Annotated in this window: 65 protein-coding genes and 1 tRNA gene (1 of these 66 running past the window's edge); 5 read left to right on the top strand and 61 right to left on the bottom strand. The window is 40.1% G+C overall.

What is annotated here, in order from left to right:
* Positions 1–176: 176 nt before the first annotated feature.
* The 3 genes from TZ94_RS00660 to pbp2a all read right to left on the bottom strand — a co-directional run bounded on the left by TZ94_RS00660 (position 177) and on the right by pbp2a (position 3203).
* Positions 177–248: transfer RNA gene (locus TZ94_RS00660), tRNA-Glu, on the bottom strand.
* Between the two features lie 69 nt (positions 249–317).
* Positions 318–794 carry a sigma factor gene (locus tag TZ94_RS00655; protein ID WP_045613208.1) on the bottom strand — a complete coding sequence of 159 codons (477 nt, stop codon included), beginning with the start codon at positions 792–794 and terminating at the stop codon, positions 318–320.
* Between the two features lie 183 nt (positions 795–977).
* The gene (pbp2a, locus tag TZ94_RS00650; protein ID WP_045613206.1) at positions 978–3203 is read right to left on the bottom strand and encodes a penicillin-binding protein PBP2A; all 2226 of its coding nucleotides are present in this window, start codon (positions 3201–3203) and stop codon (positions 978–980) included.
* 87 nt (positions 3204–3290) lie between these two features.
* On the opposite strand from pbp2a, the gene TZ94_RS00645 reads away from it, so the two are divergent.
* Positions 3291–4166 (top strand): RluA family pseudouridine synthase, encoded by an 876-nt coding sequence (locus TZ94_RS00645; protein WP_142321326.1) that lies wholly within the window; start codon positions 3291–3293, stop codon positions 4164–4166.
* A 69-nt stretch (positions 4167–4235) separates the two neighbouring features.
* On the opposite strand, the gene gap is transcribed toward TZ94_RS00645, so the two are convergent.
* From gap to mnmA, 53 genes are all read right to left on the bottom strand, one after another.
* Entirely contained in the window at positions 4236–5246 is a 1011-nt protein-coding gene (gene gap / locus TZ94_RS00640) for a type I glyceraldehyde-3-phosphate dehydrogenase (RefSeq protein WP_045613204.1), read from the bottom strand.
* Positions 5247–5556: 310 nt separating this feature from the next.
* Positions 5557–8208 carry a bifunctional acetaldehyde-CoA/alcohol dehydrogenase gene (gene adhE, locus TZ94_RS00635; RefSeq protein WP_045613202.1) on the bottom strand — a complete coding sequence of 884 codons (2652 nt, stop codon included), beginning with the start codon at positions 8206–8208 and terminating at the stop codon, positions 5557–5559.
* 299 nt (positions 8209–8507) lie between these two features.
* On the bottom strand, positions 8508–8921 hold the full coding sequence (locus TZ94_RS00630) for an MORN repeat-containing protein (RefSeq protein ID WP_045613200.1): 414 nt from the start codon (positions 8919–8921) through the stop codon (positions 8508–8510).
* A complete protein-coding gene (locus TZ94_RS00625; RefSeq protein WP_045613219.1) occupies positions 8914–9351 on the bottom strand; it encodes a low molecular weight protein-tyrosine-phosphatase in 438 nt (145 codons plus the stop codon). Before TZ94_RS00625 ends, TZ94_RS00630 begins: the two co-directional genes overlap by 8 nt.
* A 48-nt stretch (positions 9352–9399) precedes the next feature.
* A complete protein-coding gene (gene yajC / locus TZ94_RS00620) occupies positions 9400–9720 on the bottom strand; it encodes a preprotein translocase subunit YajC (protein ID WP_006151030.1) in 321 nt (106 codons plus the stop codon).
* A gap of 116 nt (positions 9721–9836) precedes the next feature.
* Positions 9837–11813 carry a transketolase gene (gene tkt / locus TZ94_RS00615; RefSeq protein ID WP_045613197.1) on the bottom strand — a complete coding sequence of 659 codons (1977 nt, stop codon included), beginning with the start codon at positions 11811–11813 and terminating at the stop codon, positions 9837–9839.
* A 118-nt stretch (positions 11814–11931) separates the two neighbouring features.
* Entirely contained in the window at positions 11932–12552 is a 621-nt protein-coding gene (locus TZ94_RS00610; RefSeq protein WP_045613195.1) for a hypothetical protein, read from the bottom strand.
* A 55-nt stretch (positions 12553–12607) separates the two neighbouring features.
* A complete protein-coding gene (gene jag / locus TZ94_RS00605) occupies positions 12608–13564 on the bottom strand; it encodes an RNA-binding cell elongation regulator Jag/EloR (RefSeq protein WP_045613194.1) in 957 nt (318 codons plus the stop codon).
* A 14-nt stretch (positions 13565–13578) separates the two neighbouring features.
* Positions 13579–14394 (bottom strand): YidC/Oxa1 family membrane protein insertase, encoded by an 816-nt coding sequence (locus tag TZ94_RS00600; RefSeq protein ID WP_071788244.1) that lies wholly within the window; start codon positions 14392–14394, stop codon positions 13579–13581.
* Positions 14369–14740 (bottom strand): ribonuclease P protein component, encoded by a 372-nt coding sequence (gene rnpA, locus TZ94_RS00595; protein WP_045613192.1) that lies wholly within the window; start codon positions 14738–14740, stop codon positions 14369–14371. The genes TZ94_RS00600 and rnpA overlap by 26 nt, the downstream gene beginning before the upstream one ends.
* Positions 14741–15049: 309 nt before the next feature.
* Positions 15050–16387 (bottom strand): PFL family protein, encoded by a 1338-nt coding sequence (locus tag TZ94_RS00590; RefSeq protein WP_045613190.1) that lies wholly within the window; start codon positions 16385–16387, stop codon positions 15050–15052.
* A gap of 9 nt (positions 16388–16396) precedes the next feature.
* Complete coding sequence (locus TZ94_RS00585; RefSeq protein ID WP_045613188.1) at positions 16397–16663, bottom strand: ACT domain-containing protein; 267 nt, start codon at positions 16661–16663, stop codon at positions 16397–16399.
* 261 nt (positions 16664–16924) lie between these two features.
* Complete coding sequence (gene rplQ / locus TZ94_RS00580) at positions 16925–17311, bottom strand: 50S ribosomal protein L17 (protein ID WP_004251124.1); 387 nt, start codon at positions 17309–17311, stop codon at positions 16925–16927.
* A gap of 11 nt (positions 17312–17322) precedes the next feature.
* On the bottom strand, positions 17323–18258 hold the full coding sequence (locus TZ94_RS00575) for a DNA-directed RNA polymerase subunit alpha (RefSeq protein WP_006151057.1): 936 nt from the start codon (positions 18256–18258) through the stop codon (positions 17323–17325).
* Between the two features lie 43 nt (positions 18259–18301).
* Positions 18302–18685 (bottom strand): 30S ribosomal protein S11, encoded by a 384-nt coding sequence (gene rpsK / locus TZ94_RS00570; RefSeq protein WP_001118385.1) that lies wholly within the window; start codon positions 18683–18685, stop codon positions 18302–18304.
* Positions 18686–18702: 17 nt separating this feature from the next.
* A complete protein-coding gene (gene rpsM, locus TZ94_RS00565; RefSeq protein ID WP_006151054.1) occupies positions 18703–19068 on the bottom strand; it encodes a 30S ribosomal protein S13 in 366 nt (121 codons plus the stop codon).
* Between the two features lie 17 nt (positions 19069–19085).
* Complete coding sequence (rpmJ, locus tag TZ94_RS09380) at positions 19086–19202, bottom strand: 50S ribosomal protein L36 (protein WP_001808836.1); 117 nt, start codon at positions 19200–19202, stop codon at positions 19086–19088.
* Between the two features lie 24 nt (positions 19203–19226).
* The gene (gene infA, locus TZ94_RS00555) at positions 19227–19445 is read right to left on the bottom strand and encodes a translation initiation factor IF-1 (RefSeq protein ID WP_001029883.1); all 219 of its coding nucleotides are present in this window, start codon (positions 19443–19445) and stop codon (positions 19227–19229) included.
* 117 nt (positions 19446–19562) lie between these two features.
* Entirely contained in the window at positions 19563–20201 is a 639-nt protein-coding gene (locus TZ94_RS00550) for an adenylate kinase (RefSeq protein ID WP_045613186.1), read from the bottom strand.
* A gap of 155 nt (positions 20202–20356) precedes the next feature.
* Positions 20357–21667, bottom strand: coding sequence for a preprotein translocase subunit SecY (gene secY, locus TZ94_RS00545; protein ID WP_045613184.1), 1311 nt, complete (start codon positions 21665–21667; stop codon positions 20357–20359).
* A gap of 12 nt (positions 21668–21679) precedes the next feature.
* The gene (rplO, locus tag TZ94_RS00540) at positions 21680–22120 is read right to left on the bottom strand and encodes a 50S ribosomal protein L15 (RefSeq protein WP_045613181.1); all 441 of its coding nucleotides are present in this window, start codon (positions 22118–22120) and stop codon (positions 21680–21682) included.
* Positions 22121–22263: 143 nt separating this feature from the next.
* Positions 22264–22446: a 50S ribosomal protein L30 gene (gene rpmD / locus TZ94_RS00535; RefSeq protein ID WP_045613179.1), complete on the bottom strand. Its 183-nt coding sequence runs from the start codon at positions 22444–22446 to the stop codon at positions 22264–22266.
* Between the two features lie 13 nt (positions 22447–22459).
* Positions 22460–22954, bottom strand: a complete 495-nt coding sequence (rpsE, locus tag TZ94_RS00530) for a 30S ribosomal protein S5 (RefSeq protein WP_004251100.1) — start codon at positions 22952–22954, stop codon at positions 22460–22462.
* 17 nt (positions 22955–22971) lie between these two features.
* Positions 22972–23328 carry a 50S ribosomal protein L18 gene (rplR, locus tag TZ94_RS00525; protein ID WP_004251098.1) on the bottom strand — a complete coding sequence of 119 codons (357 nt, stop codon included), beginning with the start codon at positions 23326–23328 and terminating at the stop codon, positions 22972–22974.
* Positions 23329–23410: 82 nt separating this feature from the next.
* Complete coding sequence (gene rplF, locus TZ94_RS00520) at positions 23411–23947, bottom strand: 50S ribosomal protein L6 (protein ID WP_045613177.1); 537 nt, start codon at positions 23945–23947, stop codon at positions 23411–23413.
* Positions 23948–24134: 187 nt separating this feature from the next.
* Positions 24135–24533, bottom strand: coding sequence for a 30S ribosomal protein S8 (gene rpsH / locus TZ94_RS00515; RefSeq protein ID WP_006144711.1), 399 nt, complete (start codon positions 24531–24533; stop codon positions 24135–24137).
* 213 nt (positions 24534–24746) lie between these two features.
* Entirely contained in the window at positions 24747–24932 is a 186-nt protein-coding gene (locus TZ94_RS00510; RefSeq protein WP_001085699.1) for a type Z 30S ribosomal protein S14, read from the bottom strand.
* A gap of 17 nt (positions 24933–24949) precedes the next feature.
* Positions 24950–25492 (bottom strand): 50S ribosomal protein L5, encoded by a 543-nt coding sequence (rplE, locus tag TZ94_RS00505; RefSeq protein WP_000013542.1) that lies wholly within the window; start codon positions 25490–25492, stop codon positions 24950–24952.
* Positions 25493–25515: 23 nt separating this feature from the next.
* On the bottom strand, positions 25516–25821 hold the full coding sequence (gene rplX, locus TZ94_RS00500; protein WP_000497691.1) for a 50S ribosomal protein L24: 306 nt from the start codon (positions 25819–25821) through the stop codon (positions 25516–25518).
* 74 nt (positions 25822–25895) lie between these two features.
* Complete coding sequence (gene rplN / locus TZ94_RS00495) at positions 25896–26264, bottom strand: 50S ribosomal protein L14 (protein WP_000616547.1); 369 nt, start codon at positions 26262–26264, stop codon at positions 25896–25898.
* A 25-nt stretch (positions 26265–26289) separates the two neighbouring features.
* Positions 26290–26550, bottom strand: a complete 261-nt coding sequence (rpsQ, locus tag TZ94_RS00490; RefSeq protein ID WP_045613174.1) for a 30S ribosomal protein S17 — start codon at positions 26548–26550, stop codon at positions 26290–26292.
* 24 nt (positions 26551–26574) lie between these two features.
* Entirely contained in the window at positions 26575–26781 is a 207-nt protein-coding gene (gene rpmC, locus TZ94_RS00485) for a 50S ribosomal protein L29 (protein WP_000772918.1), read from the bottom strand.
* Positions 26782–26790: 9 nt separating this feature from the next.
* Positions 26791–27204: a 50S ribosomal protein L16 gene (rplP, locus tag TZ94_RS00480; RefSeq protein ID WP_000960948.1), complete on the bottom strand. Its 414-nt coding sequence runs from the start codon at positions 27202–27204 to the stop codon at positions 26791–26793.
* A 3-nt stretch (positions 27205–27207) separates the two neighbouring features.
* Complete coding sequence (rpsC, locus tag TZ94_RS00475; RefSeq protein WP_000529936.1) at positions 27208–27861, bottom strand: 30S ribosomal protein S3; 654 nt, start codon at positions 27859–27861, stop codon at positions 27208–27210.
* 12 nt (positions 27862–27873) lie between these two features.
* Positions 27874–28218: a 50S ribosomal protein L22 gene (gene rplV, locus TZ94_RS00470; protein WP_000818137.1), complete on the bottom strand. Its 345-nt coding sequence runs from the start codon at positions 28216–28218 to the stop codon at positions 27874–27876.
* Between the two features lie 11 nt (positions 28219–28229).
* Positions 28230–28511, bottom strand: a complete 282-nt coding sequence (gene rpsS / locus TZ94_RS00465; protein ID WP_000533766.1) for a 30S ribosomal protein S19 — start codon at positions 28509–28511, stop codon at positions 28230–28232.
* A gap of 102 nt (positions 28512–28613) precedes the next feature.
* Positions 28614–29447 (bottom strand): 50S ribosomal protein L2, encoded by an 834-nt coding sequence (gene rplB / locus TZ94_RS00460; protein WP_006144707.1) that lies wholly within the window; start codon positions 29445–29447, stop codon positions 28614–28616.
* Positions 29448–29464: 17 nt separating this feature from the next.
* On the bottom strand, positions 29465–29761 hold the full coding sequence (locus tag TZ94_RS00455; protein WP_001055347.1) for a 50S ribosomal protein L23: 297 nt from the start codon (positions 29759–29761) through the stop codon (positions 29465–29467).
* Positions 29761–30384: a 50S ribosomal protein L4 gene (gene rplD / locus TZ94_RS00450; protein WP_000024549.1), complete on the bottom strand. Its 624-nt coding sequence runs from the start codon at positions 30382–30384 to the stop codon at positions 29761–29763. Before rplD ends, TZ94_RS00455 begins: the two co-directional genes overlap by 1 nt.
* Positions 30385–30408: 24 nt before the next feature.
* A complete protein-coding gene (rplC, locus tag TZ94_RS00445; protein WP_004251088.1) occupies positions 30409–31035 on the bottom strand; it encodes a 50S ribosomal protein L3 in 627 nt (208 codons plus the stop codon).
* 83 nt (positions 31036–31118) lie between these two features.
* Positions 31119–31427 (bottom strand): 30S ribosomal protein S10, encoded by a 309-nt coding sequence (rpsJ, locus tag TZ94_RS00440; RefSeq protein WP_003009585.1) that lies wholly within the window; start codon positions 31425–31427, stop codon positions 31119–31121.
* 279 nt (positions 31428–31706) lie between these two features.
* The gene (locus TZ94_RS00435) at positions 31707–32327 is read right to left on the bottom strand and encodes a uridine kinase family protein (protein ID WP_045613167.1); all 621 of its coding nucleotides are present in this window, start codon (positions 32325–32327) and stop codon (positions 31707–31709) included.
* Complete coding sequence (nrdG, locus tag TZ94_RS00430; protein WP_045613165.1) at positions 32324–32920, bottom strand: anaerobic ribonucleoside-triphosphate reductase activating protein; 597 nt, start codon at positions 32918–32920, stop codon at positions 32324–32326. Before nrdG ends, TZ94_RS00435 begins: the two co-directional genes overlap by 4 nt.
* Before the next feature lie 4 nt (positions 32921–32924).
* A complete protein-coding gene (locus TZ94_RS00425; RefSeq protein ID WP_045613163.1) occupies positions 32925–33425 on the bottom strand; it encodes a GNAT family N-acetyltransferase in 501 nt (166 codons plus the stop codon).
* Positions 33426–33462: 37 nt separating this feature from the next.
* A complete protein-coding gene (locus TZ94_RS09720; protein WP_000521611.1) occupies positions 33463–33603 on the bottom strand; it encodes a hypothetical protein in 141 nt (46 codons plus the stop codon).
* An 11-nt stretch (positions 33604–33614) separates the two neighbouring features.
* A complete protein-coding gene (nrdD, locus tag TZ94_RS00415) occupies positions 33615–35822 on the bottom strand; it encodes an anaerobic ribonucleoside-triphosphate reductase (RefSeq protein WP_045613216.1) in 2208 nt (735 codons plus the stop codon).
* Between the two features lie 125 nt (positions 35823–35947).
* Positions 35948–37501, bottom strand: coding sequence for a damage-inducible protein CinA (locus tag TZ94_RS00410; protein WP_045613161.1), 1554 nt, complete (start codon positions 37499–37501; stop codon positions 35948–35950).
* 44 nt (positions 37502–37545) lie between these two features.
* The gene (locus TZ94_RS10105; RefSeq protein WP_277813641.1) at positions 37546–37680 is read right to left on the bottom strand and encodes a hypothetical protein; all 135 of its coding nucleotides are present in this window, start codon (positions 37678–37680) and stop codon (positions 37546–37548) included.
* A gap of 86 nt (positions 37681–37766) precedes the next feature.
* The gene (gene mnmG / locus TZ94_RS00405) at positions 37767–39683 is read right to left on the bottom strand and encodes a tRNA uridine-5-carboxymethylaminomethyl(34) synthesis enzyme MnmG (RefSeq protein ID WP_045613159.1); all 1917 of its coding nucleotides are present in this window, start codon (positions 39681–39683) and stop codon (positions 37767–37769) included.
* A complete protein-coding gene (locus TZ94_RS00400) occupies positions 39673–40104 on the bottom strand; it encodes an NUDIX hydrolase (protein ID WP_045613157.1) in 432 nt (143 codons plus the stop codon). Before TZ94_RS00400 ends, mnmG begins: the two co-directional genes overlap by 11 nt.
* Positions 40105–40112: 8 nt before the next feature.
* On the bottom strand, positions 40113–40568 hold the full coding sequence (locus TZ94_RS00395) for an NUDIX hydrolase (RefSeq protein ID WP_045613155.1): 456 nt from the start codon (positions 40566–40568) through the stop codon (positions 40113–40115).
* Between the two features lie 148 nt (positions 40569–40716).
* Positions 40717–41148, bottom strand: a complete 432-nt coding sequence (locus TZ94_RS00390; protein ID WP_045613153.1) for an SseB family protein — start codon at positions 41146–41148, stop codon at positions 40717–40719.
* Between the two features lie 22 nt (positions 41149–41170).
* Positions 41171–42292: a tRNA 2-thiouridine(34) synthase MnmA gene (gene mnmA / locus TZ94_RS00385; RefSeq protein WP_045613151.1), complete on the bottom strand. Its 1122-nt coding sequence runs from the start codon at positions 42290–42292 to the stop codon at positions 41171–41173.
* Positions 42293–42596: 304 nt separating this feature from the next.
* On the opposite strand from mnmA, the gene TZ94_RS00380 reads away from it, so the two are divergent.
* A complete protein-coding gene (locus TZ94_RS00380) occupies positions 42597–43388 on the top strand; it encodes a hypothetical protein (protein WP_045613149.1) in 792 nt (263 codons plus the stop codon).
* A 158-nt stretch (positions 43389–43546) separates the two neighbouring features.
* On the opposite strand, the gene TZ94_RS00375 is transcribed toward TZ94_RS00380, so the two are convergent.
* Positions 43547–44191, bottom strand: coding sequence for a LysM peptidoglycan-binding domain-containing protein (locus TZ94_RS00375; RefSeq protein ID WP_045613147.1), 645 nt, complete (start codon positions 44189–44191; stop codon positions 43547–43549).
* A 242-nt stretch (positions 44192–44433) separates the two neighbouring features.
* Here TZ94_RS00375 and sdaAB point away from each other — a divergent pair, with 242 nt between their 5' ends.
* From sdaAB to TZ94_RS00360, 3 genes are read left to right on the top strand one after another with little or no spacing between them, the layout of a single operon-like run.
* Positions 44434–45105 (top strand): L-serine ammonia-lyase, iron-sulfur-dependent subunit beta, encoded by a 672-nt coding sequence (gene sdaAB, locus TZ94_RS00370; RefSeq protein WP_006151069.1) that lies wholly within the window; start codon positions 44434–44436, stop codon positions 45103–45105.
* An 8-nt stretch (positions 45106–45113) separates the two neighbouring features.
* On the top strand, positions 45114–45986 hold the full coding sequence (gene sdaAA / locus TZ94_RS00365; RefSeq protein ID WP_016466472.1) for an L-serine ammonia-lyase, iron-sulfur-dependent, subunit alpha: 873 nt from the start codon (positions 45114–45116) through the stop codon (positions 45984–45986).
* A gap of 23 nt (positions 45987–46009) precedes the next feature.
* Positions 46010–46651 carry an HAD hydrolase-like protein gene (locus TZ94_RS00360; RefSeq protein ID WP_045613143.1) on the top strand — a complete coding sequence of 214 codons (642 nt, stop codon included), beginning with the start codon at positions 46010–46012 and terminating at the stop codon, positions 46649–46651.
* 86 nt (positions 46652–46737) lie between these two features.
* Here the strand turns inward: TZ94_RS00360 and TZ94_RS00355 are convergent, their stop codons facing one another.
* The 4 genes from TZ94_RS00355 to TZ94_RS00340 form a co-directional block, all read right to left on the bottom strand.
* The gene (locus tag TZ94_RS00355; RefSeq protein WP_045613141.1) at positions 46738–47181 is read right to left on the bottom strand and encodes a DUF805 domain-containing protein; all 444 of its coding nucleotides are present in this window, start codon (positions 47179–47181) and stop codon (positions 46738–46740) included.
* Between the two features lie 151 nt (positions 47182–47332).
* Positions 47333–47758 (bottom strand): DUF805 domain-containing protein, encoded by a 426-nt coding sequence (locus tag TZ94_RS00350; protein WP_045613140.1) that lies wholly within the window; start codon positions 47756–47758, stop codon positions 47333–47335.
* 157 nt (positions 47759–47915) lie between these two features.
* The gene (locus tag TZ94_RS00345; protein ID WP_045613138.1) at positions 47916–49766 is read right to left on the bottom strand and encodes a polysaccharide biosynthesis protein; all 1851 of its coding nucleotides are present in this window, start codon (positions 49764–49766) and stop codon (positions 47916–47918) included.
* A 78-nt stretch (positions 49767–49844) separates the two neighbouring features.
* A protein-coding gene (locus TZ94_RS00340; protein WP_036756316.1) for a glycosyltransferase crosses the window boundary here: on the bottom strand, positions 49845–50011 show its 3' portion. The gene runs 664 nt beyond the window's last position; only the last 167 of its 831 coding nucleotides appear in the window; the start codon falls outside the window, past its right edge; its stop codon occupies positions 49845–49847.

The following is a 50011-nucleotide window of genomic DNA, read 5'->3' as shown; positions in this document are numbered from 1 at the left end:
GTTCAGTACTATAACCTTCAGTTATAGTGCCCTGCACATTGGTTCGTCTTGTTCAGTTTTCAAAGGTCTTTGTCGCGCTTGCGACAACTATATTAGTATATCACAGTCAGTTTTCTCTGTCAACAGGTTTTTTTAACTTTTTTTATATCCTATTCCCATCAACCGCGATACACCCATAGTCCGTACGGGATTCGAACCCGTGTTACCGCCGTGAAAAGGCGGTGTCTTAACCCCTTGACCAACGGACCTTGAGCTTTTCAACTCTTTCTATTATACCTACTTTTTAGCGCTTGTCAACTGGTTTTTGCTATTTTTTATTATTTTGGTCCAAAATCTTTTAAGACAAGTTGCAACTCTTTAAGCATAGCTTTTCTGCCTTTAAATCGTTCATCTGCCATCAATCGTTCGAAATATTCCAACTTCTCCTTTCCTAAACCAGCTCGATATTTCTTAAGCATTTCTTGTAGAGCGTACGACTCATCCAAGACAAGTCCTCCCTCCCTTAATCTGTGGCTAATTTCACCCACTTCTTCATATGCTTGACGATCTAATTTTCTTTTATAACTCTCTTGTTTTCGCACAGCATCTAAAATCCGATTGCGAAATTTTGTTTTAAAGTAAATATAGAATTGTTTATTTTTTTTCTCCTTGAATTCTGGGTGGTTCTCCATTAATTCATGAAGACAAATCATTCCTTCTTGGTCCCAATCTTCTTTTTCCCATAAATGAAGATAGTACTCCTTTCGGCACTTGTGTACGATAGCTCTTACTTCTTGGTAATTTTTTTCTAACATGATTACCCTCCTTTTCTGCATTCAGTATAGCAGAGTCAACCTTCATAAAAGTCTTTATTCTTTATTTTGCTTCTATTCTTGTCTAAATTTATACATTAGATACTAATACATCTCTTTTAGATTTCTTTTGAATCATTTCAGGACGCAAAAAAATGACAAGAATTCATTCTTGCCATTTAAGAATTATTGGAACAAATCTACTATTGTATCCCATATTGTTTTTGCTTTTTCTTTAATCTTAGCATCTGAAATTGCTCGTTCTGCTTCATCGATAAGATTCTGAGCTCGTCCTCTAATATCGGTTATAGTATCACTTGATTGCGTTCCACCACTGTCAGTAAAATGATTTTGAGCATTTTTAGGTGCTATACCGTTTAGTTCATAAGCATTCTTAACTGTAAAAGTACTTCCCGGCGTATAAGGAAGGATTGTTTCAGCCATGCTTCTAAAAATATGAGCTGCGCCATTTGAAGTCGAGCCTGATAGATAATGATTTTCGTCCGTAGTCGGGAAACCAAGCCAGTGACTGATTACCACATCAGGCGTATAGCCAATAACCCACTGGTCACTTGTATATACTGGGTTAAAAGCCGCTTCAGTTGTACCAGTTTTTCCAGCTAAAACATAGTCATTAGGTGAAGAACTTATTCCTGTACCATTTGTAAAGGTTCCAAGCATCATACTTGTCATTTTATCAGCTACCGATTTGTCAACCACTCGTTTTTGAGTGTTTTTGTGAGTAGCAATGACTTCTCCACTTGCATTTTCAATTCGTGTAATAAAATGTGCTTCAGGCATTAAACCTTCATTTGCGAATGCTGCATAAGCTTGCGCCATTTGTAGTGGGTTAGTTTCCACGCCACCACCTAGAGCTACACCTAACACGCGATCCACATTCGTTAAATCAAGTCCAAATTTTTCACCTGATTCAAAAGCCTTATCGATGCCAAGTTGTTTAACTGTTGCTACTGCAGGGAGGTTTAAAGATTCGGCTAAAGCTTGATACATTGGAATTTCTGGTGACGTTTTGATTCCAGCGTAGTTATCGACCTTGTAGTCTCCATATTCCATGGTATGATTATCCAACTCTTTATTTAAAGCCCAACCCGCTTCGACTGCTGGTGTATAAACTACTAATGGTTTAATCGTTGACCCTGGACTTCTTTTTGATTGAGTTGCATAGTTGAAATTTCGAAAACCAACTTTATCATCTCCGGCAACGCGACCAACAATCCCTCGAACTCCACCCGTTTTTGGTTCCAAAGCGACACTACCTGACTCTGCATGTGTCCCATCTTCAGCCGTTGGAAAGAGAGATGTATTTTGATAGATTACCTGCATATTTGCTTGGTAATTTTGATCTAGCTCCGTATAAATTCGATAACCGTTATTAACGATTTCTTCCTCTGTTAGGTTATACTTTTCAATAGCTTCATTAACAACTGCATCAAAATAAGAAGGATAACGGTAGTCTGATATTTTTCCTTCATAAACATCCTGAAGCCGAGATGCCATGTCAACACCTGCAGCTTCCGCTTCTTTATTTTTATCAATATAGCCAGCAGCTACCATATTTTGTAGAACAGTATCTCTGCGATTAGTAGAGTCTTCAATGGAATTCAAAGGGTTGTATAACTCTGGCCCTTTAAGCATTCCTGCTAAGGTTGCAGCTTCATCAAGTGTCAATTGAGAGGCTGAAACTCCGAAGTACTTTTTACTTGCATCCTCAACACCCCAAACTCCATTACCGAAGTAGGCATTGTTCAAGTACATGGTTAGAATTTCTTTTTTACTGTATTTTTTGGTTAATTCTAAAGCAAGGAAGAATTCTTTAGCCTTTCTCTGCACAGTTTGGTCTTGTGAAAGATAAGCATTTTTCGCCAACTGTTGGGTAATTGTAGAACCACCGCCCGAACGACCAGCTGTTAGGATAGCCAGGAAAAAGCGCCCATAGTTAATTCCACTATTTTTATAGAAACTTCTATCTTCTGTCGCAATAACAGCATTCTGCAAATCTTCACTAATATCAGAAAGTTCGACATAGGTCCCTTTTTGTCCTGACAGGGCTCCCGCTTCTTTCTCTTCTCGGTCAAAAATCAGAGTTCGAGTTTTTAAAGCATTTTGCAAATCTGTAACATTTGTCGATTTTGCTAGGGCAAACAGATAAACTCCAACAAACAAGCTAGTACTGAGTCCCAAAATCAGAAAGATTTTTGTCAGATGATAGCGACGCCAGAATTTTCGGATAGAACCAACTGACCCAGATTTCTTCCGTCCTGATCTTGAACGTCGTAAATTACTAGACCCGTTACCTTCATGTTCAACTTCATTAGTCTCTGTTTCTTCAATTTCAGATTCTTCTTTCTTAAATAAGGAAAGAAATTTTTCAAATAATGTATCTAATTTCATGCGTTTATTTTATCATCTTCCCTATAGGAAGACAAGAATTTAGCTAGTCCCCTGTCCAAATAGACTAATTTTTGTTACAATATCTGTATGAAATTTACCTTTACTATACCTGATTCTTTGCCTGAAATGACAGTCAAACTTTTTCTGGAAGAGCAACTGTTAATCCCTCGAAAAATACGACATTTTTTGAGAGTTAAGAAACATATCCTTATCAACAAAAAAGAAGTTCATTGGCACCAAACTATCAAAGCAGGAGATGAATGTCAATTGATTTTCGACGAGGAAGATTATCCTGCAAAAGAAATTACTTCGGGAGACGCCAAACTTGTAAATGAAGTCTATCAAGATCAACATTTAATTATCGTCAATAAACCTGAGGGTATGAAGACACATGGAAATCAGCCAGATGAGATAGCTCTTCTCAATCATGTCAGCGCCTATGTCGGTCAAACCTGCTATGTTGTTCATAGACTAGATATGGAAACAAGTGGTCTCGTACTGTTTGCGAAAAATCCATTTATATTGCCTATCCTCAATCGATTATTAGAGAAAAAAGAGATTTCGCGAGAATACTGTGCCTTAGTGGAAGGAAAAACAGAAGCCAAAGAACTTATCTTTCGAGATAAAATCGGCCGCAATCGCCATGATCGTAGAAAAAGAGTTGTGGATCAAAAAAATGGTCAATATGCCGAAACTCAAGTAACTCGGTTAAAACAGTTTCAAAACAAAACCAGTCTCGTTCGGTGCAGATTGAAAACAGGACGTACTCATCAAATTCGAGTGCATCTATCTCACCACGGGCATCCAATCCTTGGAGACCCTCTCTACAATCCACATTCAAAAACTAAGAGACTGATGCTACACGCATTCAAACTATCCTTTGTCCACCCTCTAACTTTAAACAAGTTAAGTTTTACTGCGCTATCAGATACATTTGAAAGAGAATTAAAACAAAATGGATGATAAAACCATCCATTTTTATTATAAGCAAAAAAGCAAGGCCAGTTGACCTTGCTTTAATTGACTCAGGAATTATTTAGCGATTTTAGCGAAGTATTCAAGAGTACGTACAAGTTGTGCAGTGTAAGACATTTCGTTGTCGTACCATGATACAACTTTAACCAATTGTTTACCGTCAACGTCAAGAACTTTAGTTTGAGTTGCGTCAAACAATGAACCGTATGACATACCTACGATATCTGAAGATACGATTGGATCTTCTGTGTAACCGTATGATTCGTTTGAAGCTGCTTTCATAGCTGCGTTCACTTCATCAACAGTAACGTTCTTTTCAAGAACAGCTACCAATTCAGTAACTGATCCAGTTGGAGTTGGAACGCGTTGTGCAGATCCGTCAAGTTTACCGTTCAATTCTGGGATTACAAGACCGATAGCTTTAGCAGCACCAGTTGAGTTAGGAACGATGTTTGCAGCACCAGCGCGAGCACGACGAAGGTCACCACCACGGTGTGGTCCGTCAAGGATCATTTGGTCACCAGTGTAAGCGTGGATAGTAGTCATCAATCCTTCTACAACACCGAAGTTATCTTGAAGAGCTTTAGCCATTGGAGCCAAGCAGTTTGTAGTACATGAAGCACCTGAAATAACTGTTTCAGTTCCATCAAGAACATCGTGGTTAGTGTTAAATACAACTGTTTTAACGTCGTTTCCACCAGGAGCAGTGATAACAACTTTCTTAGCTCCGCCTGGGTGCAAGTGTTTTTCAGCTGCATCTTTCTTAGCGAAGAATCCAGTTGCTTCAAGAACGATTTCTACACCATCGTTAGCCCAGTCGATTTGTTCTGGGTCACGTTCTGCAGAAACGCGGATGAATTTACCGTTAACTTCGAATCCACCTTCTTTAACTTCCACAGTTCCGTCGAAACGACCTTGAGTTGTGTCATATTTCAACAAGTGTGCAAGCATAACTGGATCTGTAAGGTCGTTGATGCGAGTAACTTCAACACCTTCTACGTTTTGGATACGACGGAAAGCAAGACGACCGATACGACCGAAACCGTTAATACCAACTTTAACTACCATTAGTGATTTCCTCCTTATGAAAATCATGAAAATTTTATTGTGAAAAGAGTAACTTGAATCACTACAAATCACCTTTCAACAAACCTATTATATAACTATTTTAGTTTTATTGCAAGCGCTGACGTTGATTTTCACTTCAGTTTTCTACTTTGCAAAGACTCAAATTTATATAAGTTAATTGAGCCAAAAGCCTTTCAACATAGATATTGACAGTTAGTTACAAGCCTTTCTTTCTAAACTTTTAACCTCATCTATTTTGAAAAACTATAAAAAAGAGACAGGATTACTCCTGCCTCTGACTGATAATCAATTATTTAAGACGTCCTGGTCTTTCTTTGTAACCATAGTAAGCATCTTCGATGATTTCTTGCATATGATCAACCATTGGAAGACGTGGGTTTGCAGGTGAACATTGATCTTCATAAGCAAGGAAGGCCAATTCACGTGAATGTTCTTTCCATTCTTTCTCGTCAATACCTTGTGCTTTGAAGTTCATTTGGATACCTACGCGCTCACCGAGTTCGTAAACAGCTTTAGCATAAGATGCAACCCCTTCTTCTGGTGTAGAAGCTGGAAGGCCAAGCATACGAGCGATATCTTGATACTTCTCATCTGCACGGTAGTAGTTGTACTTAGGCCATGTAGCTGTCTTAGCTGGGCGCGTACCGTTGTAACGGATAACGTATGGAAGCAAGATTGCATTTGTACGTCCGTGAACTGTGTGGAATTGTGCACCAATCTTGTGAGCCATTGAGTGAGAAATACCTAGAAAGGCATTCGCAAAGGCCATACCAGCAATAGTTGAAGCGTTATGCATTTTCTCACGCGAGTGGAAGTCTGCATTCTTCACTGAGCTTTCCAAGTTTTCGAATACAAGTTTGATAGCTTGAAGAGCAAGACCATCAGTGTAGTCGCTAGCCATTTGTGATACGTAAGCTTCAGTTGCGTGAGTCAATACGTCCATACCAGTGTCAGCAGCAACAAATCCAGGAACTGTCAATACCAAAGCAGGGTCTACGATTGCCACAGTTGGTGTCAATGAGTAGTCAGCGATTGGGTATTTACGGTTGTTTGCTTTATCAGAGATAACGGCAAATGGAGTTACTTCAGATCCTGTACCAGATGTAGTTGGGATAGCGATGAATTTAGTTTTCTTACCAAGCAATGGGAATTTGAAGGCACGTTTACGGATATCCATGAATTTTTGTACAAGGTCACGGAAGTCCACTTCTGGTTGTTCGTAGAAGAGCCACATTACTTTAGCAGCATCCATTGGTGATCCACCACCAAGAGCGATGATTGTATCTGGTTTGAAGGAACGCATGATTTCTGTACCACGTTCAACAGTTGTGATATCTGGATCTGGCTCTACATCTGCAAAGATTTGGTAAACAACCTTATTGCGACGAAGGTCAAGTTGTTCGATGATACGATCAAGGAAACCAAGTTCTACCATAGCGTGGTCTGTAACGATCATGACACGCTCAACGTCACGACATTTTTGAAGGTATTGAATTGAATCACGTTCAAAGTATGTTTTTGAAGGAAGTTTCATCCATTGCATGTTATTTCTCCGTCTTCCGACTTTTTTGATATTCAAGAGGTTAATGGCGCTAACGTTATCCCCAACTGAGTTACGTCCGTAAGAACCACATCCGAGTGTCAATGATGGCAAGAAGGCATTATAAACGTCTCCGATACCACCGAAAGTAGAAGGTGAGTTACAGATAACACGAATAGCTTTAACAGCTTTACCAAATTCTTTAGTCAATTCTTCGTCAGCTGTGTGGATGGCTGCTGAGTGACCAAGACCGTTAAATTCAACCATTTGACGAGCTTTGGTAATACCATCTTCACGGCTTTCAGATTTCAAAACTGCGATAACTGGTGACAATTTTTCACGAGTCAATGGCTCATTTTCACCAACTTCTTTACATTCTGCAGCAAGAATGTTTGTTCCTTCTGGAACTGTAAATCCTGCTTGTTCTGCAATCCAAGTTGCTGGTTTACCAACGATGTCAGCGTTCAATTTCGCACCAGCACAGTTTTTGCTGTTTGCTTTCACGCCGAAGCAGAACTCTTCAAGAAGTGCTTTTTCTTTCTTGTTTACAAAGTAAGTGTGATAAGATTTGAACTCTGCTACAAATTCATCGTAAATTTCTTTATCAATGATAACCGCTTGTTCAGATGCACAGACCATACCATTGTCAAATGATTTAGACATTACGATATCGTGAGCAGCTTGGCGGATGTTAGCTGATTTTTCAACATAAGCTGGAACGTTACCCGCACCAACCCCAAGAGCTGGTTTACCACATGAATATGCAGCTTTAACCATGGCATTACCACCTGTTGCAAGGATTGTTGCAACACCTTCGTGGTTCATCAATGCGCTAGTTGCTTCCATAGATGGTTCAGTAATCCACTGTACACAGTTTTCAGGAGCTCCTGCTTTAATCGCTGCGTCACGCACGATTTGAGCTGCATGAGCTGATGATTCTTGAGCTGATGGGTGGAATGCAAAGACAATCGGATTACGAGTCTTCAATGAAATCAAAGCTTTAAAGATTGCTGTTGAAGTTGGGTTAGTTGTCGGAGTAATCCCACAAACAACACCAACTGGTTCAGCAATAAGAGTCAATCCTGTTACGTCATCTTCTTCGATAACACCAACTGTTTTAGTGTGGCGCATGTTATTTACTACGTGCTCACAAGCAAATAGGTTTTTAGTTGCTTTATCTTCAAATACTCCACGTCCAGTTTCTTCAAATGCATGAAGAGCAAGTTCTCCATGTGCGTCAAGCGCTGCAACTGAAGCTTTTGCTACGATATAATCAACTTGATCTTGATCGAGTTTACGCATTTCTTCAAGAGCAACCAAAGCTTTTTGCACCAAACCATCGACATGCTTTTCAGCAGCGAGTTTCTTTTCCTCTGGTGTTACAGTTTTTTTATCAGCCATATTTTCCTCCATAGCTTTCAAGGATTGTAAGTCCTTTGTTAATTTTTTCACAAGATTATTATAACTCTTTTTTTTAAATTTGTAAACAGTTTCATAGACATTTCACAAACTTTTTTTAGTTGTTTGTGAAAACAATTTCAAATATATTCACACATGCGCTTTTTCACTCAAAGTTTGTGAATTATTCCGTAAAAGTTTTATTTTTCACAAACTTAGTTGTAAAACAGTCTTGTAAGCCATTTTTATTTCCATGTAAGCGCTTTCTAGTTGTGCAGTGTAATACCTCCTCATAGAGGAGGTTATTGTGCTTGTTGGAAGAGCCCTTGTTTAAAGTCGCCTTCATAGACAACTTCTTGCTCTGTAGTCAGTTTTCCTTTTCCTTCAGCTTGGCCGTTAACAAAGTCACCTTCATAAACCCAACCATCCTTAGCTTGGTAGGTTCCTTTTCCATTAAATGCGCCATTTTTAAACTCACCGGTGTAGGTATCGCCATTTGAGAAGGTCATTATTCCTTGGCCATTCATCTTTCCACGGACGATGCTCCCATCATATACAATTGAATCACCATCCAGTTTTAAGACTCCTTGTTTTGGCATATTCCCTACAAATACAAAAATAGCACAAAGGACTATAACTACTACCGTCGCAATTTCTAAACGAGGACGTGTTATATAGACACTGTATTTATCATAGAGTTTTTTTAAATTATCCATTTTTTTCCTCATTTTCTAAACGTGCTAGCCAAGCTTGGCAACCAGCTAAAACTCGATCATAAGTTTCATTGAAATCACCTGTATACCATGGATCTGGAACACTTTCAGAAGCGAACGCTTCTATCTTGTGCTGTTGTTTTTGAGGACACATTCGAGTCAAGTCAAGGAGATTCGATTCGTCCATACCAATGATATAATCAAAATATTCAAAATCATCCTTAGAGATTTGTTGTGATGTTTTTGATGAATCATAAGGAATACCGTGAGTTTTAAAGATTTTCTGAGTTCCTTTGTGAATTGGGTTGCCGTGTTCCCAAGAAGAAGTTGCTCTACTTTCAATCTCATATTCATCGGTTAAAGATTTCATCACAAATTCTGCCATAGGACTCCGGCAAATATTACCAAGGCAAACAAAAACAACTTTTTTCATCATTGTCCCTCATCTTCATAGAAAAAGGGGTATAAGATCAACCCCGTTTTATTCTTCAATCGCACTTTCACCGTCGATGACTGTACCTTCTGATGTAACAGCTTCTTTCAATGGCAAGACTGATTTGATTGCTCCGAGTTCAAAAGTCAAGTAAACTCCGTCTACATCAAGTACGATCGTTCTGTTTTCGGTATCAACTTCATCTACTGTACCGTATAAACCACCGATAGTAATGACTTCATAACCTTTTTGAAGTTTATTGAGACTCTCCATGCGTTTTTCAGCTTGTTTCTTTTGAGAACGTTGCATGAAGAACATCAAGCCGAACATCAAAACAAGCATAATCAAGAATGTTAAATTCCCACCCATTATTTTTTACTCCTTTGTAATTCAGATAAAACTACTATATCAAATTTCACTTGTTTTTACAAGATTATACCCTGGTTTTGGGACAATAAAAAACCAGAGCAAAGCTCTGATTTTTCTTACTTCAAGTTGTTTACAATTTCAACTAAGTTTTCTACTGTAAAGCCATATTCTTCTAAAACTTTTGAAGCTGGAGCAGACGCACCAAAGGTATCAATACCGAGAACCGCTCCATCAAGACCGACGTATTTATACCAGTTTTGGGTTGCTCCCATTTCGACTGCTACACGGCGACGAACTGCATTTGGTAAGATTTCTTCTTTGTATGCTGCATCTTGTGCATCAAATACATCTGTAGATGGCATGCTGACTACGCGAACTTTTCCACCTTGGCTTGCCAATTCTTTAGCAGCTGCAACAGCTAGATTCACTTCTGAACCTGTTGCAATCAAGATAGTGTCAAAGTCTGCTGCATTTTCATAGACAACGTAAGCACCTTTTGCAACCTTCTCGAAGTCTGTTCCTTCCTCAACAGTCAAGTTTTGGCGAGTCAAGACAAGGGCAGTTGGTGTTTTCTCACTCTTCACTGCGAGATACCAAGCTGCTTGAGTTTCACGCGCATCTGCTGGACGGAAAACGTTGAGGTTTGGAATCGCACGAAGGCCTGACAAGTGCTCAATCGGTTCATGAGTTGGCCCATCTTCACCAACTGCGATTGAATCGTGAGTAAAGACATAGGTTACAGGAAGACCTTGTAGGGCTGACAAACGAACTGCCGCTTTAAGGTAATCTGAGAATACGAAGAATGTTCCGCCATAAACACGAAGTCCACCATGAAGAGCCATTCCGTTCAAAACAGTTCCCATTGCAAATTCACGAACACCAAATTGGATATTACGGTTCAAGCGATTTGCATCGTCCTGAAGTCCGTCAGTTTTGATGTAAGTCATATTTGAATGAGCAAGGTCAGCTGATCCACCAAGGAAGGTTGGCAATTTAGCAGCTACTACATTCAAGGCATCCTGGCTTGAGTTACGAGTCGCTTGAGAGAAACCATTTTCTAAAGCTGGGAAGTCTTCTGGAGTCAATTCAACTGGATCGCGTCCTTCGATGATGGCTTCCACTTCTGCAGCCAATTCTGGGTGAGCTTCTTTATAGTCTGCAACTAGTTTTGTCCATGCTTCATATGCTGATGCACCACGGTCCGCAACATTTTGTTTGAAATCAGCATAAACTTCTGCTGGAATTTCAAATGGTTCGTAGTTCCAACCAAGTGCTTGGCGAGTTGCTGCAGTTTCATCCGCTCCAAGAGGAGCGCCGTGTACAGCATTAGTCCCTTGTTTGTTTGGAGAACCATAACCAATAACTGTTTTCACTTCGATTAAAGATGGTTTTCCTGAAGCCTTAGCTTCTTCAATAGCAGCATGAATAGCTTCTAAGTCTGTCCCATCTTCTACCAATGCTGTATGCCAACCGTAGGCATTGTAACGGTCACGAACACTTTCTGTAAATGAATCTTTTGTCTCACCATCCAAGTTGATATCATTTGAATCATAGAGCACAACCAACTTGTCTAGTTTTTGCAAACCTGCATAAGAAGCAGCTTCACTTGAGACACCTTCCATCAAGTCACCATCTCCACAAATAACGTAAGTGTAGTGGTCAAAGATGTTATAGCCTTCGCGGTTGTACTTAGCCGCAAGGAAACGTTCTGCTTGTGCAAAACCTGTCGCAGTCGCAATCCCTTGTCCTAGAGGACCTGTTGTTGCATCAACCCCTGCTGTATGACCAAATTCTGGGTGACCTGGTGTTTTAGAACCCCATTGACGGAAGCTCTTCACTTCATCCATGCTCACATCTTCAAATCCAGAGAGATGAAGAAGGGCGTAGAGGAGCATTGAACCATGACCTGCTGAAAGAATGAAACGGTCGCGGTTAATCCAATTTGGTTGAGCTGGATTGATACGAAGTTCTTTAGTGAATAGGCTGTATGCCATCGGTGCAGCTCCCATAACCACCCCTGGGTGACCTGAGTTTGCTTTATTGATAGCGTCAATACCTAGAAAACGAATCGCATTAACAGATAGATTTGACATAGAATTTCCTTTCTCTTTGAGGTGATAAGTATACCACTCATCCTATTTTACTATTATATGAAAAAATACCTAGAATAGCAATAAAACAATTTACTATAAAATGACTCAGCCGATTAGATTAATTTCTGGTCGCTTGATAGTAAGGTAATAATTTTTCAAAACCTCTATCAAGTCCATCTAGAACCTTATCTAGGGTATCTTCATCGGCTATTGGAATATCAACTTTTACTAAAACCTTACGAATCTCCTGATTGGATAATTCTTGTCTTAAAAGTTTCCTGTTCTCTTCAGTAGCTTGTACTCTATAGCTTTCATCGTTTTTCTGAACCCAATAATAGATTCCATCAACCACTGGGATATCCAAGATTTTAGCCTGTTTTGATAAGGTCTTTTCATCTTTCTTTCTCTCTACAAAGCTGATTTCTATAGAGATTCCCCAATTATTCTGATTTCCATACAAACGAAGAGCCATCATGGGCTCTGTTACATGTCCCTCTCTCTGTAAATAAACCCAGAAATGTGGTCGTAATCTCTGCGCTTGATTCATCCATTGACTGGTTGGGTGTAAATTCCAATCGGAATGCCTAGCTTGAAAACATTCCGCTAGGTGAGTAAATGCCTTTCGCGCTTCCTGCCCTTTTTGACGCAGGTCTAGCATTTTATCCTTTTCAGCTCCTGCTTTGTCAGGATTCCGGTACTGTTCTCCTTGATAAGCAAGATAGTCCTTGAATTCTTTCATTTGATTCCTTCTTTAGTGAGAAAAAAATCAGGAAAAACCTGATCTTTTATTTATCTTATTCTGTATCAACTACAACGTAACGGTTTGGTTCATCACCTTCCGAGTAACTCGTTACACCTTCCATTCGTGAGATGATGCGATGAATAATTTTACGCTCGCTACTTGACATTGGATCTGTCATCTGACTACGTCCTTCTTCCAAGACACGTGTAGCCAATTTTTGCGCATAGCTCTGCAACACTTCTGCACGATGTTCCACATAGTCATTCACGTTAATAGTGATGTAGAAAGTTTTTGAATAACGGTTATAAAGGTAATTTTGTGCCAAAAGTTGAAGAGATTTCAAAACTTTACCATGATAACCAATAATACGACCTGGCTCATTTGTATCAATTTGCATATTGATAGAGCGACGGTTAGAGGTACTAGAAATAGTTCCCTCAACATCCATATCATCGATGATTGCTTGAACATAGTCCGTCACTTCTTCAACAACCTTTTCAGTGTCATAAGTTGGTTCGACTTTCAAACCAAGGTTTTCTAAATCACTACTTTGCTCTTCGTCATCATTATCTTGAGTTTCTTCAGGTTCCAATTCTTTTAAAACAGCAATATGCCCTGTTTCCTCTAAAATCGTACTTGCTTCTTTATCGTTTTTAAGAATTTCAGCCTTGACTTCTTCAGAAATTTCTTGACCTTCTTCTTCAATTTTCTTGATAGCTGCAACTACATGCCCTAAATCAACTGTCGCTTCACTGACTGTTTTAACTGGGTCATTTTGATCATTAATTTCTTTTGGAACGCCTTTGATAGCCTGCTGATTTGCTTTTACAACAGTAGTCTCACTAATTGCTTCGATATCAACTTGAGCTGGTTTCTTTCCGAAAAGCCCAAAAAATCCTTTTTTCTCTTTCGAAACAACCTTGATATGAGCTTTCATTCTCGGAATATTTAATTCATTCAATCCTTTTTGGATTGCTTCTTCAACAGTTAAACCTGTAAATAATACCATTATCAGATTTCTCCTTACTTTTTCTTTTTCTGTGCTTTCTTCAGAGCTTTTCTTTTCTTAGCTTCTAGATCTCTTTTAGCCTTCACATCCGCTTCACGCTCTTCAATGATTTTGAAGGGATTGTTCAGTAGGTAAGTTTGCAATACTTGATAAGCGTTTGAAACCGTCCAATAAAGAGCAACACCGCTTGGTGCAGACATTGCAAAAAAGAAGATGATGACAGGCATTCCATACATCATCGCTGTCATTGCACCATTTTTTTCAGGCAAGGCTTTGTTTGAAAGCCAGCTACTGAAGAAAGTGAATAAGGCAGCTAGAATTGGTAATACCAAAGTAGTGTCAGCTCCACCTAGATTGAACCACAAAAAATGGCCAGTCTTCAAAAAATCTACGTACGATAAGGCTTGGAAAAGGGCCAATAGAATTGGCATTTGAATCAAAAGCGGCCAAAACGATGCAGATTGCTTAATTCCTAATTCTTTAAATAGTTTGCGTGTTTCCTGATCTAGTTTAGTGCGACTTTCCATATCGCGACCTGGATAACGTTCGCGCAATTCTTTTATACGAGGCTGCGCTTCTTGCATTTTTCTGGATGCCACCATTTGCGTTTGAAAGACCGGTAATAAGATTGTTCGAATCAAGACTGTGAAAATAATGATCCCTAAACCAATACTTACATTAAAGGACAAAAAACGAATGGTTTCAGCAAAAAAATAAACAAGTTTACTCCAAAAATCTGACGAATCAGCAGAAACTTCACTAGTTGCACAAGCAGTCATTACCAACAAGGACAAACCTAGCATACTAGTCAATTGTAATTTCTTCTTCACTCCTATTTCCTTCCTGGTATATCTTTGCTAATCTCAAAACATGAAGTAGGTTTTTTTCGATTTCTGCATATTCTAGAGTTTCAACGCCTTTTCGAGCAATGACAACAAAGTCTACATTATCAACTATCTGGTGACTGTTTTTAATCAAAACATGTCGAATTCTTCTCTTGATTTGATTTCTTGTTACAGCATTTCCTAACCTCTTGCTAACTGATAAGCCTACTCGAAAATGTTGTTGCTGGTTTTCTAATCGATAAATAACAAATTTTCGATTAGCTACACTTTTCCCCTCTTTAAATATGGCGTCGAAATCTTTCTCTTTTTTTACACGAAAGCTTTTTCTCAAAAATCATACTCCATCTAATAAAACTACTACTATTATACCATAAAATTTCAAAAAGCCAATCATGGCAAGGTTTTAGGCTAGTTTGACTTAGAAAAAAGTAGCCATTTTTAAAAAAATTGGTTAGAATCAATGATATTTTAGTAGTTTTTTGAGAATACAAAACAAAAGTCACTCTTACGAGCGACTTTTTGTAGGAGATTATTATGAAAAAGTTTAGGATTTCTATTAAATAAAGTTAGGAGGTCTTTATTTAATGATTAGAGTATACATACTTATCCTTAAATTGAACTTAAATCATTTTATTTTTTATTAATTTTTAAAACTATGAATTGGAGCTGGAATCTGTCCTCCACGAGCAATGAAATCAGCCGAAGAAGCTCCATTGACTTTCATAACTGGGGCAGTTCCCAATAAGCCACCAAATTCAATCATGTCGCCTTCTTTACCCTTTGGAATGATACGGACAGCTGTGGTTTTCATATTAATGACACCAATTGCTGCCTCATCCGCAATCATAGCCGCAATCGTTTCAACGGGGGTATCCGCAGGAATGGCAATCATATCTAACCCGACTGAACAGATAGCGGTCATTGCTTCTAATTTTTCTAGATTGAGAGAACCATTTTGTACAGCTGCAATCATACCTTCGTCCTCAGAAACTGGAATGAAGGCACCTGATAAGCCACCAACTTGGTTACAAGCCATAACCCCACCTTTTTTAACCTGATCATTCAAAAGTGCTAGGGCTGCAGTCGTCCCATGAGTTCCAACTGTTTCCAATCCCATCTCCTCAAGAACACGAGCTACAGAATCTCCAACTGCTGGAGTTGGAGCTAAGCTCAAATCAACGATTCCAAAATCAACTCCAAGTCGCTCACTAGCCATTTGACCAACTAATTGACCAATACGGGTAATCTTGAAAGCTGTCTTTTTAACAGTTTCAGCAACTACATCAAAGCTTTCCCCACGAACTTTTTCCAAGGCACGTTTAACAACACCTGGACCAGAAACGCCAACATTAATAATAACATCTGCTTCACCAACACCATGGAAGGCTCCTGCCATAAAAGGATTATCCTCAATTGCATTGGCAAAAACGACTAGTTTAGCAGCCCCCATATCCGAAAGTTCAGCTGTTTCCTTGATAATTCGTCCCATATCAGCTACAGCAGTCATGTTGATTCCTGACTTAGTTGAACCAATATTGACAGAAGAACAAACCTTATCTGTCTCTGCTAGAGCACGTGGAATAGAATTTATCAGAATTTCATCCCCTTTTTGGTAACCTTTTTGTACCAAGGCAGAAAAACCTCCAATAAAGTCTACCCCAATTTTTTTTGCAGCCTTATCCAATGCTTTAGCCAACACTACATAATCTGTCGCATCTGTTGCTGCTCCAATCAAGGAAAGAGGAGTTACCGATACGCGTTTGTTAACAATTGGAATCCCAAGTTCCGCAGCAATTTCATCACCGACAGCAACTAAATTTGCTGCCTTACTAGTTATCTTATCATAAATTTTATCTGCAGCCTTATTGATATCAGGATCAATACAATCAAGAAGTGAAATTCCCATGGTAATGGTTCTAATATCAAAATTCTGCTCTTCAATCATTGCGATAGTTTCAGTAACTTGTCTAATATCCATACACGCCTCCTAGATATTATACATAGCATCAAAAATCGCAGCACTCTGAATATTGATTTTGACATTCAAAGTCTGACCAAAAGCCTCAAACTCATTTCTCAAACGAGTAAAATCTTGTTTTTCTTCACTAGATACCACAGCCATCATTGTGAAGAACTCGTCCAAGACAGTTTGTGAAATGTCATCAATATTTAATCCTAATTCAGCAATTTTAGTCGCAACACCAGCAACAATTCCGCCCTTATCTTTTCCAACTACAGTTATAATAGCTTTCATATCGGCCCTCCATTTTTAAACTATAGAAAATTTAGTTTTGTGTTTTTCTTTTTTTCTCAGTATAGCACATTTACAACAAAAAAACTAAAAAACGCCTGCTTACGAAATTGTTCTTAAAAGAAAAACAATTTCGTAAACAAGCGTCTACCCGATCATCTTATGATGAGTGTTCCCGCTAGGACAAAAGTCCTAGCGGTAGACCAGAGCTAGACTAAGAGCACAGGGGCTCCATCATCATAACACTCAACAAAATTGATGATTTTATACTAATTCGATGATCGCCATTGGCGCTGCATCACCACGACGTGGTTCAGTTTTAAGGATACGAGTGTATCCACCGTTACGGTCTGCGTAACGAGGTGCGATTTCTGAGAACAATTTTTGAAGAGCTGTAGTAGAAGTGTACTTGTCAGTTGCTTCATCATAGTTTTCAGATGCGATTTCATTACGTACGAAAGCAGCAGCTTGACGACGTGCATGCAAATCACCACGTTTACCTAGAGTAATCATTTTTTCAACAGTTTTACGGATTTCTTTAGCACGAGCTTCAGTTGTCACGATTGATTCGTTGATCAAAAGGTCAGTTGTCAAATCGCGAAGCATTGCTTTACGTTGTGAGCTAGTGCGTCCTAGTTTACGGTAAGCCATGTATTCCTCCTTTATTTATCTTTTAATCCAAGACCCAAATCAATGAGTTTGAGTTTCACTTCTTCCAAACTCTTGCGTCCAAGATTTCTTACTTTCATCATCTCTGCTTCAGATTTTTCTGTCAAATCATGCACAGTATTGATACCAGCACGTTTCAAACAGTTATATGAGCGTACAGATAAGTCAAGTTCCTCAATCGTACGTTCCAAAATACGGTCGTCCGATTCAGTATCAGCTTCTTTCATCACTTCTGCAGATTTAGCAATCTCTGTAAGATTTGTAAACAAATCAAGATGTTCTGTCAAAATGCGTGCTGAAAGCCCTAAAGCATCTTCTGGAATAATAGTTCCATTTGTCAAGATTTCAAGGGTTAATTTGTCGAAACCATCATTGCTTCCTACACGAGCAGGTTCTACTTGATAGTTAACTTTTGTAACTGGTGTATAAATAGAATCTACAGCAAGCGTTCCAACTGGTGCATTATCTTTCTTATTTTCGTCTGCAGGTACATATCCACGACCACTATTTACAGTCATAGTCGCTTTAAATGAAGCACCTTCTCCGATTGTGAAAAGATAATGATCTGGATTTACGATTTCGATATCACTATCAGTCAAAATGTCTCCAGCTGTAACTTCAGCAGGCCCTTCGACATCAAGTTCAATAGTCTTTTCGTCTTTTACATATGATTTAACTGCAATCCCTTTAATGTTCAAAATGATTTGCATCACGTCTTCGCGAACACCAGGAATTGTATCAAACTCATGTAATACTCCATCGATATCGATAGATGTAACAGCTGCTCCTGGAAGAGAAGCAAGAAGTACACGACGAAGAGAGTTACCAAGTGTTGTACCGTATCCACGTTCTAGTGGTTCGATTACAAACTTGCCATAATCTTTATTTTCATCAATTTTTGTTATATTTGGTTTTTCAAACTCGATCATTTAGTTACTCCCTCTTAAACGAAAAGCAGTGTAAAGGTAATGATTATACACGGCGACGTTTTGGAGGACGAGCACCATTGTGTGGCACTGGAGTCACATCACGAATTGCTGTTACTTCAAGACCAGCGGCAGCAAGAGCACGAATAGCTGACTCACGACCAGAACCTGGACCTTTTACAGTAACTTCAACTGATTTAAGACCGTGTTCTTGTGCAGATTTAGCAGCAGCTTCTGAAGCCATTTGAGCAGCAAATGGTGTAGATTTACGAGAACCTTTGAAACCAAGAGCACCAGCTGATGACCAAGCGATTGCATTACCATGCACATCAGTAATCATAACAATAGTGTTATTAAATGTAGCGTGAATATGAGCAATACCAGATTCGATATTCTTTTTCACACGACGTTTACGTGTTGGTTTAGCCAAGACTTTTACCTCCTATATTATTTTTTCTTACCAGCAATCGCAACAGCTTTACCTTTACGAGTGCGAGCATTGTTTTTAGTGTTTTGTCCACGGACAGGAAGTCCACGACGGTGACGGATACCACGGTATGAACCGATTTCCATCAAACGTTTGATGTTCAAGTTTACTTCACGACGAAGGTCACCTTCAACTTTAATTGCATCAACTTCACGACGGATAGCATCTTCTTGATCTGATGTAAGGTCGCGAACACGAATATCTTCTGAAATTCCAGCAGCTGCTAAGATTTTCTTAGATGTTGCAAGTCCGATACCATAGACATAAGTCAATGAGATAACTACACGTTTGTCATTTGGAATGTCAACTCCAGCAATACGAGCCATGTTTTCTCCTTTCTATCTTATCCTTGACGTTGTTTGTGTTTTGGATTTGCTGGGCAAATTACCATAACACGGCCATTACGACGAATTACTTTACAGTATTCGCAAATTGGTTTGACCGATGGTCTTACTTTCATTTCTTATCCCTCCAAGTTTTTCGATTATTTAAAGCGGTAAGTGATACGTCCACGTGTCAAGTCATATGGACTCATTTCAACAGTAACACGATCTCCCGCTAAAATACGAATATAGTTTTTACGAATTTTACCAGAAACTGTTGCTAAAATCTGATGTCCATTTTCAAGTTCAACCGTAAACATTGCATTCGGCATTGTATCGACTACTTTGCCTTCAACTTCAATCACATCGTCTTTTGCCACGCAAAAGTACCTCCCTAAATTTCGATTTGATGCCTCTAGACACAGAGACAACAATTATAAGTCAGACTAACTCAGTATAACATTTGTCAAGACATTTTGCAAGTCTGAAAAACGCTTTTATTTCAAATTTGTCAATACCTTTTCGATATCTTTAAAGACATCATCGATATCTTGGTTACCTTCGATATCATGTACTAAACCTTTAGCGCGATAGTGAGCAATGATTGGTTCCCCTTGAGCAATATTAACATCCAAACGACGTTTTACTGTCTCAGGTTTATCATCTTCACGTTGGTAGTAATCTTCCTCTTTGTAATCAACTGGTGGATTGAATACTTTATGGAAAGTTTCTCCAGTTTGACGATGAATGATACGTCCGCTCAAACGCTCTAAAAGACTGTCTGGATTTACTTCGATGTTGATAACACCTTCAAGCTCAATACCAAGTTCAGCCAATGTTTTATCTAAAGCATGCGCTTGTTCAATAGTACGTGGATATCCGTCTAATAAGAAACCAGTTTCTTTAATATCATCTTGAGAAAGACGTTCTTTAACAATTCCATTTGTTACTTCATCTGGAACCAACTCGCCTTTGTCAATATACGACTTAGCTAGCACACCCATTTCAGTTTGGTTAGCCATTGCCGCACGGAACATATCACCTGTTGAGATGTGGGCAACGTGAAATTGTTCAACGATTTTCGCCGCTTGTGTCCCCTTACCTGCACCAGGTAAACCCATAATCAAAAGATTCATGATTCATACTCCTTTTTTATTTTTAAATAGAAGCAAAAATTCATTTCAACTCCTATTTAAAAACAAAATAGAAGAGAGGAGATAAAAATCTGACAATGTCTTTGATTTTTACACTCCACTCTCTGAGCAATAGTGAATTTTATTTTCTATTACAATTATTCTGTTGTATCTAAGAAACCAACATACTTACGTTTCAATAGATATCCTTCCAATTGTTTAATTCCTTCAATACCTGTAGAGATAATGATTAGCAAACTTGTTCCCCCAAAAGCAACAACTTCTGAAAGACCAAATAAATCTTTAGCTACGATAGGTAAGATAGAAATAACACCTAGGAAGAGAGATCCGACAGTAGCGAGACGACGAAGAAGTTTTGACATGTACTCCTCTGTCCCCTTACCTGGACGGACACCATGGATATAAGCTCCACTCTTTTGTAAATTTTCTGCTGCTTTCTCTGGATTGATCTGTACAAATGTATAGAAGAATGTAAAGAGAATAATCAACAGAGCATACAATGCAACACCTGTTGGGGTTGAAGTAGATACCAACTCTTGAGCGGTTTTTACCCATTCCCAATTAAGGCCAGACGCACTTACGAATTGTAAAATTGCTGCCGGTGCTGCTGTAATAGAGCTGGCAAAGATAACAGGGATAACCCCAGCAGGGTTAATCTTCAAAGGAAGATAGGAACTTGATGGTGCACCTTGAGCTACCTTTGTATACTGAATTGGGATCTTGTATTTAGCTTGTTCAACATAAGTTGTAAAGTAAACAATTACCAATACAGCAACGATTAAGATGGCAACAAAAATTAGAGACGATGTCAAACGACTGCTTGGTACATTGACAAAGTAATCTACATAGATGCCTTTAATCATATCAGGAATTGAAGCAACAATCCCTGCAAAGATAATCATTGAAACACCATTCCCGTATCCCTTATCTGTGATTTGTTCTCCCAACCAGGTCACAATCATGCTTCCTGCGGTTAAGATTCCACCAATTACAAGGAAAACTTGTGGTGTAAGTGGTACAGTCAAAAGTTTAGCTCCAGATAGAGCGTTAAAACCAGCAGTAATCCCAACTGATTGAACAAATGCAAGCACAAGTGCAATGTATCGAGTTGCCTGGTTTAACTTTCTACGACCAACTTCCCCCTGTTTCCCCCACTCTACAAATTTTGGTAATAAATCCATTTGCAAGAGTTGGACGACGATTGAGGCTGTGATGTACGGGCTAACACCAAGTGCAAAAACTGAGAAGTTTTTCATGGCATTCCCTGACACCAAGCTCAACATATTCAAAAAGGATAGTCCACTCAAAGCGTTCAAGCTATTTGCATTTACCCATGGCACAGTAATGCTTGTACCGATACGGAATACAAATACGATAAAAATTGTAAATAGAATTTTTGATCGAACTTGTTTAACTTTGAATGCTTCTCTCAATAATTTAAAAAACATAGGTCACCTCACTTAGATGACTTCAACAGAACCACCTTTAGCAGTGATAGCTTCTTCAGCTGATTTAGAGAATTTAGCTGCTTTAACAGTCAATTTCTTAGTCAACTCACCGTTACCAAGAATTTTGATACCTGATTTTTCAGATTTTACAATTCCTGATTCTACAAGTACCACTGGAGTTACCTCAGCACCGTCATCAAAGGCGTTCAATTGATCAAGGTTTACAATAGCATATTCTTTAGTGTTGATATTTGTAAATCCACGTTTTGGAAGACGACGGAACAATGGAGTTTGTCCACCTTCAAAACCAAGACGTACACCGCCACCGCTACGAGCTTTTTGACCTTTTTGACCGCGACCTGATGTTTTACCGTTACCTGATGAAGTACCACGTCCAACACGGTTGCGTGACTTACGAGAACCTTCTGCAGGTTTCAATTCATGAAGTTTCATTTATTTTTCTCCTCTTTTGTAAAATGCTAGCGCCGATAAAGGAGAAAAGGTTGTCTCCCTTATCAACTCGCCTATACTGTGTCATTTAAGATGACTATATCTAGTTTTAGGGGATGGTCATATGCACATCCCCTAAACAATCATTAGTTTACTTCTTCAACTGTTACCAAGTGAGATACTGCAGTGATCATACCACGGATTGCAGGGTTATCTTCTTTAATAACAGAGCTGTTCAATTTGCCAAGTCCAAGTGCTACAACAGTTTTACGTTGTGATGGAATGCGTCCGATTGGAGACTTAGTCAAAGTAATTTTAATTTGAGCCATTTTATCCCCTTTCTTATGCCAAATCAGAAACTGAAATACCACGAAGGGCAGCAACTTCTTCAGCGCGTTTCAATTGTTTCAAACCTTCAACAGTTGCGCGAACAATGTTGATTGGAGTGTTAGAGCCAAGTGATTTAGATGTAATATCTGCCACACCTGCCAATTCCACAACGGCACGAACTGCACCACCTGCGGCAACTCCAGAACCTTCTACAGCAGGTTTCAACAATACTTTAGCTCCACCGAATTCTGAAAGAACTTCATGTGGAATTGTTGTTCCAACCATAGGAACTTCGATCAAGTTTTTCTTAGCATCTTCTACTGCTTTGCGGATTGCTTCTGGAACTTCTTGAGCTTTACCAGTACCAAATCCTACACGACCGTTGCGGTCACCAACTACTACAAGAGCTGCGAAACGAAGACGACGTCCACCTTTAACAACTTTTGTAACACGGTTAACAGCAACTACGCGTTCTTCAAGTTCTACTGCATTGTCTTTAAATGCCATTTTCTAGTGTCCTCCTATTAGAATTTCAATCCGTTTTCACGAGCTGCATCAGCCAAAGCTTTCACACGTCCGTGATATAGATATCCACCGCGGTCGAACACCACTTCTGAAATACCTTTAGCACTTGCACGTTCTGCAACGAGTTTACCGACAGCAACGGCTTGTTCAGTTTTAGTTCCTTTTGAAACTTCTTTGTCAAGAGTTGAAGCACTTGCGAGCGTTACACCCGCTACGTCATCAATCACTTGAGCGTAGATGCCTGTATTAGAACGGAATACGTTCAAACGTGGGCGATCAGCAGTTCCAGAGAGTTTTCCGCGTACACGACGGTGGCGTTTTTGGCGGAGTTTGTTTTTATCTGGTTTAGAAATCACAGTTTTCACCTCTTTATTTTAAATCATGTGCTATGCACAAAGTTGGTAATGAGGTTGGTGGTTGACAATCAACCACTCAACATTATTTACCAGTTTTACCTTCTTTAAGACGAACATATTCGCCAACGTAACGGATACCTTTACCTTTGTAAGGTTCTGGTGAACGAAGGCTACGTACGTAAGCAGCTGTTTGACCAACTACTTCTTTTGAAATTCCGCTAACAACGATTGTTGTTGGGTTTGGAAGTTCAAAAGTAATTCCTTCTGGAGCTTCAACTTCGTCTGGATGAGATTTACCAACAGCCAAGACAAGTTTGTTTCCTTGAAGTTGTGCACGGTAACCAACTCCACGCATTTCAAGTTCTTTCTTGAATCCTTCTGAAACACCAATAACCATGTTGTTCAAAAGGGCACGAGTAGTTCCGTGGATAGTTTTCATTTCTTTTGAATCGTTTGGACGGTGAAGAGTTACTTCAGTACCTTCCACACGAATTTCAATATCTTTTGAGAACTCACGAGTAAGTTCCCCTTTAGGTCCTTTTACAGTTACAACGTTGTCATTGTTAGTGAGTTCAACACCAGCAGGCAACACGATAACTTTATTACCAATACGTGACATGTTTTTATTCTCCTGTTAAATTGTCAGGCCTTGTTGGCCAGTTTTCACGGGGTTAAATCGATTTCTCGATTTGAAGGAACATTTAGGTTTCAATTTCAAAGTGAATATAGGCATCGTCTCGCAGGCATAACTTTGGGTTAGACAAGAGACGATAACGACGAGTCACAAAGAAATTGGGAGCTAAATATTACCAAACGTAAGCGATAACTTCTCCACCAACATTCTTTTGGCGTGCTTCTTTATCAGTAAGCAAACCTTCAGAAGTTGAAAGGATAGCAATTCCAAGACCGTTAAGTACTTTTGGAAGATCTTCACGTTTTTTGTAAACACGAAGTCCTGGTTTAGAAACGCGTTTCAAGTTAGTGATAACTCGTTCACCGTTAGTTCCGTATTTCAAGAATACACGGATGATACCTTGTTTGTCATCTTCGATGATTTCTACGTTCTTAACAAAACCTTCGCGTTTAAGGATTTCAGCAATCCCTTTTTTGATGTTTGATGCAGGTACTTCAAGTACTTCGTGTTTTGCTTGGTTAGCGTTACGAATACGAGTTAGGAAGTCTGCGATTGGGTCAGTCATAACCATTTTATTTTTCTCCTCTTACTAGTAGTTTGCAAGTTGCACTTGCTAGTTAATGATTGAGCTAGGCTCAGATAGTTCTGATATATGCAAACGAGAATATACTCATTTGAACACGAGCTACAACCTGGGCAAAAAAGATAGATTTGTCTTAGAGCAGCGCTCCTGCACCAAATCTCCTATTTTTGCTATGGTTGTTACGCTCTTTGTATCATGATATTACCAAGATGCTTTTGTTACACCAGGGATTTGACCTTTATATGCCAATTCACGGAAGCAAACACGGCAAAGTTTAAACTTGCGGTAAACTGAGTGTGGACGTCCACAACGTTCACAGCGAGTGTATGCTTGAGTAGAGAACTTCGCTGGGCGTTTGTTCTTAGCAATCATAGATTTTTTAGCCATTAGTTATACCTCCTATATTATTTTGCAAAAGGCATTCCAAGGCCTGTAAGCAATGCACGTGACTCTTCGTCTGTGTTAGCAGTAGTTACGATAACGATGTCAAGACCACGAGTTTTGTCAACGTCATCAAAGTTGATTTCTGGGAAGATCAATTGCTCTTTCACACCAAGTGTGTAGTTCCCGCGTCCGTCAAATGATTTTGTTGGAACACCGTGGAAGTCACGTACACGTGGAAGTGATACTGAAACCAATTTATCCAAGAATTCGTACATACGTTCACCACGAAGGGTAACTTTTGCACCGATCGCAACACCTTCACGAAGACGGAAGCCGGCGATAGATTTTTTAGCTTTAGTGATAAGTGGTTTTTGACCTGAGATAAGTGCTAATTCTTCAGCAGCTTTTTCAAGGCTTTTAGCGTTTGATACAGCTTCACCAACACCCATGTTCAAAACGATCTTATCCACTTTAGGAACAGCCATCACTGATGAGTAGTTAAATTGTTCTGTCAAAGCAGGAACTACTTCATTAAGATATTTTTCTTTTAAACGATTTGCCATTATACTTCTCCTTTCCTTCGTGATTAATCAAGCACTTCGCCTGATTTTTTGTTGTAGCGAACTTTTTTACCGTCTACAAATTTGTAACCAACACGACCAGCTACACCATTTTTGTCCAAAACTTGAACGTTTGATACGTGGATAGCTGCTTCCTTCTCGATGATACCACCTTGAGGAAGTTCGTTTGTTGGACGTTGGTGTTTCTTAACGATGTTAACACCTTCAACGATAACTTTGTTTACTTTTGGAAGGGCAGTAAGGACAACAGCTTCTGTTCCCTTATCTTTACCAGCGATTACGCGAACTTTGTCGCCTTTTTTTACAAACATTTTTTTCTCCTTTTATTCTTACGCCCAATGGGCACCCTGGCTAGGCCAGGGGACTGTGTTTGTTTTTTTATTGATTAAAGTACTTCTGGAGCAAGTGACACGATCTTCATGAAGCCACCTTCACGCAATTCACGTGCAACTGGGCCAAAGATACGTGTTCCGCGAGGAGTTTTGTCGTCACGGATGATAACTGCTGCGTTTTCGTCAAATTTGATGTATGAACCATCAGCACGACGAGCACCTGATTTAGTACGAACGATAACTGCTTTAACAACGTCACCTTTTTTAACCGCACCACCAGGAGTAGCTTGTTTTACAGATGCCACAATAACATCACCGATGTTCGCAAATTTACGTTTAGAACCACCAAGAACTTTGATAGTCAAGATTTCGCGTGCACCGCTGTTGTCTGCGACTTTCAAACGAGTTTCTGTTTGAATCATTTCAGTTTTCTCCTTTCAGGCTTGATTAGATGATAACCGCTTCTTCAATAACTTCTACAAGACGGAAACGTTTTGTAGCTGAAAGCGGGCGAGTTTCCATGATACGTACGATATCGCCTTCTTTGGCAACATTGTTTTCATCATGTGCTTTGTATTTTTTAGAGTAGTTAATACGTTTACCATAGACTGGGTGGTTACGTTTTGTTTCAACTACAACTGTGATTGTCTTGTCCATTTTGTCAGATACAACACGTCCAACAAGAACTTTACGATTATTGCGTTCCATTGAAATTTCTCCTTCCCTAGTCTATTATTTCGCTTCAGATTGAACTGTTTTGATACGAGCGATTTGTTTTTTAACTTCTTTCAAGCGAGCTGTTTGTTCTAATTGACCAGTAGCAGCTTGGAAACGAAGTTCAAACAATTCTTTTTTCAATTCGTTTTCGCGCTTCGCGAGTTCTTCTTGAGAAAGACCACGAAGTTCTTTAACAAATTCTTTTACTTCATTAAGTTTCATGCCTTCTCCTTATTCTGCTTCACGTTTTACGAATTTACATTTAACTGGCAATTTGTGGCTTGCAAGACGTAGCGCTTCGCGAGCGATCTCTTCAGATACACCAGCAACTTCAAACATAACTTTACCACGTTTAACTGGTGCTACCCAACCTTCAGGTGCCCCTTTACCAGATCCCATACGAACCCCGATAGCTTTAGCTGTGTATGATTTGTGTGGGAAGATTTTAATCCAAACTTTACCACCACGTTTCATGTAACGAGTCATGGCGATACGAGCAGCTTCGATTTGGCGGTTAGTGATCCAGTGGCTAGTTGTAGCTTGAAGACCGTATTCACCGAATGCTACTTCTTTTCCACCTTTAGCTTCACCGCGCATTTTACCACGGAATTCACGACGGTGTTTAACACGTTTAGGTACTAACATTGGTTATTTACCTCCTTTAGTGTTTTTACGAGCTGGAAGAACTTCACCACGGTAGATCCATACTTTAACACCAAGTTTACCGTATGTAGTATCTGCTTCTTCCCAAGCGTAATCGATATCTGCGCGAAGTGTGTGAAGTGGAACTGTACCTTCAGAGTATCCTTCTGCACGGGCGATATCTGCACCGTTCAAACGACCTGATACTTGAGTTTTAATTCCTTTAGCTCCAGCACGCATAGCACGTTGGATTGCTTGTTTTTGTGCACGACGGAAAGCAACACGTTGCTCCAATTGACGAGCAATTCCTTCACCAACAAGGTGAGCATCCAAATCAGGTTGTTTGATTTCGATGATGTTGATGTGTACTTGTTTTCCAGTCAATTTGTTAAGTTTTGCACGGAGTGCATCAACGTTAGCACCACCTTTACCGATAACCATACCTGGTTTAGCAGTGTGAAGCGAAACGTTAACTTTGTTTACTGCGCGTTCGATTTCAATAGTTGAAACTGCTGCGTCAGCAAGTTCTTTTTGAACGAATTTACGGATTGCAAGATCTTCATGAAGGTAATCCGCGTATTCTTTTTCAGCATACCATTTGGCATCCCAATCACGGATGATGCCGACACGCATACCAATTGGATGTACTTTTTGACCCACGATTTTACCTCCTTATTTTTCTGCAACAGCTACAGTGATGTGAGCTGTACGTTTGTTGATTGGTGAAGCTGAACCTTTCGCACGTGGACGGAAACGTTTCATAGTTGGTCCTTCGTTTGCGAATGCTTCAGATACTACCAAGTTAGCTTTATCCAAACCAAAGTTGTTTTCAGCGTTAGCTACAGCTGAGTTCAAAACTTTCAAGATGATTTCAGCAGCTTTGTTTGGAGTGAATGTCAAAATTGCGATTGCATCGGCTACGCTTTTACCACGGATGTTGTCAAGAACAAGACGTGATTTACGAGGCGAAACACGTACTGTGCGAGCCATTGCTTTAGCTGAAGTAATTTCTGCCATTTATGTTCTCCTTATTTTCTACGTGTCTTCTTGTCGTCTGCGGCGTGACCTTTGTAAGTACGAGTTGGTGCGAATTCACCAAGTTTGTGACCTACCATGTCTTCTTGGATGTAAACAGGTACGTGTTTACGTCCATCATAAACTGCGATTGTGTAACCAATGAAACTTGGGAAGATCGTTGAACGACGTGACCAAGTTTTGATAACTTTTTTCTTTTCGTCGTTAGCTTGAGCTTCAACTTTTTTCATCAAATGCTCATCGACGAAAGGTCCTTTTTTAAGACTGCGTCCCATTTTAATATTTTCTCCTTTAAATATAGTACCACAGCGGCTTGCGCTCACGAGGAGCGCTACCGAGCTGGCGGATTATCTAGCACTTAAGCGACTAGTTTAAAATTATTTCTCGTTGCGACGACGAACGATAAGTTTGTCAGATTTCGCTTTCTTGTTACGAGTTTTAAGACCAAGAGCAGGTTTGCCCCATGGAGTTGATGGTGCTTTACGACCAACTGGTGCTTTACCTTCACCACCACCGTGTGGGTGATCGTTAGGGTTCATTACAGAACCACGAACTGTTGGGCGGATACCTTTCCAACGGCTACGTCCTGCTTTACCAAGGTTTACAAGTCCATGTTGTTCGTTTCCGACAACACCAACTGTTGCACGACAAGTTCCAAGAATCATACGAACTTCACCTGATTGAAGGCGAACAAGAACATATTTACCTTCTTGACCCAATACTTGAGCTGATGCTCCAGCAGCACGTACCAATTCTCCGCCACGACCTGGTTTCAATTCGATGTTGTGGATCAAAGTACCAACTGGGATGTTAGCAAGTGGAAGAGCGTTTCCGACTTTGATATCTGCTTCAGGACCTGAAACGATACGTTGACCAACTTCAAGACCTTTTGGAGCGATGATGTAAGCTTTCACACCGTCAGTGTAGTGTACAAGAGCGATGTTTGCAGAACGGTTTGGATCGTACTCGATAGTTTTAACAACTGCTTCAACGTTGTCTTTGTTACGTTTGAAGTCAACCAAACGGTAGAAACGTTTGTGTCCACCACCTTGGTGACGAACAGTGATACGACCGTTGTTGTTACGACCAGCCTTGTTCTTCAAAGCAACAAGCAACGTTTTTTCTGGTGTGCTTGTTGTGATTTCAGCGAAATCCAAAGAAGTCATATTACGGCGACCGTTTGTTGTTGGTTTATAAACACGAATTCCCACGATATTTCCTCCTTAGATTATTCAGCTTCAGCAGCAAACAACTCGATTGCTTTTGAATCAGCTGTAAGAGTGATGATAGCTTTTTTAGTTTTGTTAGTAAAACCAGTGTAACGTCCAACACGTTTAGCTTTAGGTTTTACGTTGATTGTGTTAACATTTGCAACTTTAACACCTTCAAAAGCAGCTTCAACAGCTTGCTTGATCAAAAGTTTGTGTGCGCGAGTGTCAACTTCAAATACATATTTCCCTGCTTCAAGTTGAGCCATTGAGCTTTCAGTGATAACAGGTTTTTTGATAACATCATACAAATTCATTATGCAAGAACCTCCTCGATTTTAGAGATAGCTGCTTGAGTAACAAGAAGTTTGTCACTATTTGCGATGTCAAGAACACTTGCAGTTGTAGCAGTCGCAACTTTCACGTTTGGAAGGTTACGAGCTGAAAGAGCTGCGAATTCGTTTCCTTCTTCAAGAATAACAAGGACTTTAGAATCGATGCTCAAAGCTGCAAGAACTTTTGCAAATTCAGCAGTTTTTGGAGCTGTAAATTCAAGAGAATCAACGGCTACAAATTTGTTTTCAGCAACTTTTTCTGAGTAAACAGATTTAAGTGCAAGGCGACGAACTTTTTGAGGAAGTTTGTACGCATAGCTACGTGGAGTTGGTCCGAAGACGATTCCACCACCACGCCATTGTGGAGAGCGGATAGAACCTTGACGAGCACGTCCAGTTCCTTTTTGACGCCATGGTTTGCGTCCGCCACCTGAAACAGCTGAGCGGTTTTTAACTGCGTGAGTTCCTTGACGAAGGCTAGCGCGTTGGCTGATGATCACATCAAACACAACAGATTGGTTTGGTTCGATACCAAAGATTGCATCGTTAAGAACAACTTCGCCCGCTTGTTTACCAGTTTGGTCGAATAATGTTACATTTGCCATTTTGACTGTGTTCCCCTTTCCTTATTATTTACCAGCTTTAACTGCTGACTTGATAGTGATAAGAGATTTCTTAGCACCTGGTACGTTACCTTTGATAAGGATAACGTTCTTTTCTGGAACAACTTGTACAACTTCAAGGTTTTGAATTGTTACGCGGTCGCCACCCATACGTCCTGCAAGGTTTTTACCTTTGAATACACGGTTAGGTGCAACAGGTCCCATAGAACCTGGACGACGGTGGTAACGAGAACCGTGAGCCATAGGTCCACGTGATTGTCCGTGGCGTTTGATAACACCTTGGAAACCTTTACCTTTAGATGTACCAGTTACATCAACAATGTCTCCAGCTGCGAAAGTTTCAACTGTGATTTCAGCACCAACTTCCAAGCCTTCAACGTTTTTGAATTCACGAATGAAGCGCTTAGGAGCCGTGTTAGCTTTTGCTACATGTCCTTTAGCAGGTTTGTTGCTCAATACTTCGCGTTTGTCATCGAAACCAACTTGGATAGCGTTGTAACCATCTGTTTCAACAGTTTTAACTTGAAGAACAACGTTTGGAGTTGCTTCGATAACTGTTACAGGGATCAATTCGCCAGCTTCAGTGAAGATTTGAGTCATTCCCACTTTTTTCCCTAAGATTCCTTTTGTCATGAGAAAATAGTTCCTTTTCTATATTTTTTTATTCAAAAAGTTTTTAACGAGCGTTTTTTATGCTCAAGGTATCAAGCTTTAAATTAAAGTTTGATTTCTACGTTTACACCACTTGGAAGATCCAATTTCATCAAAGCGTCAACTGTTTTTTGAGTTGGGTTGATGATGTCGATCAAACGTTTGTGTGTACGCATTTCGAATTGTTCGCGAGAATCTTTATATTTGTGAGTCGCACGAATGATTGTGTAGAGGCTACGCTCAGTTGGAAGTGGGATTGGACCCGCAACTTGTGCACCTGTACGAGTAGCTGATTCTACGATTTTTGCAGCCGCTGTGTCAAGCGTACGGTGTTCGTAAGCTTTCAAACGGATACGGATTTTTTTGTTTGCCATCTTTTTCTCCTTTTCGTCTATTTAAGATAATAGGCTAGCTCCACAAGAAAACCGACGCGCGTTGCGTGGCAATGCAACCGAGCGTGTCGCAACCTCTTGCATCAAAGCTAAGGCTGTAATTTACAGCACCATAATAGAATAACACAAAGCCCCTGCGATTGCAAGGGATTTGACAGGATTTTTTAAATTTTTTAGATGAAACTGTTTTCGTACATTTCTGAAACAAAAAAGACAATCTATTCTCAATTTATATATATCTTTTCCTATTTAAATAGTTCTTTAATAGTCATTTTCTATTTTAAACTGATTTTGAGATTGGTTAATTAACACATCCGCCTCTTTTTCTGTTTCTTGATAATAACGGCGATATTGTCCGCGTCTGATTTGATGAGTCTCACGAACAAACGAGGCTTTGCTTTTCCTCACAGTCGTATCTCGAGCTAGACGTCTCTTTAATTCGGTCTCCTCATCTGTGTAGAAACAAATGGTTTTGTCAAAAAGTTCCTTGGGTAAAAAACCAACAGACATCCCTTCGACAATCAAAATCGTTTTTTCTCCAGATAAAATCTCACTAGCCTTCCAGGGTTCCTCAATTGTTAAGATGTCCATACCCGCTTGCAGAGCAAGAATATCTCTTTGTAAACTTGCCAGCTCATGCGCTACCGGTAAACATGCTGTCACTTTTTGGTCTGGTGTCTCTTTAGGTACCACTAAATGTCGTCCCGAAGTAATGTAGGGATCTGTCTCTAGTAAATTTACCTTTTGGGAATCAAGTTCTTGGTACAATTCTTGAGCAAAAGTTGATTTTCCTGAAGCTCCATGGCCGTAGATACCCAGCGTTTTTACTTTTCCAGTTTCTATCTCTGAGACTAGTTGTTCTATTAAGTCTTTTTTCTTCATTCTCTCTTCACCTGTTCATAGCTTTCTTTTCCATCGTTAAGCTTGTCCCAAATGACTACCTTTCCACTTTGAAGAGACTTTTGCACATCGATAATCCGTTGGTTGGAAGAGCCACGGAACTGAAGCATGAGATTACGCTTGCTTTTATCATAGCGACCATCTACCAGGATATCAATCAGGGATAAAAGTTCTAGTTTATCAGGCGTCTCCAACATCATTTCTTCCCAGGTGTATCCTGTCCAAGACCAGATGTCTTTTTCTGGCAATTCCTTTCGAATGCGTTTTACAAGGGGCAAAAGAATACCTGTATTGAGGAATGGCTCTCCTCCTAGCAAGGTCAATCCTTGAACATAGGGCTGTGCTAAGTCTGCCATAATCTGTTCTTCCAACTCTGGCGTATAAGGAATTCCTGCATTAAAGGACCAGGTCGCTACATTGTAACAGCCCTCACAGTGAAACATGCAGCCGGCTACATAGAGAGAATTGCGCACCCCTTCTCCATCGACAAAGTTAAAAGCCTTATAGTCAATGATACGCCCTTGACTAAGCTCCTCACTCTTCCACTCGCCAGGTTTTGGTGTATTCCATGTCATACTTCTACTCCAACTCTATCCAATAGCGCTCCGTTCCATTACGAACATCCTCTAACTTCCCACCATTAGCTAAGATAACAGCTCGGCTGGCAGGATTTTCTGTGCTACAAGTCACAAGCGCTCGTTTAATATTCTTTTCTTTAGCAACTTGCAGACCTTGATGGAGAGCTTCCTTGGCATAACCTTTTCCCCTTTCAGAAGGGCGGATGGAGTAACCGATATGACCAGCATAATTCAGCAATCCCTCATTTAGTCTCAATCGCAGATTCAAAAATCCTATAGCACGACCTACATCATCAAATGATACAAATTGAATAGAAGGAACGCGATTTTCAGGCAAGTTTATTCCCATTTCTTTATTAAGGTTAGTTTCTAGCCAATTCTCATAATCAAAGTTCTCAGCATCCCAAAATCCACCATCGTGGGCTGATTGAGTCTGTTCAAACTCTGCCATCATGTTTAGAATGGTTCCTTTATCTGCCAATGTTGGTCTGCGTAATCCCATGTACTCCTCCCGCTATGAGAAAAGTGAGAGGGGACTCTCACTTTTTCTTGTTCTTATTTAAAAATTGTTCTCTAAGGCTGGCTACTCGATCTTTTTTATTGACTCCACCCTTTGAATGCTTTTCGTGGAATCGTTGAACCAAGGCCTTACCCTTATCGTCTAATTGATATTTTCCCATGCTATCTCTTTCTAATTTGTTACTTCATGCCCTGCTATTTTAATAGTAGAACCGTTCATGTGTTTGACACGCGCAGCAATTTCCTTGTGGCGTCCATTAACCATCGGACGCGCTTGTGGGTTTCCAAGATATCCGCAGGTTCGTTTAACCACATCTACTGTTTTAGGATCGCTATTACCACAGTTGGGACAAGCAAAGCCTCTCTCAGTTGGATCAAAATCTCCTTCAAAATCACACTTGTAGCAACGATCAATCGGAGTATTAGTCCCTAGATAACCTACACGATCATAAGCATAATCCCAAACAGCTTCCAAGGCCTTTGGATTTTGTTGAAGAACTGGGTACTCACAGTAGTGGATAAATCCACCTGATGCACCCGCTTCTGGATAAACCTTCTCGAAGTCCAATTTTTCAAAAGGAGTTGGATTTTTTCGGACATCATAATGGAAGGAATTTGTGTAGTACTCTTTATCTGTGATGTCTGGAATAGAACCAAATTTCTCTGTATCCAGGCGACAGAAGCGGTCTGTTAAACTTTCAGATGGAGTTGAGTAGATTGAGAAGTGATAGCCATATTGGTCTGACCATTCTTCTACTCGATGTTTCATGTCTCTAATGATATCAAGGGTGAATTCTTTGGCTTCTGGATTATTTTCCCAATTGTTGCCAAAGAATACTGTTGCCACTTCATAGAGCCCGATATATCCAAGCGAAACAGTAGCACGGCGATTCTTAAAGAGTTGGTCAACACTTTCTTCTTTTCCTAGGCGATGACCGAAAGCACCGTATTGATAGAGGATAGGCGCATTAGCTGGCGTCGCCTCCTTGGTTCGCTCTACACGATAGACCAGTGCATCTTCTGCAATATTCATACGCTCATTGAAGATTTCCCAGAACTTATTTATGTCGCCTTCAGATTCAAGGGCAATCCGAGGAAGATTGACCGTTACCACACCTAGGTTCATACGACCTGAATTGACTTCAACTCCATTTTCATCCTTCCAACCTTGGAGGAAAGAACGACATCCCATCGGAACTTTGAAAGAACCTGTCAACTCGACAATCTTATCGTAAGACAAGACATCTGGATACATACGCTTAGTTGCACACTCAAGAGCCAACTGCTTAATATCGTAGTTAGGCGAACCTTCCTCCAAGTTAAGTCCTCTTTTAAGTGTGAAGATGAGCTTAGGGAAGATTGCTGTACGATGTTCTGAACCCAGCCCCTTGATTCGAATATTCAGGATTGCCTTTTGAATTTCGCGTTCAAAACGACTAATGCCTAAACCGAAACCAAGAGAAGTAAATGGCGTTTGCCCGTTTGAGGTAAAGAGGGTGTTAATCTCGTACTCTAAAGATTGCATGGCATCATAGATGTCTTTTTGAGTTTTCTTCCAGGCGTATTCTTCGTGCTTGTCAGGTAGGACCCATTCCTCTGCATCTTTAAGGTGTTTTTGATAATTTTTCTCTGCATAAGGAGCCAAAACTTCATCTATACGGTCTGCCGAACAGCCCCCATACTGGCTAGATGCGACGTTTGCGATGATTTGTGAAATTTGCGCCGTCGCAGTTTGGATAGATTTCGGACTTTCTACCTCAGCATTCCCAATCTTAAAACCATTTTCTAACATACCCTTAAAATCAATCAAACAACAGTTGGTCATAGGAGTGTAGGGGCTGTAGTCCAAATCGTGATAGTGGATATCCCCTTTTTGGTGGGCATTTGCCACATGCTTAGGAAGCATTTGAAGTCCGATGGATTTTCCAACAATCCCTGCCGTCAAATCACGCTGGGTGTTAAAGACATCACTGTCTTTATTGGCATTTTCATTGACAACTGCCTGATCTTTGTTGAGAAGTTTATGAATGCTAAAGTTGATGTCTGTCGCTTTTGAGCGCTCAAAATCCCTTTGTGTTCGATAGGTAATATACTCCTCGGCCAAGGCATATTCTTTAGCTTCCAACAACTCGTGTTCTACGATGTTTTGAATTTCATAGATTTTTACACCTTGTGGGAAACGGCTATGAATCTCGTCAACGATACGTTCAACGAGGGTACTAAGTCGCTTTTCGACCAAAGGAGTTACATCCATAATCTTTTCCGCAGCCTTATGAAGCGCTTTGTCAATCTTATCTACATCAAAAATAACACGTCTACCGTCACGCTTTTCAACGAATAAAGTTGGATCAGGGACAGTCTTCTCTTCCAATACAATCATATCCATACCCTTTTCTTAAATATAATATTGATTCTAAAAAGTATTATATCACTAAAAAAATAAAAATCAATATCTTGTGTCAAAAAATAATTTTTTTTTAAAATAACACAAGATATTGATAATTTTTATTTTAATTTATAGAGTTTGAAATCTTTGAATTCACTTTGAACCGCTTGATAATTTTCAGCTAAAAGCTGCTCTACTTCTGTCCATAGAGTTGTCTTTGTATTTACAACAATCATCTTTGGTTGATTATCTCGTAGATCATTTACAAGCTTAGTACGATTTGCATCAAGCCCTGTATGTAATCTAGGCGATAGCAACTGACTAGCTGACAAGCGTTCGCTAGCTTTATAGCTACTTGTCAGATTATCCCAAACATAGATACGATCTGTAGCTTGAGTTTCCCCTTTGACCTTAGATTCAATGCTTGTACGTTCTTGATATTGTTCCGCATGGAGCAAATATCGTGATACTACAGGTGCTAAAAATAGGTAAGCCAGAGCTACAATTGGCAGATAGGCATTTCCCTTTAGAAAAGCTCCCCATACCGAAGTTTCTTCTCTGCGTCTTCTACGACGGCTGGCTCCCTCTAATTCCCACGTGCGAATTCGAGTTAACAATAGAATAGACAAGAAGGGAAGGAGCTCAACCATACGACTACCATTGATAAGATCTGTAGAAAAAATTTCTAAAACTAATACCAAAGTGACAGCTATTGCAGCAGAGATTGATAAGACTGATTGCTTCAAAGGTTTCGATTTGAAGAGTCCTGTCAATGCCAATGTCAATACTCCGAGACCTATCGACAACAATCCATAGAAGAGGATATTGTCGAATAATCCTGGGTTAGACGTAAAGTTTAAACTATCTAATGGATAGAGAATTTGACTAATGGCATTTCCGAAGCTACCTTTATAAGCTGTGTAATATCCGATTGAATAAAAGAAGATTGAAAAACCAAGGCCCGCTGCAAAGAATTGATAGAGGCCATGAGTCAAGTTGTTGCGTCCAACATTAAAAGCTGTTACAGCAAAAAATAAGACAAATGCATATAAAGTTGTCACCAAGGGTGCAAAGAAAAATGCTAGAGCTAGGCTAATCCCAATACGGATGAAACCTCTGTCATGACTTGGTTCTACCAAATAAGCTGTTACTAAACTCAAGGCATAGAACAAGAATGGGAGGGCAAGAATAGTTGCATATCCCCCACCAAAACTAAGAGCACTAGCCAGGATATAAAAGACCGTCAACACTTGTTGCGATTGCTTATTTTGTTCCATCAGATTGTAAGCCGAACGGAAAAGAAAGAATCCGGCACCTACTAAGGCTAACCAATTAAAGACGGCAAATAAAATACTGCCCTTGGTTAAATATTGTAAAAAGTAATAGAGGAGACCACTAGTACCAAAATAATCTGAATAGATATCCCCACTCTGATGCATAGCCCATCCATTATAGAAATCCTGAGCCTGCTCTGGACTTAGCAGTCCTAATAAATAGGGTAGAATCACAGACACAAGTACTACTAAGGTACTCAAAATTAGGATATTAAAAAATGGTAAGTGGGCAGGTTGACGAGTTTCAACCTCAAGTTGCTCCTCATTCTCTACTGGAGCATCCTGACTCCCCATCCAAGTTGGAGTTGGTTCGTCTTCTAATCTGCCATATACGTTCATTTATTCTCTCCTATATTTTAATTTGTTCTAGTATATCAAAAAGTCTAGTTCTTGTCAGCCTGCGGCAGACGCTTACACAACTTTTCAGACAAGGAGACAAAACGTTCAATCTCATAAAAACGATGATAAGAAGCTTTTTTATAGTGGTCTAAAAAAGTTTTTTCCTCTACTGTCAGCATAATCATTCCTCCTTTTCTCTTCATTCGGAAAAAGAAGAAAAATCTAAAAAACTGAATTCCCCAAAAGAGAATTCAGTCTTTTATCTTTAGTCAGCTTTCTTTTCTAAGTTTTTTGAAATGCTTCGATTTTTACCTTCCAGGTACACCATCAGAATAGAAATATCTGCTGGGTTTACACCAGAGATACGGCTGGCTTGACCGATGGTTTCTGGATTAATGAGCTTGAACTTCTGACGAGCTTCAGTCGCGATAGAGTCAATATCATCCCAGTCAATATTGGCTGGAATTCGTTTTTCTTCCATGCGTTTCATCTTGGCAACCTGATCCATGGCTTTTGAGATATAGCCTTCGTACTTGATTTCGGTTTCAATCAATTCGATAATCTTGTCATCTAACTCTTCAGCAGCAGGTCCGATGAAGGCCACCACATCTTGGTAAGAAACTTCAGGACGACGAAGGAATTCCTTGGCAGTCACCGCATCTGTCAATGACTTGAAGCCCATTGCTTCAACCTTAGCATTTGTTTCCTTGACTGGCTTGAGTTTGATGCTGTCTAAACGCTTCATTTCATTTTCAAATCGATTTTTCTTGATTTCAAAACGAGCCCAACGTTCATCGTCAACAAGCCCAATCTCGCGCCCCATCTCAGTCAAACGCATATCAGCATTGTCATGACGGAGAATGAGGCGGTATTCAGCACGACTGGTCAAGAGACGGTAGGGTTCAATGGTACCCTTTGTTACCAAGTCGTCAATCATCACTCCGATATAACCGTCGCTTCGTTTCAGAATCAACTCAGGCTTACCTTGGATTTTCAGAGCCGCATTGATACCAGCGATAATCCCTTGGCCAGCAGCTTCTTCGTAACCTGACGTTCCATTGGTCTGACCAGCTGTGAAAAGTCCTGAGATTTTCTTGGTTTCCAGAGTCGCACGCAATTGATGAGGCAAGACCATGTCGTACTCGATAGCATAACCAGTTCGCATCATCTCTGCATTTTCCAAACCTTTGATGGAATGTACCAAGTCACGTTGCACATCCTCAGGAAGGCTGGTTGAAAGCCCTTGAACATATACTTCTTCTGTATTGCGACCTTCTGGCTCAAGAAAGAGTTGGTGACGTTCCTTGTCCGCAAAGCGAACAATCTTATCCTCAATCGACGGACAATAGCGAGGTCCCACTCCCTTGACCACACCTGTAAACATAGGCGCACGGTGGAGGTTGTTTTGGATAATCTCATGACTAGTACCGTTGGTGTAGGTCAACCAACATGGCACTTGGTCCTTGACATAATCTTCGTCACGTGAAGTATAAGAGAAGTGATTAGGTGTCTCATCTCCTGGCTGAATCTCTGTCACATCGTAGTTGATAGAAGAAGCCTTGACACGTGGAGGTGTTCCTGTCTTGAAACGACCGATTTCAAGCCCAAGTTCCTTGAGATTGTCAGCTAGGTTAATCGAAGCAAGGCTATGATTTGGTCCTGATGAGTACTTGAGATCTCCGATGATGATTTCCCCACGGAGGGCAGTCCCTGTTGTCACAATAACTGCCTTGGCAGCATACTCTTGATGAGTTGCCGTACGCACACCGACAACCTTGCCATCTTCCACCAAAATCTCATCAATCATAGTTTGACGTAGGGTTAGATTTTCTTGGTTTTCAACTGTCTTGCGCATTTCCTTAGAGTAAAGCTCCTTGTCAGCCTGCGCACGAAGGGCACGAACAGCTGGGCCTTTCCCAGTGTTAAGCATCTTCATCTGGATATAAGTCTTGTCAATGGTCTTGGCCATTTCCCCACCGAGAGCGTCGACTTCACGCACGACAATTCCCTTGGCAGAACCACCGATAGAGGGATTACATGGCATGAAAGCCAGCATTTCAATGTTGATGGTCGCAAGCAAAACCTTACAGCCCATACGGCTGGCAGCCAAGGAAGCCTCGACCCCAGCGTGTCCCGCACCAATTACAATAATATCGTATTCTTCCGTAAAATTATAAGTCATTTCTTAACCTTTCAAAAATTTCTCGCAAATAGGGAACTAACTTCTCCTCCTCTAGAGCTTGATCCATGGTAACCCATTTAAAGTGTGTATGTTCTTCAGGATCTAATCTGATAATTGGCTTCTCCTCAACCCACTCTGCTTTATAAACTAAGCGAGTAAAGACCGTATCCTTAGAGGTATCCAGTTGACTATCTTCGTGAAGAAGTTTGAGCGAACTGCTATCTAGCCTAATTCCCGCTTCTTCAATGCATTCTCTAAGAGCTCCATCTCGCGGAAGTTCACCCTTTTCAACCCCGCCACCAGGAATATCCCAGTAAGTCGGATAAACGTTGGGTTGTCCTCTTTTAATTTCCGAACGCTGAATGAGCAAATAATCACCACCACTATGAACAAGTACATGGGCAATAAGCTTAACCATCATTTTCTCTCCTATTCGTTAAGATGGATGTGTCGTAATTGTCCATCCCAATTTGGCAGGGCTGTTTTCAAAAAGGCTGGAACTAGCTGGGTATTCTGGAGCTTATCCAAGTCAATCCACTCGCAGGGCTGAGATTTCTCATCTTCCTGCATGGTCAATGGGGCGTCCTCCAGTAGATCAACCAGATAATGAAATTCGATGTTGTGATAGGAAACACCGTCCTGTTCAAAACGATTTTCAACCACGAAAGCTAGCTGCCTAGCCTCAGCTTTGACACCCAGTTCTTCGATCACTTCACGGACTACCGCGTCTTCCGTGCTTTCATTGACTTGAATCGCACCGCCAATAGTGTAATACTTGTCCTTGTCTTTAGTAACTAGAAGTTTGCGATTTTGGAGAATCAACGCTGTCGCCCGAACACCAAAAACCGTATTTCCCACCTTTGTCCGAAAGTCTTGTTGAGTCATTTTTGTCCTTTCCCTTAAACGACACAAAAACAGTCAAAACTCGTAAGAAGTGCAGGACAAAAAGCCTGCAACATCCATGAGCTTTGACCATCATTTCTATTGCTTTTATTATTGTAGCAAATTGAGAACATTTGTCAATCTAAATGTACTATGATTGGCGAATTGCTTCAAAAGCTCCTTGGTCAATCTCAACTGGGTCAGAGAAAGCATCCAGAACAATCCCTCTCACAGGAAAACTCTCTATCCCTTCCGCTGCAAACAAACAGTCCGTAAGAGATAATTGCAACCAAGAAAAGCGGTCGTAATAGTCTTTGGGGATGTCTTGAGTTTCTGAGAAGCAAGGATAAAAGTAGTCATCTCCCTTTTGCAGAATATCCGGTTTTAGGCGAGCACCTTCTTGTCCGTCACTCTCATCCATCAGAGAAGGATTGAAGGGAACCCAGACTTTAGCCTGCTTCAATTCTTTGAACAAGACCTCTATCGACTCTGTCGTTTTCTCCCTTAAATACTGTTTTTTGTAGTCAGAGAGAGTCATTGATTTCTCTTTTTTAGCCGTTTTCTTCTTAAAAAACTGAAACATATTCAATCCTCTTAGAACATCTTTAAATGTACTGACAAACCTTGCCATCACGGTAGGCATTGTCAATCAAACCACCACCGAGACACTCTTCACCATCGTAAAAGACAACTGCCTGCCCTGGTGTAATCGCACGTTGTGGTTCCGCAAAGATGACCTCTGCCTTGTCTCCTTTGACATGTACAGTCACCTTCGAGTCTGGCTGACGGTAGCGGAATTTAGCCGTACATTCTAGCGTAAACTCCTCTGGCATGTCACGAGTAAAGTGAACTTGACTAGCCTCTAAGCTAGTTGACATGAGCGCTTCATGATAGAAACCTTGTCCTACATAGAGGATATTTTGGCTCAAATCTTTTCCGACAACGAACCAAGGAGCATTGTCGCCGCCGTGTTGACCACCGATACCGAGTCCCCCACGCTGACCAATTGTATAGTACATAAGGCCCGCATGCTCGCCCATATCGCGACCATCCACAGTCATCATGCGACCAGGTTGAGCTGGTAGATAATTGCTGAGAAATTCTTTAAAGTTCTTTTCTCCGATAAAGCAAATTCCTGTTGAATCTTTCTTCTTGGCAGTCGCAAGTCCAGCTTCTTCAGCTATTTTTCGGACTTCAGGTTTTTCCAAATGCCCCAAAGGAAACATGGTTTTTTGGAGTTGTTCTTGCGACAGTTGACTGAGGAAATAGGTCTGGTCTTTGCCATCGTCCACGCCACGAAGCATGTGAACGATGCCATCCTCATCACGCGCCACTCGAGCATAGTGACCAGTCGCCACATAGTCAGCCCCCAAGGTCATGGCATAGTCCAAGAAAGCCTTAAACTTGATTTCCTTGTTACACATAACATCTGGATTTGGCGTGCGTCCTGCACGGTATTCCGCTAGGAAATACTCAAAAACGCGGTCCCAATACTCTTTTTCAAAGTTGACAGAGTAGTAAGGAATGCCAAGTTGGTCTGCCACTGCAGCCACATCCTTATAATCTTCGGTCGCCGTACAGACGCCGTTTTCATCTGTGTCATCCCAGTTCTTCATGAAGATACCGATCACATCGTAGCCCTGATCCTTGAGCAAGAGAGCCGTCACCGACGAATCAACACCACCACTCATCCCCACGACAACACGTGTTTTAGAGTTATCACTCATGGTAGTTCTCCCATCTATTCGTTTATTCACGATTGAAGGTCGTGTTTGCTATCACGATTGAAGGTCGTTTGAGCAGTTTTCATTATAACATGCTTAGATAGAGAAGACAAGAAAGAGGCTGACAAATCTAGCAATCTCTTCTGTAAATACATAAAATTAAGAACACAAAAAAGTAATTCATACCTAAACTTCTATTCTCTTTAAAAACTTATTTTTAAAATCAACTAAAAATGATATACTGTAATAAGGAGGAATGCGCACATGATTCCTTACATATACCTTTATCCACGTGCGTAGAACTATTGTGAACAACTACAAAGATATTCTAAAATCAAAAAATACTATTTTTATTATTACACTTATTGCAGGTATTGGACTTTTAACAGCCTTAGTCCTCCATCAAGAACATGTTCAAGCAGAGAGAGGAAACGTTGCTCTCATCAAACAACAAAAAAATCAACAAGATGTTGAATATGTAAAAAAGGCTATTAAAGACTTCAACATCGATTCTGAAAGCATAATAGATGATTGGAAAAAGATTCAGGAATTGAAACCAACCACTGATGCTGGTAAAAAGACACTAACAGACTTTCTCACTTCTACTGCCGATAAAGTCACAAAGCATTATACTGAAAAAGCTTTAAAATTATATATAAAGGATTCTGATAGTCAGTTTCAAGATAAACAAACACTCGAAACAACCATTACTTCCTTGCAAAAAATAATAGACATCATTAAAAACATTAATTCTGCCATCGACCAAGCTGTTCTTGAAGAAAAGATAAAACCAATTCAAGAACTGATCTCTAAATTCCAAAAACAAGTTGAATTCTTGACAAAAAAAGAAGAACAAAAATCTAACCAAACAGAAACAACTAGTAGCGTTCAGAGGACTGAAGTCTACTATTCGGATGATAGCAGCTACACTCCAACCTATACTGAATCATATGGAAGTATAAATAATTCTCAAGCACCTGCAGCTGAGCAATATTCGTCTGATAGCGCTGGCAGTGAAGGAAATCATAGTGTTGATACACAAGGTCAACCTTCTAATTCTTCCGGTTCTCAAGCAGAGTCTAATAACCACAGTGATTAGACTGAAGTTCACGAAACAAACCGTTCATCTTACTAATTCGAGTGAAAAATTCCGTAAACATCATTAGTATTAATGAATCTGCCATCACTAATCTTTAAAAAGTATCTCTCATTAAATAAAAATAAAAAAAGAGCCTTTCAAGACTCTTTTTTTATTTCTTAGTACCAACCGTTGTTAAGCCAGAAGTTCTTAGCAGCTGTCCATGAACCGTAACGTCCTGAAACGTAAGCATCTGCTACACGTTCTTGGTTTTCTGCTGAATAGTCACCGTTCAAGTATGAATCTGTCAATTGGTAACGTCCGATGTAGCGTCCGTTTGTAGCTGTGTAGCTACCACCTGATTCTTTTTGAGCAATCCATTCTTTCGCTTCTGCTTCAGATCCGCTTACAGTCGCAGCTGGTGTTGTGCTCTCTTCTGCTACTGGTGCTGGTGTTGCAGTTGCTGGAGCAGAAGTTTCTTCTACAACTGGAGTTTCTTCTGCAGTCGCTGGGGCTGGTGTTGAAACCGGAGCTTCAGTATTTGCAGATGGTGCAGGAGTTGTCGTTGCAGGAGTCGCCGCTACAACTGGAGCTTCTCCTTCAATAACTAAAACTTGGTCAACATAGATGAGGTCAACGTTTTTAATGTTGTTCAATTTAGCCAATTTATCAACTGTTGTGTTGTAAGTTTCAGCAATTTCTGAGAGAGTATCTCCAGCTTTGACTGTGTAAGTTTTTGATTCTTGTGCAAAAGTTAATGATGGTGCTAGGAAAGCAAGTACTACTGCTAATCCCGCAAATTTAGTTTTAATGTTTGATTTCATTTAAAAAAGTTTCTCCTTCTTTCTTATACTACCATGATACCCTTCTATTGTTACTATTTGTTAACGATTTTGTGTAGAAATGTTACAGAACTGTGATTTATTTACTTAAAAACAGCTTTTTTTGTTACAAAAGCCTTGTTATTAAAGGGTTTTTGGTGTTTTTAGAGATTTTGGAACGGAAATAAGCACTTACATCTAAACTTTGCTATAATAGAAGTAAGAATCTTTTTAAGGGGAAACAGATGCAATCACTTCGTTTTCAATCTGTCTTTGATATTATCGGACCAGTTATGATTGGACCATCTAGTAGTCACACGGCAGGAGCTGTTCGAATTGGGAAAATTGTTTCATCAATTTTTGATGATACACCAACTGAGGTCGAGTTCCAGCTTTTTAATTCTTTTGCAAAAACCTATCGTGGACACGGGACAGACCTTGCCCTAGTCGCTGGGATTTTGGGCATGGATACAGATGATCCAGAAATTCCAAATAGTTTAGAAATTGCTCATAAGCGTGGCATTAAAATCGTATGGACCATCCAAAAAGATAGTAATGCTCCCCACCCAAACACCACAAAAATCACTGTGAAGAACGATCGTAAGACTATCAGTGTAACAGGAATCTCAATCGGTGGTGGTAACATCCAGGTGACAGAACTAAATGGCTTTGCCGTATCTCTCAACATGAACACCCCTACCATTATCATCGTTCATCAGGATGTCCCTGGTATGATTGCTCATGTGACAGAGGCCTTATCGCGCTTTGATATTAACATCGCTCAAATGAATGTAACTCGAGAAAAAGCTGGTGAAAAAGCCATCATGATTATCGAAGTTGATAGTCGTAACTGTGAAGAATCTATCGAAGAAATTCGTAAAATTCCTCATTTGCACAATGTCAACTTCTTTCAATAGGAGAAAATATGTTTTACTCTATCAAAGAATTAGTCGAACAAGCCGAACTTGATTTTCAAGGAAATGTTGCTGAACTCATGATTACGACTGAGTTTGAGCTAACCGGTCGTGAACGCGAAGAAGTTCTCCTACTCATGGAACGTAATCTTGAAGTCATGAAAGCTTCTGTTGAACTTGGCCTTAGTGAAAAGAAATCTCGTAGCGGTTTGACAGGTGGTGATGCTGCCAAGCTTGACCACTACATCAAAAAAGGAAAGACGCTGTCTGACTTCACTGTCTTGTCTGCGGCCCGTAACGCTATCGCCGTTAATGAACACAATGCCAAGATGGGATTGGTCTGTGCAACTCCTACTGCTGGTAGTGCCGGTTGTCTTCCCGCTGTCCTCACAGCTGCTATTCAAAAGTTGGGTCTAACTCATGAACAACAACTAGATTTCTTATTTGCTGCGGGTGCTTTTGGTCTTGTCATTGCGAACAATGCTTCTATCTCAGGTGCCGAAGGTGGCTGTCAAGCCGAAGTTGGTTCAGCTTCAGCCATGAGCGCTGCTGCCCTAACCCTAGCTGCTGGCGGAACGCCTTATCAAGCGAGCCAGGCCATCGCCTTCGTTATCAAAAATATGCTTGGTCTTATCTGCGATCCCGTTGCAGGTTTGGTTGAAGTTCCATGCGTTAAGCGTAACGCCATGGGAGCAAGCTTCGCCTTTATCGCAGCCGATATGGCCTTAGCTGGTATCGAATCAAAAATCCCAGTTGATGAAGTCATTGATGCCATGTACCAAGTGGGCTCTAGTCTTCCAACCGCCTTTCGTGAAACTGCCGAGGGAGGCCTTGCTGCCACACCGACAGGTCGTCGCCTTCAAAAAGAAATCTTTGGTGAATAATTTCATCATTATGAGGAGAATCAATGTCATCTCTATCAGCCATCTTTTTCGATCTAGATGGAACCCTTGTAGATAGTTCAATCGGTATTCACAATGGGTTCACCTATACTTTCGAACAACTGGGAGTCTATAGTCCAGATGCAAAAACCATCCGTAGCTTTATGGGACCACCATTAGAAACAAGTTTCGCTAGTTGCCTCCCAGCAGATCAAGTTGAAACAGCTATCCAGCTTTATCGTTCCTACTATAAGGAAAAGGGAGTTTACGAAGCCCAGCTCTTTCCACAAATCAAAAGCCTGCTAACTGAACTAGCTCAACAATATCCTCTCTATATCACAACAACCAAAAACACTCCAACAGCAGTCCATATGACAAGCAACTTTGAAATCAATCATTTCTTTGACGGTATCTATGGTTCAAGCCCTCAAGCACTTCACAAGGCGGATGTCATCCGTCAAGCTTTGGCAACTCATAACTTGGAGCCAGAAAAAGTGGTTATTGTTGGAGATACCAAGTTTGATATGATTGGCGCCCAAGAAACTGGTATTAAAAAACTAGCGGTGACTTGGGGATTCGGCGATGAAACGGAGCTCATGACCTATCATCCTGACTGGATTGCTCACCACCCAACAGACATTTTACAGCATCTACAATTAAAACGTTAAACAAAAGACTCCCAGCCTAAAAGTTAGGTTTGGGAGCTTTTTGTCTGATCATAATGAGGAGAATGACATTCCCCATATTCGTCCAATTATTCAAAAGGGGAAACTTCTTCGCTTTCAACTTCTTTAGGCCTATTGGTTGTTACTATTTCTACTTCCTTACTTGGCATAGCTAGCAGAACTAATAGAGCAAAACGTCCGACCATTGGAACAAAGTGAAGGAAGATAAAGGCCCAGTGGAATCCAGCATCACGCAAACGGCGAACCGACAAAGCTAGTGTTGGCACTAAGATTGCTAGGTAGAAAACTGCATAAATAATAACAACTAAGCCAAACACCATAAAAGTCGCTTCGCTCACTGAATCGTCTATCGAATCCATCACGGCACTAAGAAATACAGTGTAGAAATAGATAATCCAGAAAGGAATAGAAAGGATAAAGTTTCCTAGCCAAACCCACCAGTAATCTGGTCGCGTTGATCGTCCAGTGAACTCTGCATAATTCTTAAAAAAATTCTTATACGCGTTAATCATGAGATACTCCCGACTTTTATTTTCATCAATATAACTAACTATTCAGTTATAGAACACTCCCAAATCTATTTTTAGATATGGGAGTGTTAGATATTTGCTTAACAATATAAAGAAAACTCTAAAACAGTTTCACTTGCAAAACCTAAACTTCTTAGTTTTTGTCTGATTCTTCTAATGGTGAAACTTCTACAACTTCTTCAGTTTCATTGATGGTCACTACTTCTACTTGTTTCGTTGGCATAGCTAACAAAACTAAAAAAGCAAGAGGTCCAACCATGGGAATAAAAATGATAAAGATTAGAGCCCAGTGGAAACCAGCATCACGTAGTCGACGAACTGTCAATGCAAGTCCAGGTAAGAAAAGTGCTATACCGAAGATCATATAGATAATAGCAATTCCACCCAAGGCCATAAGAGCCGCCTCATTTCTTGGATTTGCGAGTGCCTTAAAATATACTGAGTAAAAAGGGACAAGGAGGATCATGTTTCCTAGCCAAACCCACCAATAGTCGGAACGTGTTGAACGACCTGCAAAATCTACATAGCCTTTAAAGAAATTTTTATAAGCGTTAATCATAAGTTACTCCCTAATTTTTTATTTACTATAGTTTACCATATCTGTTCAATAATAACAAGTTTGTTCAAAAAACTCTGAAAGTCTCTCGAAATCTAGAAAAAAGATACTATCCGCTCTTTCTCATAAACAGAAGTTGCAGATAATATCTCATCTTTTTTTATTCAGCATGTGTTGTTTCATTAGCAAAAGCTATGATTGCTCTCTTCAATTCAGAACCCTGCATAGTACGGAACTCTTCAATCTTCTGATTGATCATTTCAAGAGGCATCACATTTACTTTACCAACAAAAATCTTGTCCATAACTTGGTTTTCAACTAACTCCGTAGATACAAGTAACTCTTCATATAGTTTTTCACCTGGACGAATACCTACTTCTACGATTGGGATCTCATTTTCAGTATGCCCACTGAGTAGAACCATTTTCTTAGCCAAATCGTAAATACGTACAGGTTTACCCATATCAAGGATAAAGACTTCCCCATCCTTGGCATAAGCTCCCGCATGAATCACCAAACGACTAGCTTCTGGAATGGTCATAAAGTAACGAGTCATTCGGAAGTCTGTCACCGTAACAGGTCCGCCTTCAGCAATCTGACGTTCAAAGACAGGAATCACACTACCACGACTACCGAGAACATTTCCAAAACGAACCGCACAGTAGGTTGATTGGCTACGTTGGTTAAAGCCAGTCACAATTAACTCAGCTACACGTTTAGTTGCTCCCATTACGTTTGGTGGATTAACGGCCTTATCTGTCGAAATCATAACCATTTTTGGTACTCTAGCAGCGTCAACTGCTCTAGCAACATTATAGGTTCCAAGGATATTATTCTTGAAGGCTTCTTTTGGATTGCGCTCCATCATTGGAACATGTTTATGGGCTGCAGCATGGTAAACAATCGCTGGTTCGTACTGTTCAAAAACTTGAAGCAAACGATCGTAATCTTGAATATCAGCAATGACAGGAACAAAATCAATTTCCTGGAACTTGCGAATCAATTCATGGTAAATCAGATAAATAGAGTTTTCTCCATGACCGAGCAAAATGACACGTTCAGGGTTGAATCGACTAACTTGACGGCAGATTTCTGAACCAATTGAACCTCCGGCTCCAGTTACCAAGATTGTTTTGCCAGTGATTTCAGAACCCAGACGTGATTCATCAAGCTGAATCTCTTTACGTCCCAACAGGTCCGTGATATCAATTTTCTGGAAACCACCTACTTGAGGCTGGATACCTTGCACAACTGACTCAATCATCGGCATTTTGAAGCATTTTACACCGATACCGTTACACATTTGCAGGATTCGTTCATATTCAGATGGATCTAGAGACGGAATCGCAACGATAACTTTTTCAACTCTGTAGCGTTTAGCCAATTCTGGTAGATCATCATAAGACCCCAAAACTGGGATTTTCCCAAGTTTTTGTCCTTTTTTCTTTTCATCATTATCCAAAATCCCAACTAGTTCAAGGTCACTAGTAGGATGTTGGTAGCTGTTCATAAAGAGCGCGCCACCATCACCAGCACCAATCAAGAAGGTGCGACGGTGTTCTCCAGCTCCATTTCCCTTTTTACGTCTTGAGTAAATCAACTGCCAAGTGATACGAGGAAGTAGAATCAAGAAAGTTGTTAATAGGATAAAGAGTACGATAAAGCGGATAGAAAAGAGCGGCAAGAAAGCATAGCAGATCACATAAGATAAGATACTACTGATAGTCACTCCGAAGAAAATCTTCATGAAATCTGTTATTTTGCTATATCGACTAATACTAGCATTAAGCCCCCAGAATCCAATCATCAGTTGGTAGAAAAGGAAGGTTAGACCTGTGTAAATGACATAGTCTACCGGGGCTGGATTAATCAAGCCATAAAATAGAATATAGGAAACAATAATTGATAAGACCATACTGGCAATATCAAAAAATCCCCAAAATATTTGTTTCTGTTGTTTATTTAATACTTCAACCAGATCAATTACGTAATCTGTAATTTTTTTATTCATGTGAATGGTATCCTCCTACACAGAATCACATTTACTAGCAGTGATAAGATATAGTTTTAAAATCCTATCAGCTAGACATTACTTGCTTTTTCTTAGAAGTTTCAAAAATATAAACTGTCGCACAAATCCTGGACATAGGGCAACGACAACTTGGATTAAAACACTTTTCAGATATTCGCCATAAGAAATCTGTCCACGAGCGTGCATTCTCTTTCGTGCTTGGCGATAGAGTTTAAGATAGCGAA

This window comes from Streptococcus infantis (genome assembly GCF_000960085.1).
GTDB classification, from domain to species: domain Bacteria; phylum Bacillota; class Bacilli; order Lactobacillales; family Streptococcaceae; genus Streptococcus; species Streptococcus infantis_C.
Note: the sequence above shows the minus strand (reverse complement) of the source record. Positions and strands in the feature narration are given on the sequence as shown.

What these genes read in the sequence shown, in the direction of transcription:
- sdaAA (WP_016466472.1), top strand. Translation starts at nt 45,114, where the DNA reads ATGTTTTACTCTATCAAAGAATTAGTCGAACAAGCCGAACTTGATTTT.
- jag (WP_045613194.1), bottom strand. Translation starts at nt 13,564, where the DNA reads ATGGTATTATTTACAGGTTTAACTGTTGAAGAAGCAATCCAAAAAGGA.
- TZ94_RS00575 (WP_006151057.1), bottom strand. Translation starts at nt 18,258, where the DNA reads ATGATCGAGTTTGAAAAACCAAATATAACAAAAATTGATGAAAATAAA.
- rplD (WP_000024549.1), bottom strand. Translation starts at nt 30,384, where the DNA reads ATGGCAAATGTAACATTATTCGACCAAACTGGTAAACAAGCGGGCGAA.
- rpsE (WP_004251100.1), bottom strand. Translation starts at nt 22,954, where the DNA reads ATGGCATTTAAAGACAATGCAGTAGAACTTGAAGAACGCGTAGTTGCT.
- tkt (WP_045613197.1), bottom strand. Translation starts at nt 11,813, where the DNA reads ATGTCAAATCTATCTGTTAATGCGATTCGTTTTCTAGGTATTGACGCT.
- rpmC (WP_000772918.1), bottom strand. Translation starts at nt 26,781, where the DNA reads ATGAAACTTAATGAAGTAAAAGAATTTGTTAAAGAACTTCGTGGTCTT.
- rpsH (WP_006144711.1), bottom strand. Translation starts at nt 24,533, where the DNA reads ATGGTTATGACTGACCCAATCGCAGACTTCCTAACTCGTATTCGTAAC.
- secY (WP_045613184.1), bottom strand. Translation starts at nt 21,667, where the DNA reads ATGTTTTTTAAATTATTGAGAGAAGCATTCAAAGTTAAACAAGTTCGA.
- TZ94_RS00610 (WP_045613195.1), bottom strand. Translation starts at nt 12,552, where the DNA reads ATGAAAGAATTCAAGGACTATCTTGCTTATCAAGGAGAACAGTACCGG.
- rpsS (WP_000533766.1), bottom strand. Translation starts at nt 28,511, where the DNA reads ATGGGACGCAGTCTTAAAAAAGGACCTTTCGTCGATGAGCATTTGATG.
- TZ94_RS00390 (WP_045613153.1), bottom strand. Translation starts at nt 41,148, where the DNA reads ATGTTTCAGTTTTTTAAGAAGAAAACGGCTAAAAAAGAGAAATCAATG.
- mnmA (WP_045613151.1), bottom strand. Translation starts at nt 42,292, where the DNA reads ATGAGTGATAACTCTAAAACACGTGTTGTCGTGGGGATGAGTGGTGGT.
- TZ94_RS00360 (WP_045613143.1), top strand. Translation starts at nt 46,010, where the DNA reads ATGTCATCTCTATCAGCCATCTTTTTCGATCTAGATGGAACCCTTGTA.
- rpmD (WP_045613179.1), bottom strand. Translation starts at nt 22,446, where the DNA reads ATGGCTCAAATTAAAATTACTTTGACTAAGTCTCCAATCGGACGCATT.
- nrdG (WP_045613165.1), bottom strand. Translation starts at nt 32,920, where the DNA reads ATGACATGGAATACACCAAAACCTGGCGAGTGGAAGAGTGAGGAGCTT.
- TZ94_RS00425 (WP_045613163.1), bottom strand. Translation starts at nt 33,425, where the DNA reads ATGGGATTACGCAGACCAACATTGGCAGATAAAGGAACCATTCTAAAC.
- rplX (WP_000497691.1), bottom strand. Translation starts at nt 25,821, where the DNA reads ATGTTTGTAAAAAAAGGCGACAAAGTTCGCGTAATCGCTGGTAAAGAT.
- TZ94_RS00345 (WP_045613138.1), bottom strand. Translation starts at nt 49,766, where the DNA reads ATGAATAAAAAAATTACAGATTACGTAATTGATCTGGTTGAAGTATTA.
- TZ94_RS00630 (WP_045613200.1), bottom strand. Translation starts at nt 8,921, where the DNA reads ATGGATAATTTAAAAAAACTCTATGATAAATACAGTGTCTATATAACA.
- adhE (WP_045613202.1), bottom strand. Translation starts at nt 8,208, where the DNA reads ATGGCTGATAAAAAAACTGTAACACCAGAGGAAAAGAAACTCGCTGCT.
- TZ94_RS00625 (WP_045613219.1), bottom strand. Translation starts at nt 9,351, where the DNA reads ATGAAAAAAGTTGTTTTTGTTTGCCTTGGTAATATTTGCCGGAGTCCT.
- sdaAB (WP_006151069.1), top strand. Translation starts at nt 44,434, where the DNA reads ATGCAATCACTTCGTTTTCAATCTGTCTTTGATATTATCGGACCAGTT.
- TZ94_RS00355 (WP_045613141.1), bottom strand. Translation starts at nt 47,181, where the DNA reads ATGATTAACGCGTATAAGAATTTTTTTAAGAATTATGCAGAGTTCACT.
- TZ94_RS09720 (WP_000521611.1), bottom strand. Translation starts at nt 33,603, where the DNA reads ATGGGAAAATATCAATTAGACGATAAGGGTAAGGCCTTGGTTCAACGA.
- TZ94_RS00585 (WP_045613188.1), bottom strand. Translation starts at nt 16,663, where the DNA reads ATGAAAGCTATTATAACTGTAGTTGGAAAAGATAAGGGCGGAATTGTT.
- TZ94_RS00550 (WP_045613186.1), bottom strand. Translation starts at nt 20,201, where the DNA reads ATGAATCTTTTGATTATGGGTTTACCTGGTGCAGGTAAGGGGACACAA.
- rplQ (WP_004251124.1), bottom strand. Translation starts at nt 17,311, where the DNA reads ATGGCTTACCGTAAACTAGGACGCACTAGCTCACAACGTAAAGCAATG.
- rplO (WP_045613181.1), bottom strand. Translation starts at nt 22,120, where the DNA reads ATGAAACTTCATGAATTGAAACCTGCAGAAGGTTCTCGTAAGTCACGC.
- rpsM (WP_006151054.1), bottom strand. Translation starts at nt 19,068, where the DNA reads ATGGCTCGTATTGCTGGAGTTGACATTCCAAATGACAAACGTGTAGTT.
- rpsQ (WP_045613174.1), bottom strand. Translation starts at nt 26,550, where the DNA reads ATGGAACGCAATAATCGTAAAGTTCTTGTTGGACGTGTTGTATCTGAC.
- rplE (WP_000013542.1), bottom strand. Translation starts at nt 25,492, where the DNA reads ATGGCAAATCGTTTAAAAGAAAAATATCTTAATGAAGTAGTTCCTGCT.
- TZ94_RS00455 (WP_001055347.1), bottom strand. Translation starts at nt 29,761, where the DNA reads ATGAATTTGTATGATGTTATCAAAAAACCTGTTATCACTGAAAGCTCA.
- rpsJ (WP_003009585.1), bottom strand. Translation starts at nt 31,427, where the DNA reads ATGGCAAACAAAAAAATCCGTATCCGTTTGAAAGCTTACGAACACCGT.
- TZ94_RS00655 (WP_045613208.1), bottom strand. Translation starts at nt 794, where the DNA reads ATGTTAGAAAAAAATTACCAAGAAGTAAGAGCTATCGTACACAAGTGC.
- TZ94_RS00645 (WP_142321326.1), top strand. Translation starts at nt 3,291, where the DNA reads ATGAAATTTACCTTTACTATACCTGATTCTTTGCCTGAAATGACAGTC.
- TZ94_RS00350 (WP_045613140.1), bottom strand. Translation starts at nt 47,758, where the DNA reads ATGATTAACGCTTATAAAAATTTCTTTAAAGGCTATGTAGATTTTGCA.
- TZ94_RS00510 (WP_001085699.1), bottom strand. Translation starts at nt 24,932, where the DNA reads ATGGCTAAAAAATCTATGATTGCTAAGAACAAACGCCCAGCGAAGTTC.
- rplV (WP_000818137.1), bottom strand. Translation starts at nt 28,218, where the DNA reads ATGGCAGAAATTACTTCAGCTAAAGCAATGGCTCGCACAGTACGTGTT.
- nrdD (WP_045613216.1), bottom strand. Translation starts at nt 35,822, where the DNA reads ATGATTGTATTGGAAGAGAAGACTGTCCCTGATCCAACTTTATTCGTT.
- mnmG (WP_045613159.1), bottom strand. Translation starts at nt 39,683, where the DNA reads ATGACTTATAATTTTACGGAAGAATACGATATTATTGTAATTGGTGCG.
- rpmJ (WP_001808836.1), bottom strand. Translation starts at nt 19,202, where the DNA reads ATGAAAGTAAGACCATCGGTCAAACCAATTTGCGAATACTGTAAAGTA.
- TZ94_RS00400 (WP_045613157.1), bottom strand. Translation starts at nt 40,104, where the DNA reads ATGATGGTTAAGCTTATTGCCCATGTACTTGTTCATAGTGGTGGTGAT.
- gap (WP_045613204.1), bottom strand. Translation starts at nt 5,246, where the DNA reads ATGGTAGTTAAAGTTGGTATTAACGGTTTCGGTCGTATCGGTCGTCTT.
- TZ94_RS00590 (WP_045613190.1), bottom strand. Translation starts at nt 16,387, where the DNA reads ATGGATATTAGACAAGTTACTGAAACTATCGCAATGATTGAAGAGCAG.
- rplC (WP_004251088.1), bottom strand. Translation starts at nt 31,035, where the DNA reads ATGACAAAAGGAATCTTAGGGAAAAAAGTGGGAATGACTCAAATCTTC.
- rplF (WP_045613177.1), bottom strand. Translation starts at nt 23,947, where the DNA reads ATGTCACGTATTGGTAATAAAGTTATCGTGTTGCCTGCTGGTGTTGAA.
- TZ94_RS00375 (WP_045613147.1), bottom strand. Translation starts at nt 44,191, where the DNA reads ATGAAATCAAACATTAAAACTAAATTTGCGGGATTAGCAGTAGTACTT.
- yajC (WP_006151030.1), bottom strand. Translation starts at nt 9,720, where the DNA reads ATGGGTGGGAATTTAACATTCTTGATTATGCTTGTTTTGATGTTCGGC.
- rplN (WP_000616547.1), bottom strand. Translation starts at nt 26,264, where the DNA reads ATGATTCAAACAGAAACTCGTTTGAAAGTCGCAGACAACAGCGGTGCA.
- TZ94_RS00395 (WP_045613155.1), bottom strand. Translation starts at nt 40,568, where the DNA reads ATGACTCAACAAGACTTTCGGACAAAGGTGGGAAATACGGTTTTTGGT.
- TZ94_RS00435 (WP_045613167.1), bottom strand. Translation starts at nt 32,327, where the DNA reads ATGAAGAAAAAAGACTTAATAGAACAACTAGTCTCAGAGATAGAAACT.
- TZ94_RS00410 (WP_045613161.1), bottom strand. Translation starts at nt 37,501, where the DNA reads ATGAACGTATATGGCAGATTAGAAGACGAACCAACTCCAACTTGGATG.
- rplP (WP_000960948.1), bottom strand. Translation starts at nt 27,204, where the DNA reads ATGTTAGTACCTAAACGTGTTAAACACCGTCGTGAATTCCGTGGTAAA.
- pbp2a (WP_045613206.1), bottom strand. Translation starts at nt 3,203, where the DNA reads ATGAAATTAGATACATTATTTGAAAAATTTCTTTCCTTATTTAAGAAA.
- TZ94_RS10105 (WP_277813641.1), bottom strand. Translation starts at nt 37,680, where the DNA reads ATGCTGACAGTAGAGGAAAAAACTTTTTTAGACCACTATAAAAAAGCT.